The following is a 45939-nucleotide window of genomic DNA, read 5'->3' on the forward strand; positions in this document are numbered from 1 at the left end:
GGGGCTGGGCGCGCCCCGCGGCGGAGCCGCACATGTCAGAGCCCCGCGCCCCGTAAGGGGCGCGGGGAACTGCGCGACCAGCCCCCACCGGCCCGCGCACGCGGCGGAGCCGCACATCGACACAGCATCAGCGTTCTTCCAGCGGAGCGCTCAGCTCGGTGTCGTACCGCACCAGATGGCACAGTGCGGTCGTGTCGCCTGCCGCCAGGTCCGCCATCGCCTCCGGCAGTTCCTCGAAGGCGCACTCGCCCGTGATCAGGGCGTCGAAGGCGGGGTCGGCGAGCAGTTCGAGGGAGAGTCCGAGCCGGTCGGCGTACGTGCGGCGGGCGCTCCTGGCCGGGGAGACGGTCCCCACCTGACTGCTGCGTATGACCAGGCGGCGGGAGTGGAACGCCTCTCCGAGCGGCAGGCTGACGCGCCGGTCGCCGTACCAGCTCAGTTCGAGGACGGTGCCCTCCGGGGCGAGGAGTTCGAGGGCGCGGGCGAGCCCGGCCTCGGTGGCACTGGCGTGGACGACGAGGTCGCAGTCGCCGGCGGCGTCCGACGGGAGGGCGAAGCCGACGCCGAGGGCTTGTGCGATGTCAGCGCGCGCCGGGTTGGCGTCGACCAGCTGGACGCGGACGGCGGGGTAACGGGCGAGGAGCGCGGCGACACTGGCGCCGACCATCCCGGCGCCGACGACGGCGATCCGGTCGCCGAGCAGGGGTGCCGCGTCCCACAGAGCGTTGACGGCGGTCTCCACGGTCCCGGCGAGGACGGCGCGCGAGGCGGGCACATTCTCGGGGACCGGGGTCACGGCGCTCACCGGGACGACGTACCGGGTCTGGTGCGGATAGAGGCAGAAGACGGTCCGCCCGACGAGCTCCGACGGGCCCGCCTCCACCACTCCGACATTGAGGTAGCCGTACTTGACCGGCCCGGGGAAATCGCCCTCCTGGAAGGGCGCCCGCATGGCGGTCTGCTGACTCTCCGGCACGCCGCCACGGAAGACGAGCGTCTCGGTGCCCCGGCTCACCCCGGAGAAAAGTGTTCGCACCAGAACCTCGCCCTCGGCGGGTTCCGGGAGTTCGATGTCCCGTATCTCGGCACGGCCGGGAGAGCGGAGCCAGAAGGCGCGGGCGGAGCGGTCCATTCGGCGTCCTCCTGAGTGATCCCTGTGAACGGGCTGAGCAAATGGGCTGAACGATCGGGCGGCGAGCCACGTACCGACCTGTGCGAAGCCGCGCACAACGTACGCGGCAATGATCGAATCTGTCACCTGGCCGGAGGATGTGCGGTGGCCCTGAACAACACGTACGACGCGAGGCTCTTGCAGCAGGAGACGGCCGTGGGAGCGGGCGTGCAGCTGCTTTTGCTGACCGTGCTCGGCACGGCGATCGGCATGGGGCCCGCGGGCTGGCTGACGGGGCTGGCGTTCGCGCTCGCGACCTGGGCCGTGCTCTCACGCGCCCTGCACCGATCCCGGACTCGCTCCTTCGGCCCAGCGAACCAGGAGAACCGTGGGAAGTGGGGCCGGGCCACCCTCGTCGGCGGTGTGACGGCCCTGGTCGCGGACTCCTTCCAGAGCCCGCCGCCGATCACGGTCCTGGTCGCTCTCACGGCGGTCGCCCTGATCCTCGACGCGGTGGACGGCAAGGTCGCCCGCCGCACCGGCTCCTCGTCCGCGCTGGGCGCGCGCTTCGACATGGAGGTCGACGCGTTCCTCATCCTGGTGCTCAGCGTGTACGTCGCCACGTCCCTCGGCCCCTGGGTCCTCCTGATCGGCGGCATGCGCTACGCCTTCGTGGCGGCGGCCAAGGTCCTCCCCTGGCTGAACGGATCCCTGCCCCCGAGCACGGCCCGCAAGACGGTCGCGGCCCTACAGGGCGTCATGCTCCTGCTGGCAGGCTCGGGAGTCCTCCCCTACGCCCTGACGTTCGCGGTCGTCGCACTCGCGCTGGCGCTGCTGACGTGGTCGTTCGGGCGGGACATCGGGTGGCTCTGGCGGGTTCGGGATCGCGGGGAGACGGGCACCTCGCGCCGTCATGACTCCGGCCGGGAGTGTGCCGACGCCGAGGTGCCCCAGCTGCGGCACGCCTCAGGAGTGGGCGCCGCCCGGTGACGCGTTCACCACGTCACCGGCAGCTCGTCGACCCCGTGGACCGATCCGTCGTGCTTGAACGGATCCGGTCCGGTTCGGTGGCCAGGTGCAGCGTGGGGATGCGTCGGTAGAAGGTGCCGTGGACGACCTGGAATTCCTCTGTCGTCTCCGCCGTCACTTCCGCCGTCATTCCTTCGCGCCGATCGCCTCGACCGGCCTGATCCTGAGCAGCAGCCGCGTCGGCACCATCGTGCCCGCGGCCGCCAGGACCGCCGTCGCACCCGCGATCGCCAGATAGCCGAGACCGGGTACGGCCGGCACCGGCGAACCGCTCAACGCCAGGGACACGAGGATCAGCGGGAACACGGACAGCAGCGTCCCGATCCCCACCCCGGCCGCGATGACGACGACGCTTTCCCGGCGCATCATGCCCACGACCTGACCGCGGTCCGTACCGGACAACCGCAGCAGCGCGAACTCCCGTCGCCGTGCGGCGGTACTCATCGCCAGCGTGTTGACGACGGTGATCGCCGTGTACGCGATGATCAGGCCGACCACGAGGTAGTTGACCCAGGCGTTCGCCCGCTGTTCCGTCAGCTGGTCGTCGACGGCGAGCCCGTCCCGGAGCACGGTGCCCGGGTAGGCCGCCGCCACGTCGGCGAGGGCCTCGGGGAGACCGGATGCCGAGGGGTCGGAGCGTACGAGTACGGACTCGTCGACCTTCCTGGTGGTGTGAGCGAGCAGCAGATCGTGCTCCATGGTCAGGTCGGCGAACCCGAAGCCGCGTTCGTAGACGGCGACGACCTTCCCACGGAACGGAGTGCCGTCGCCCAGGTGCAGACGGGCCGTGTCGCCGACGCCGAGACCGAGCCAGGATGCCGCGGTGGTGCTGATCGCCACGGTGGTGGGCGACAGTGCCGCCAAGTCCCCTTCGCGCGGCCGCAGATCGAGGGCCGTACCGAGCGCCTCGGGATCCACGCCCTGCGCACCGAGCGATACGGACTCCTCAGCGCCCAGCAGCTTGCCCACCGCGACGACCTTGGACTTCACGAGTCCGGTGGCCGACTCCACCTGCTTCATCTCCCTGACCTTCTCGGCCACTTCGGGTGACACCCCGTTCGGCGCCGTGAGGACGTGGTCGGCGACCAGGCCGGCCCGCAGCTGGTCGGCGGACTCCCTGAGCCCGGTGGTCTGGGCGAAGACCACGGTCGACGCGAAGGAGACGGCGAGCACCAGAGGGATGATCGCGCCGGCCAGTCTGCCCACGTTGGCCCGGGTGTTGGCGGCCGCCAGATAACCGGTGACGCCGGTCCTGTCCAGCAGTGGACCGAGGAGGCGTACGGCGGCGCGGGCGACCAGCGGACCGAGGACCGCGACGGCGATCACGAGAACGAGTACGAGGGAGTTGGCGAGCCCGACCAGGGTGAAGAAGTCGGCGTCCTGCGCGAGGCCGGTGACGAAGATGCCCGCCGCCAGGACCAGCAGTACACCGCCGGTGATCCTGCGTCCGCGGCCGAGCCCGGGCGACTCCACGGCGGCCTCGCCCAGGGCTTCCGTCGGTCGAATCCTGGTCGCGCGCCGGGAGGCGGACAGGACCGCGAGCAGGGCGGTCAGGACGGTCACGAGCACCGCCGCGAGGAAGGGCAGGGGGCTGAGGGCGAGCCCGAAGTCGGACGGCACGATGCCCTGTCCGGCGAACCGGTCGCGGAGCCAGTACACCAGGACCAGGCCCACCGGGCAGCCGAGTACTCCGGCGAGCAGGCCCGTCACAGCGGCCTCCGAGGCCACCATCCGCCGGATCTGGCCGGGTGTGGTGCCGATCGCGCGCAGCAGGGCGATCTCCCGGCGGCGGTGCCGGATGGACAGGGACGTCGTGGCGAACAGGACGAAGACGGCGATGAGCAGGACGTTGCCGCCGACCGCGGCCGCCAGCACCACGAGATTCGACCCGCTGATGGTGACGTCGAGGAACTCCGCGCGTCCGCGCCCCTCGCCCGTGTGCACGGCGAGGCGGTCGTCGTGGAGGGCGGCCTCGATGTCGTCGGCCAGTCGCTGGGGTGAGGTGCCGGGGTCGGCGAGCACCCCGAAGGCATATATGGAGGGCGCCAGTTGACGCATGGAGGCATCCGGCAGGTACGCCACCGACTGGCGTGGGGCCCGGTCGTCCTTCAGCGCGACGAGTCCGGCGACCTTGAAGGTGCGGGGCACGGATGTGGTCATCAGGCGGACCTCGTCGCCGGGGCGGACACCCGCCCGTCCCGCGATGTCCGTGTCCAGGGCGACCTCTCCGGCCGCGCGCGGTGCGTGGCCGGCGGTCAGGCGGAAGTCGCCGAGGCGGAGGCTCGACCAGTTGTGCGCCTCGGGTGCCGCGCCGTGCCGCCCGGCCACCGGCTGCCCGTTCCCGTTCCCGTTCCCCTCCCCAGTCCCGGTCACCAGCCGCACCGGCGCTCCCACGTCCATGATCACCGACTTCACGCCGTCGACGCCGGTGATCCGGTCGGCCACCGAGGCTCGTAGGGGTACGCGCTCGGGGAGCGGCTGCGACTCCTTGAGGGTGGACCCGTCCAGGTCCTCGAGGGTCAGTTCCACCTCCTGCCTGCCGGTGACGACGACGTCGGACGCCGCGTAACGCTCGGGGGAAGAGCCGGCCCGTATGCCCGACTCCAGGAGGACGCCACAGGCGCTGAGGACGGCGGCGCCCAGCAGCAACGCGACGAACGTGCCGACGAAACCGCCCCTGCGGGCCTTGAGCGTCAGCAGCGCGAGACTCAGCATCAGGCGGTCCTCCGCAGGCCGGACAGCACGTCCGCGACGCGGTCCGCGCTCGGTGTGATCATCTCGTCGACGATGCGTCCGGCGCTGAGGAAGACCGCGTGGTCGGTGTGCGCGGCGGCCACGGGGTCGTGCGTGACCATGACCACCGTCTGGTGCAGGTCGGTGACCGCCTGCCGCAGCAGGCCCAGGATGTCCCGGGCGGTCTCCGGATCGAGGGCCCCGGTCGGTTCGTCGGCGAAGATCACCTCGGGCCGGGTGACCAGGGCGCGCGCGATCGCCACGCGCTGCTGCTGGCCGCCGGACAACTGGGCGGGAAAGCGGGAGAGGCGCTCGCCCAGGCCGATGGTGGTCAGGATGTGATCGAGCCGGCCCGCGTCGGCCTGCTTGCCGGCCAGCCGCAGGGGCAGCGTGATGTTCTGCTCCACGGTGAGGGAGGGGAGGAGGTTGAACGCCTGGAAGACGAAGCCGATGCGGGTGCGCCGCAACTCCGTCAGCCGTCGCTCTCCGAGGGCCGACAGGTCCTGCGCACCGAGGCGGACCTCCCCCGAGGTGGGCCTGTCGAGTCCGGCCGCGCAGTGCAGAAACGTACTCTTTCCCGAGCCCGAGGGGCCCATCACCGCCGTGAACGTGCCGGCCTCGATGCCCGCGCTGACCTTGTCCAGCGCCAGGACGGCTGTCGGGCCCTCGCCGAACTGCTTGGTCACGTCCGTCAGTTGCACCGCGTACCGGCCCTTGCCGACGGACACGTCCGGTTGTTGGCCCCAGGACCGCACCATGACTCTCGACTCCTCGACACCTCGTACGGCTTTCCGTGAGTGGAATTCCGTGGTGCCTCAAGTGCATCGGCGACAGCGGGCCGTGGCCTCGGCCGCACAGTCGAACCCTCATGTCCGTCCGCCGGGCGAGATCCCGGGAGGTCTCCGTCGTACGGGGGAGAGGGGAGCGCCCGTGAGCCTTCGCGCGCGGCGGGCTCCTCCGCCCTACGGAGGATGACTTCACGGTGGAGACGGCCGCGCTCTTTCAACCCCAAGGGAGATCAACGGGCTTGGCGGTCCGTCTAACGTAGGAACCATGGACCGGATGGACTCGTTCGCGGGGCGCCGCATACCCCGGGCCGTGACCGACGCGGGTCTGGCCCTGCTGCTCATCGCCGGTTGTCTGGCCCTGCGCGCGACGATGCCGGTCAACGGGCCCGAACTGCGCGATCCGGACGCCCGTTGGGGCATGCTCGTCCTGCTGTTCGCGCTGCCGATGGCCGTCCACCGACACTTTCCGCTGTCCGCCCTGCTGGTGACGTCGGTGACCGCGAGCGTGCTCCAGGGACTCCGCTACATTCCGCAGCTCTCCGGTTCCGACGGCACCTCCATCGGTCCCACCTACCTGGGCGTGGCCACGGCCGTGTTCCTCACCGCCGTACGCGGCACTCCCAGGACCGCCACCGTGGTGGTGACCGTGGTCGTCCCGGCCGCGTCCGTCACCGAAGCGGTACTCGCCTCGGCCGGACACCGGATCACCACGCTGTTGACCGAGGCGGTGGTCCTGGTCGCCGCGTGGGCCCTGGGCCGTCTCACGCGGGCCCGTACCGCCATTCAGAACCAGGCGCTGGAGCGGGCCGCCGCGCTCGAACGCGAACAGGCCGCCAACGCGCGCGCGGCCGTCATGGAGGAGCGGACCCGTATCGCCCGCGAACTCCACGACATCGTCGCGCACAACGTCAGCCTGATGGTCGTCCAGACCATCGCCGCCGACCGGGTCCAGGACCGCGACGGCGAGAAGGCCCACGAACTGCACGGCACCATCGAGGAGACCGGCCGGGCCACGGTCACCGAACTGCGCCAGATGCTGGACGTCCTGCGTACCGACGAGGAGGCGGAGACCGACCCGAGCAAGGTGCCGCCCCAGCCCACCATCGAGGCCATCCCCGCGCTCGTGGACTCCGTGCGCGCCGCCGGTCTCCACGTGGACTTCAGCACCACGGGCTCCCCCGCCGAGCTGCCCGCGGGCTCACACCTCACCGTCTACCGGGTCGTACAGGAAGCCCTCACCAACACGCTCAAGCACGCCGGCCACACCCGTACCGCCCTTACCGTCGCCTGGGAGCCGGACCGCCACCGGCTCACGGTCCGGCTCTGCGACGACGGCCCACGGACGGACGAGGAGACGCAGCGGCCCCCGGCCCTGTCGAAGGGTTCGGGCCACGGCCTGGTCGGCATGCGGGAACGCATCGGCGCCGTGGGCGGCACCCTCCACACCGGCACCCGCCCCGGCGGCGGCTACTGCGTCCACGCCGTCGTCCCCGTCCCCGCACCGGACTCGCATCCCGCATCCGACTCCCACCACGCACAACCCTCAGACCACGCACGTCCCTGACAACCACCACCCCTGACAACCACCATCCCTGGCAACCACCACCCGTGACACCACGAAGGGCACCCCCTCATGCAGGCCATCCGCGTCCTGCTGGTCGATGACCAGCCCATGATCCGGACGGGATTCCGGCTCATCCTCGAGGCCGAACCGGACATCACGGTCGTCGGTGAGGCATCGGACGGCGTCACCGCCGTCGAGAGCGCCAAGGCCCTGAGCCCCGACATCGTCCTGATGGACATCCGCATGCCGAACATGGACGGCGTGGAGGCCACCCGCCGCATAGTGGAGGCGGGCTCACCGAGCCGGATCGTCATCCTGACCACCTTCGACCTGGACGCACACGTCGTGGACGCCCTGCGCGCCGGAGCCAGCGGCTTCCTCGTCAAGGACGGCCCCGCCGACTCCCTGGTGGGCGCCATCCGTACGGTCGCCTCCGGCGAGGCCGTGCTCTCACCCCGAGTCACCCACCGCCTCCTCGACCGCTTCGCCCACCTCGCCGACCCCACGACACCGACCGTGCCGTCCCGCCTCGACGCCCTCACCAGCCGTGAACTCGACGTCCTGCGCGCCCTCACCCGCGGCCTGTCCAACGTGGAGATCGCCCTCGAACTCGGCGTGGGAGAAAGCACGGTCAAGACGCACGTCGCGCACATCCTCGAGAAGTACCAGCTCCGCGACAGGGTGCAGGCCGTGATCCTGGCGTACGACAGCGGCCTGGTGGTGCCGCGCAGCACGCGCTAGCGCTCCGCTTGGAGAACGGTGATGAACTGCGGGTCGGTGGGGGCCGGTCGCGCAGTTCCCCGCGCCCCTGGCGGGGCGCGGTCCGCACCGAACTTCACCAAGGCCGCTCAGCTCAGCTCGCCCCAGCTATCCGCAGTTGCTCGGGGCGGGCGGGCGCGATGATGGTGGGAGCGCATCCGGGCGGTACGAGGCTGTCCGCTCCGAGTACTTGGCAGCGCTCCAGTCCATGCCGTGACCACAGCGCGGCCGTCCACGCACAGAGCAGCGCGTCGATGAGGTCTTCCCGATGCTTGTAGTCGACCGACCGCTGAGGTGAGGGCTCGTCGAGGAGTCGACGGGACACCGGGTGGGAGGCGAGCAGGAGGGCCGGATCGGCGGTGGCCAGGCCCGCCACACGCGCGATCAGTCCGTCGCACGCCTCCGCCCGCACCGCTCGCCACTGGGCCGTCGGCACTCGCGCCGGGCGGCGCTTGTACGTGGGACGTTCCTGGTCGTAGCCCAGCTCGCAAGCTCCGACCAAGGTCGTGTACGGATAGCACTCGGAGAAGACCAGCCCGCCCGTCGGCGGCCCGGTCCTGCCGTCGTCGTAGGCCCAGCCGGACTCCTGCAGCAACTGCCTCAACAGCACTCCGGCCCGGCGGGGAGAGCCCTGGTTGGTGCTGTTCGCGCTCACCTTCCAACGGCCGTAGCGCTGACCGACCTCCCGCTCGCACGGCCGCTGGCCCGCTGGATTGTCAACGACCAGCGGCGCGTCGACAAAGGCCAGGGTCGCGCCGTCGACGGCTGTCTTGGCAAGCCACGCCATCGTCTCTTCCACCCCGCAGGTCCACCCGCAGTCGATCACCACGCCGCGACCGTCGATGGCGGCCACACCGGTCTCGTTGGGCTTGACGCGGGCTCCGCCCTGCGCCCCGCCCTGGGCCCAGGCGAGGTCGATGCCGATGAACCGCTCTATTCCCATGGGTCGGTAGTACCAGAGAACTGGCCACTGGGCGCGGCACGGTCCTCTTCTTCGCTGATCAGCAGGGAAGGGCGGTGGCACCAGAGGCGTTCACCCTTCCTCAGCCGTGGAGCACCTTCTGTCCTCAGCCCGTTCCTCGTGGTGCCACGCAGGTACGCGGCGTAAAGATCCACACGCCCTTGGTATGGGTAGCCCCGAGAACCCGTCCGGTCTCCCGCAACCACGGATAACGGCTCTGGAGCTCGGCATAGTTGTCGTTGGTGACGATCACCGCATCCGATTCATCCGCGATGGCAACGATGAGAGCATCACCCTTCCCCTCAGTTCCGGCCGGCGGTTGGATGATGTCCCCCTTACTGAGTGCGGCACCGACCTGGTCTCGCTCCTCCTCGGAGATCTTGTGCCTGAAGCTGGCGTCCACGACCAGATGTATTTCGGCGTCGGGATATTTCTTCGCGAGTGCCTCACGCGCCGCTGTGAGCTGGGCGAAACTCGGGCGGTCATCTGCCTCGTACACGCCGACTCGGGTGGGTGAGCGGCCGATCCAGGCCAGATTGGAGCCGTCGACCACCAGGGTGTGCACATCATCACCCTGCTCGGAGCTTCCGACGCGTGAGCGGGGAGTGGCTGACTGTGTCCGGTCTCCCGCACCTTTGGCCAACAGCAGCGGGGATGGCGCGGGGCTCGCCATAAGAAGATCGTCGAGTTCCTTGCGTACCTCCGGGGTCGGGCCTCCGGAACCGAAGCTCTTCACCTCCTCGTCGACGACGACCTCGCCGGTGTGTTCCAGCGTGGCCTTGACATGCAGCAGGCCGTCGGAGTCATAGGTGTACTCCAGGTCGAACCGAGACTTCTCCCGCACCCGGGGTACCGGGTAGTGCAGCGTCAGCTCGGTGAGCTGGACGTTGTCGGAGTCGGACAACTCCTTGTCCGGGTCTCCCTCCCAGATCTCCACTGTGAGCTTTCGCTCGTGGTCGCGGGTGGGCGTGTAGCTCTTTCGCTCGCTCCATGGCAACGGCGAGTTGCGGGGGATGATCTCGCTGAACTGCCTGCGCTTGTCAGCGCCCTTGACCACCGTCCCGAGTGCATGGCTGTTGGCGACCTGGATGACACCGGAGGTCTCCTTTGCCAGGACGGCCGCGGCAATCGCGGCGCCACGGCCCACCGCCGTCATCGGATCGCACAGCTGCGTGGGCACGGGCTCCATCTGGAGGGCCTCCGCCACTGCGGCACGCACGCTCGGAATTTGGCTGGAACCTCCGATCATGAGGACGTCATCCACGTCGAGCGGAGCCATGTGCAGGTCCCTGAGGCACTCCTCGACCGGAGCCAGAGCGCGGTCGACGAGATCAGCGATCGCTTCCTCCAACTCTTCCTGGAAGATCTCCACCTCCCTTCCGTCGGGGGTCATGATCTTCACGGAGGGTTGGGAGGACAGCATGATCTTGTTGCGCTCGACATCCAGACGGAACTGGCGCTCCTGCGCCGGGGTCCACTCACGCCGCGCCGGTGCCCTGTCCAACACCAGCTTGCGCAGTCGTCGGTCGATCTCAAGTCCACCGAGCTCCGTCACACCGCGCGACGCGCGCTCTTCGAAGAACCCGTCTTCGTAGTCGAGCACCGTGACGTCGATCGTTCCGCCGCCCCAGTCGAAGACGAGGATCTGCGTGTCCTCGCGCAAGTCGTGCACGTACGAAATGGCGGCAGCCGTTGGCTCGTTGAGCAGAGCTTGGACCTCGATCCCGGCAAATCGCGCGGCCGCACGCGTCCGGTACCGAGCCGCACCGGTGGCGTTCGCGGGCACGGTGATCACGGCACGGTCGATTTCGGTGAGGTTCTGCCGAGCACCTTCCTTCATGGCGGTGAACACGCCGGCGGCAACGGTTGTGGCCGCGAAGCGTCGCCCCTGCACATTCACGTACTCATCACTCTTGAGGAGACGCTTGCAGGCCTCGGCGGCCTCCTCCGAACGGAGCTTCGCCTCCCAGCCGAAGAGCGGGCCTCGACGCAACGTGCTCATCCCGACAACTGACGGAAAGAGCAGGTCGAAGCCGGGTCGACGCCAGTCGGCGTCGAGGTGATGCGCGTCGAGCGGCAAGACCTCCACATCGTCGCCCTGCCACTGGGCAACGACGGAGTTGGTGGTACCGAAGTCGATTCCCGTCGCGGTCATGCCTTCTCCTCCCCCTGGGACGCGCCATGGGCCTCGGAGCTCGCGCGCTTCACCGTGGCAGGCACACGACGCAGCTGTCCGGAAAGGATCAGCTTGCCCGTAGCCTGATCCACATAGGCGGGGCGTACGACCTCGAAGCCGTCGCCTTCACCCTCGACGACGACGAAGAATTCCTGTTCGTCTGTCGTCTCGACGACGCGAACGCCGAGTCCGAGCAGCGCCGTTCGCACAGATACTTGCCATTTCAGCGTGCTCATCCTGTTACCCGAGCCCCGAGCCTCGAGATCGCTCTCCACCATCCGGGCCAAGTGCTCTTCCCGGGTCCGAAACGCCTCGAGCACGCCTTGCCGCAGAGCGGCCAGGACCTCTCCCTGCTTGGGTCGTTCCTCGTCGGGAATGGCCTCGAGTAGTCGCTGAGCGCTCGCGGAGAAGCGCTTCAGGAGGTCGGCGGGATTCAGCAGTTCGTCGGGCTGGTACATGAGGAGTTCGGGTGCAATGGATCTGCTTTTCGCCCCACGTCCGCGAAGGCTCTGCGGATCGGACTCGTTCGTCCAGTGCTTGGGCTTGCTCATGTTGCCGTCCTGTGCTGATGATCCGGGCGCCGTGGCGCGTTGAGAAGGGTGGGAAGCAGGTCGGTGACCGCTCGGCGACGTACGGCGTCGAGGTCGGCGGGGTCTTCAGGAGCCGTCTGCCGGGGCATGGGCTCGACCGGCGGCACCAGAGTGACGGGCGGCACGCTGGGAAGCTCGAAGACGTCCGCGTCCAGCGGCAGGACGAAGAAGCCGGACCAGTCCTCGGCCTGGGCGGCTTGCTGGATGCGGCGCATGGCCCGGTTGAGACGGGCGGCCTCCTCGCGGTCGTCGGCGTACTCACGCCTGAGATCGCGATACCGCTGCCTCCAGACATCGGACCTGTTGGGCAGCCCGAGTTCAAGGTAGGGGTTGGAAGGGTGTGGCCGATCGTTGCGCGGGATGCCACGACGCCGCTTGATCAGTTCCAGGTTGGCTTCGGCTCGCGGGTGGTGGTCGGCGATGCTTGTGAGCGCGATCAGCGCGCTGTCCAGGTCACCGTCGAGGAGCGCCAGGTATGCGCGCATGTTCCAGGCCTCGTCGTGCTGTCGCCGATCGCCCTCCTCGTACGCGGCGAGCTTGTCTGTCTGGGCCCGGGCCTTCTTGAAGTCGCCCGCACAGATGACGTCGTAGGCGTAGCGCAGCGCCGCCAGCGCGTGGAAGTCACTCCGTCCGGGACTCACTGCCGCCTTGGGCTCCCAGAGTGCCGACATCAACCGCCACAGGCCACGGTCGGCAAGGACATCCGGGTCCCAGTTCCCGGTGAGAGCTCCGTCCTGAATACGACGCAGTCTCAGAACGAGGGGGCGCGGCAGGAAGTACTCAAGTTCTTTGAGCACGCTCGTATCCCCATCGGCGGCACACTGCAGGAGGTCATACCTGCTGCCCTCCTCCCACTCAATGTCCTCTCCATTGAGAAACTGCCGTCGTTGTACCGCGTCCTTCCAACCGATCGTGACAGCAGTGCGCGGATCCACCTGCTCGGGCGACAGCCGGGCCAGCAAGTAGTGCCGGTCATGCTCGGCGGACCGTAGATGCCAGGGTTCGCCGTCCCACGTGACCACGCCCGCGTCGATCAAGTCGTCGACGACCCCCAGGGGCATCCACGGCAGCGTCCGAGCGCACAGAGCCGACGGGAGCCCGTCGAGTTCTCCGTTGAGGATGGCGTACTGCACCGCGAAGGCGCCGGACGCGTCCTCGCTCACGGAGGGGCGGGCGTCCTGTTCGAGAATCGTCGCACCGGAGCCCATCAGGTGATCGAGCCACTGCTGGCCGGACGGTGTGAGCCACGGCAGTCCTGCCTCGTGGATCACGGTCATCGCTGCCACGGTGTGGCTCGGTTCCGCGACCTCCAACACCGCGCGCACCGCGGAGGGCAGTTGCGGGCCGGGGTCGCCGTCGAGGCACTGCTGCAGGGTCCGCAGCGCCCAGTCGGGCACGGCCCGTTCCCCGCACTCGGCGTCGAGAAGGTCGTTCAGCAGCAGTTCCACGCGCCGCACTGCCTCCGCGCCGAACACGCCGGCCCTGCGCCACCTGCGCAGCGCGAATCCGTCCGGGTCGCCGCCGTCTGCCACGGGTTCGGACGGCTTGCTCCGACGTGCACGACGCCTCTCGCGCCATGCCTCGACCATCTCCGCCCGCGACATCGACGCGCCCAGCGCCTGCCCTGGGATCAAGCCCTTCTCATCTGTCATCTGCCCTCACACCGTTCGCCCATGGCGCTGTCCATGGCGCACGTCGTCTGCCCGCGCTCGTGGTCGCCTGTGAACCAGTTGGGTTCATCGGGCAGAGTCCTCGTCGGTCGCCACATCCGTGATGTGGCGCGCGCCGGGTCCGGCCCAGCCTGCGCCGTCCCGCCAAGCCAGCCCCACGCTGAACGCGCGGTCGGCGACCTCGACGGTCCAGGGCTCGGCCGGTGCCTCGCGGAGGACGATGACGAGGTACTCGGCCTGCCCGCCGGGATGGAGGCACGCGGCTTCCAACAGGTGCAACGCCGCTTCTCGGATCTGTGCGTAGGTGTGTGCGCCCTCGCCCAGCACCTCGAAGAGCGTCATGCCTTCAGAGCCGAGGCTCCACGCGTCGACGTGGTCGCTGTCCCCCACGTCCGAGGAACGCTCGTAGAGATCGGCCAGCAAGCGGTGACGCAGACTTTCGTGGCTGCGATCCGCGCGCGCCGCACGTTCGCGTACGGCGACCGCACCGGACAGGCCGGAACCGCTCTCCGTCTCCCTTCCCACAGTGAGGGCCTCGCCTTCGGCGGTGATTGCCGGCATGCCTGTCCCTTCGGGCTGGGGGCCGTCCGCCTCCTGGATGGCGAAGCCCCGGTAGATCTCGGATCCGGATTTGCGGACCTTCATCAGGACCCGGCCGTCGGACCGGAGCGACCACTGGCAGCGCTCCCCATCGATGACAAGGCGCTCCCCCACCCTCTCGATCCGCCCGTTGCTCAGGTCGGCAGACAGCTCCTCGCGGAGCTGCCTCAGAAACTCCTCGTCCGGAAGGTCCCGGAAATGACTCACCCGCTCGTATCCGACGCAAGCGCTGACGGTGACGTGCAAGGTGCCGGTGGACAGGTTCCGCATCGCTGCGTCATCGACGAGATCGGCGCCGTCTTCGGCCGCCGACGGCGTGAGAGCCGACCTCCGTCCGGCCCGCGCCTCCTGCCCGACGCGGGAGGGGATCCCGGCCGCGAACTGGGCGTAGCTGCGTTCGGGATGGCCACTCGCGTACGCGGTCACGGCGCCCGCCTCAGCGTCAAGTGCAATCCGGTAGCCGTCCAGGTCGAGGAACCACCCGTCCGCGGAACGCAGATGTCGTCCCCTGGTCAGGAACGGTGTGAGCGTCGCATGCAGTTCCACGGCCGCCTCACCCAGGCCGCCCCTGTGGCGGGCGACGAACGAGCCACAGGCAGCAGAGCTGATGCGGATGTCGGCGATGCGCTCTGATGAGAGCTCCAACCGTGCCCCGGTTTCGGCGTCCTTGGGTGCGCGCAGGTATCCACCTTTGCCGAGAGGCGCTGGTTCCGCGGTGCGGAAGCCTCCGCATCCCGGCTGCCTGCACCATCCGTCCGGTTGCCGCGTCTCGTTGTCGCACCGCGTGCCGTCCGCCCGGTAACGGGTGCACAGGCCGGGTCCGCCGTGCGGTGTCTTCCTTCTGCTCACCTGTGCCATGAACTGCTTCGGTGTGGGAACGGCGTTCACCGGCCCGCCGATCCACCGGGGCAGGGGCTGATCGTGGACGACCGTCAGCGACTGCATGCACCGGGTCAGTGCCACGTACAGGCTGCGCAGCCCCGCGGCGTCGTCCCCTACGATCGCGGACGGTTCGACCACGACAACGTGGTCGAACTCAAGGCCCTTGGCCTCATCGGCCGTGAGGACCGCCACCGAGTCGTACTCCGTGACCGCAGCGGCGACGGTTTCCCGCCAGGATGCTTCCTCCGGGACGATCACCGCGGTGGTCCGGCCCGCCGCCGCGCCGTCGGCGCCTGCGGCGAGGTTCCTGGCGCGCTCGGCGGCGCGCTCCGCGGGGCCGGCGCCCTCCGACACGATCACCTCTACGCCGGTGCGCCGGACGGAGTCGGGAATGGCGATGCCGGGTGCGCAGTGCCCTCCGAGGGGGCGGACGAAGTCCATGACCTCACCGGGTACGCGGAATCCGGTCAACAGCTCCGCCACTCGCCAACCGTCCCTGCCGGTGAGCGTCGCGCCGAGCTGTTCCCAGTCCTGGTACGGGAAGGAACCGGTCGCCTGAGCGAGATCTCCGAGGATGGTCATGGAACCGCCGGGACAACGGCGGGCGAGAGAGCGCGCCTGCATCGGGGTGATGTCCTGGGCCTCGTCGACGACGACGTGACCATAGATCCGCTCGGGCCGCCCGGACAGGATGTGTTCGAGCTCGTCAAGGCAGACGAGGTCGTCGAGACTGGGCTCGCGTGCAGATCCGGGGCGTCCGGCGCTCTCGTGGTGCGCGAGGAGTACTGATTGCTCCTCGGGAGTCAGGATGCCGTTCGCCGCCGCCGCCATCGTGACACCGCTGGAGAAGAGTCTCCGCAGCACGTCACGGGTCGACAACTCCGGGGCTATTCGGCGCAGCAGTCGTGTGACAGGGCGCAGTTGACGTATCTCGGCGAAGTAGTCGGTGTCGGCGGGGCCGGGCAAGAGCCCGGTGTACGTCTGGGTGAGGTGCTGTACGACCCGCTGGGCGCAGCGCTCCTGCCGCACACGGTAGGGGCTCTCCCCGGCGAGGGCCGCACCTGCGATCTCCGCGATCTCCGTGACGGGCACGACCACCTCGCGGCGGCGGAGCTCGAAGGTGAACACCGGACCGCCGACGAGTGTTTCGAGTCGCTCGGCGGTGCTTGTCGTCTGGTTGTCGACGGCCCGCTTCAGGACAGAGCTCATGCGTGCGTCCGACTTGAGGACGGCGACCCGGTGCGGGTCTCGCCGCGCACCGCCCCCCGACCACAGCGCGGGCAGTTCGAGCATGGTCACGCCGCTGCTGCCCAGTTCGACCAGGGTCGTCCCCACATAGTCCAGGAACCCTCGGTTCGGGCCCACCACCAGCACATCGTCGGCGGCCATGTGCTTGTTGTCGAGGAGCCAGCTCACACGGTGCATGCCCACCGCCGTCTTTCCGGTGCCGGGGCCTCCCTGGACGATCAATACTCCGCTCGGCTGCTCGGTGACGAGCCGGAGCTGATCGCGCTGGATCGTCTCGACAATGTCGTGCATGGCGCCGTCGCGAGCACGGTCGAGCTCGTCGAGGAGCGGGTCTCGCCACTCCTGCTCTTCGAGCACGGCGTTCTGCCCTGTGCCGTCGACCTCATCTTCGGCGACCTGCGGAACCGACCCGTTCCCCCGTTCCTCCTGAGCGGCGCCGACCTGTCCGCCGCCACCGGTTCCGTGCAGGTTGAAAAAGCGCCTGACGACACGCTCGTCGCAGACGATCTGACGCAACAGGCGCACATCACCGGGCTCCTGCTCACTCGTCAGCCGCCATCGAACCGCAGCCGGGGCACTCCATGAGATGACGGCGGGGTTGCGGTCGGAATCGAGCACCGATCGGCGTCCGATGTAGAACGTCTCGGGACCAGCTCCGTCTTCGACGTCCGCCCGCATGAACACCAGGGCGTTCTTGCCGAGGTCCAGGCTGTCAAGCTCGCGTTGCCAGGTCCGGTTGGCGTCGATCGCGTCCTTGCCGCTGGCGGAGGCCGCCACACTCTTGAGTTCGGTGGCCTCCCGTCTGGTGCGCTCCAGACTGCGATACGCGTGGTCGACCGCCCGCTGTTCCACGGCAAGCACGTCCGCTCGTCGCGTGCGCTTCGACATGCTCTCTGCTCTGCCCCTTCTGGTCAGGGATGTGCTCGTACCGGCTCGGGACAGGACATCAGAGTTCGGCTAATCCTTTGACATTGCCGAAGTGAGTCTAGTTGTGGTGATGTCCATCACGTCACGAGCTGTCACACCCTTGGCACATGTACAGGTTCGCTGCGCAACTCACCCGACCTTCTTCCACTCCTGGCAGCCGTTGGTCTTGAAGTACTCGCCCTTGTTGAGGGTCACGCGACCGGTTCCCTCCAGGTTGTTGTTGGCGATGATCGACTCGAACTCGCCGCTGGCGTCCTTGGCCCGCTCCCAGTAGCAGCCGAACGCGTCTTCCGGACCGGCCGTCTTGTACGTCCCGGCCTTGATGTCCTCCCCCACCAGGTACTCCCCGTCCCCGGCGAAGCTCGCGACCGGCCCGGGGTCTTCGGCGGCCTCGGCCTTCTTCGGCTTGGCCGTCACGGTCTCGGTCTCGGTGACCGTCGGCGCGGGCTCCGCCTCGGCGTCGGCCGTCTCGGTGACGGTCACCTCGGGCCGAGGCGTCGCCTTGCCCGCGGCGTCGGACGTGTCGTCCGATCCGCTGTCACCGCTCGCGCCGATGCCCGAGCCGACGAGCAGGGCGACGAGGGCGACCGCGCCGTGGGTGATCCAGGCCTTGCGGCGGGTGGGGCTCTTGGCGGTGGGCGGAGCAGGCGGCGTTCCCGGTCCCCAACTACTGGGCGGAACGTGGCCTTGGTACGGGTCGGGCGTCGGGGTGTTCATCTCGGTTACTCCAGGTCAGACGTGGGCCGGATGCGGTGGGTGCGGGCCGGCCGATGGGACCGGCCGGCTTGGGACAGCGACAAGGGATCCCGGAGGCGAGGTCGAGACTCACCCACCGGAAGCATTTTCAGAGAAGCACATACATGAAAGCATCGTCAAACACGCTGACAGATTTGACGAGCGTTGTAGGGTGTTTACTGTTCGCCACCCAAAGGTCCAGGAGCGCCATGCCCCAGCCATCCGCCCACGTGACGGCCGCCGAGATTTCCCGCATCGCGGGGGTCACGCGCGCCACGGTCAGCAACTGGCGCCGTCGGCACGACGACTTCCCGGCCCCTTCCGGCGGCACGGAGAGCAGCCCGCTGTACGACCTGGAAGCGGTACGCGCCTGGCTCGCCTCGCGCGGCCAGACCTCCGCCGCCAACCCGACGGAGGAGCTACGTACGACGCTGCGTCTGCACCCTCCGGGCAGCGGCGGCACGGCCAAACTGCTCCCCCTGGTGCTAGCCGCGGCCCGCCGCACCCCGGACGAGCTGACAGCACTCATGGAACTGCCGGACGCCGGCCTCATCTCCCGCGCGGACAGCGCGGCGGCGGACCTCGCCGACACGGTTCCGGGCGCGGAGGCCGTCCACTTCACGACAGCCGACAGCCCGGCACTGCGCGCCCTGCTCCTCTGCGTACGCGACGAGGGCGGCCAGGCCGCGCTCGGTGTGCTGGCAGAGCGGGAGTTGGAGGACAGCGCGGCGAGTGGCACCTACCAGACGCCGGGCCCCCTGGCAGACCTGGCCGCACGCCTCATCCCCGGCAACCCGGCAAGCGTCTTCGACCCGGCCTGCGGAAGCGGCACGCTCCTCGCGGCTGCCGCCCGGCTCGGGGCGAGCGAGCTGTACGGCCAGGACACGCTGCCCGTGCAGGCCCAGCGCAGCGCGGTGAGCCTGATGCTGGCGGTGCCGGACGGGACGGTCACCATCCGCGCGGGCGACAGCCTCCGCGCCGACGCCTTCCCCGACCTCACCGCCGACGCCGTACTCTGCAACCCGCCCTACGGTGACCGCGATTGGGGCCATGACGAGCTGGCGTACGACCCGCGCTGGGCGTATGGCGTCCCGGCCCGAGCCGAGTCGGAACTGGCCTGGGTTCAGCACGCGCTCGCCCACCTCACCCCCGGCGGATACGCCGTGCTCGTCCTGCCGCCGGCGACCGCTTCACGCGCGTCGGGACGCCGCGTACGCGCGGAGCTTGTACGCAGTGGAGCGCTGCGCGCGGTGGTGGCGCTGCCCGCGGGCGCGGCGGCTCCCCTGCACATCGGCCTCCAGATGTGGGTGCTCCAGCGGCCCGAACCGGGCGGTGTGGAACGGAAGTCGGTGCTGTTCGTCGACATGACGGAGTCGGCGACGATGACTTCGGCATCGGCGTCGGCGTCGGGACCGGCTTCGGGACGTGGCGGGTCGGCGCATTCCCGTACGCGGGGCGGTGGTCGCGCCGTTCTGGACTGGGTCGGCATCACGACGCGGACGCTGGCCGTCTGGGAGGCGTTCACCGTCGGCCCGGACTCGTTCACGGACGAGCCCGGTACGGCCCGCGCGGTCCCCGTGGTCGACCTGCTCGACGATGTCGTCGACCTCACGCCGACCCGCCAAGTACGCGTCACTCAGGCCGACATCGACCCGACAGAGCTGGCCCGGCACGTGGACACCACCCGGCTGGGTCTGGTTCAGGCGGCCAAGTCCCTTGGCAGGGTGGCCGGTTACACCGACTGGAGCGCTGCCGGGGCCTCGTCCCGCGAGTGGCGTACGGCGACGGCGTCGGACCTTGCGCGAGGTGGGGCGCTGACGCTGTTGCGTACGGTTCCGGAAGCGCGGGAGGTGCGGGAGTCCAGGGAGTCGCGGGGTGTTGGTGGTGCCGCCGCCGGCTCGGAAGCCCGTGCGGTACGAGCGACGCGAGCGGTAGGAGCGGTGCTGACAGGCTCGGACATCGCGAGGGGAACGCCCCCGTCGGGTGACCCGGCCGAGCTGCGCAGTGACGCGGCGCCGGTCATCGCCGTGGGTGATGTGCTCGTACGAGCCGTCGCGGGCGGAAGCGGATCCATGGCCCGAGTGGCGGACGAGGAGGACGCGGGCGCGTTTCTCGGTGCCCATGTCCACCTCTTTCGTCCTGATCCGGCGCGGTTGGACGCGTGGTTCATTGCCGGGTTCCTGGACTCGGAGGACAACATCGCGGCGGCGTCGACGGGCAGCACGGTCCTGAACGTGAACCCGGGACGGCTGCGCGTACCGCTGCTGCCGCTGGAAGAGCAGCGGCGGTACGGGCAGGCGTTCCGGCGCGTCCACGAACTCAGGGTGGAGGCCCGCCGTGCCACGGAACTCGCAGAGGAAACGGCGAGGTTGCTGGCGGGCGGGCTGACGGGAGGCGCGCTGCTCCCGTCGCGTGACGCGAACTCACCCTCGTACGGGGCTGATTCGCCCTGATCTGCACTTGGATATGCACGCATCGACCACACTCGTCTCTCTGTCCCCGCTCCGGGCGGCGGGCGGGACGCACGGAAGGAAATCGGGGAACCCCTTGAACAGCAACAAGCACACGGAGTTGGCGAACCATGCGTGGTCCGTCGCGGATCTTCTGCGCGGTGACTACAAGCAGTCGGACTACGGCAAGGTGATCCTGCCGTTCACGGTGTTGCGGCGGCTGGAGTGCGTACTGGAGCCGACGCGGAAGGAAGTCGCGGAGCTGGCCCTCCAGTACAAGGACGGGGACATCAACCCCGACGGATTCCTGCGCCGGGCCTCGGGCCACTCCTTCTACAACAAGTCCAACCTGACCCTGAAGAAGATCGCGGCGGACCCGCAGAGCGCGGCGAAGAATCTCCAGGTGTACGTGGGGGCGTTCTCGGAGAACGCCGGCGGGGTCCTGGAACGCTTCGAGTTCGCCCAGCAGGTGAAGCGGCTGGACAGTGCGGGCCTGCTCTACAAGGTCATCGGCAAGTTCACTGACCTCGACCTGCATCCCGATGTGGTATCCAACCACAACATGGGTTACATCTTCGAGGAGCTGATTCGCCGTTTCGCGGAGCAGTCGAATGAGACGGCCGGTGAGCACTTCACTCCGCGCGAGGTCATCAAGCTCATGGTGAACCTGCTGATCGCTCCGGATGGCGATGCGTTGCACCTGCCTGGTGTTGTGCGCACGGTCATGGACCCGGCGTGTGGCACGGGCGGCATGCTTTCGGCGATGGACGACCACATCAAGGCGCTGAATCCCGACGCCACGGTGGAGGTGTTCGGGCAGGAGTTGAACCCCGAGTCGTGGGCTATCTGTCGGTCCGACCTGATGATCAAGGGCCAGGACCCGGAAAACGTCGTCTTCGGTAACTCGTTCTCGGATGACGGGCATTCACGTAGGTCCTTCGACTACCTGCTGGCCAACCCGCCGTTCGGCGTGGAGTGGAAGAAGGTGAAGGAGGAGGTTGAGTACGAGCACAAGACGTTGGGTGAGGCTGGTCGCTTTGGGGCGGGATTGCCGCGGATCAATGACGGTTCGCTGCTGTTCCTTCAACACATGATCTCGAAGATGAAGCCGGTCGATGTGAATGGTGGGGGCGGTTCGCGCATCGCGATCGTCTTCAACGGTTCACCCCTGTTCGTGGGTGGAGCGGGCTCGGGTGAGTCGGAGATCCGGCGCTGGATTCTGGAGAACGACTGGCTTGAGGGCATTGTGGCGCTCCCGGACCAGCTCTTCTACAACACCGGCATCTCCACGTACTTCTGGATCCTGACGAACCGGAAGGACACAGAGCACAGGGGCACGGTCGTGCTCCTCGACGCGCGCGACCAATGGCAGAAGATGCGGAAGTCGCTGGGCGACAAGCGCAAGGAACTCGGTAAGGAGCATATCGCGACGATCACGCGGCTGTACGGTGACGCCCTCACCGCCGCGGGGAATCCGGAGCACCCGCTCCACGGGAAGGTGAAGGTCTTCGCCAACACGGACTTCGGATACCAGCGGGTCACTGTCGAGCGCCCGTTGAAGCTTCGGTTCGAGTTGACCGAAGAGACACTGGCAGCGCTGGAAGCGTCGAAAGCCATCCAGAAGCTCCCGAACGCCTCGGTCTTCTTCGACGCCATTGAATCGCTGCGGGTCAGGTGCTGGGCGACCAAGGAGGGGGCATGGGACGCACTCCGGACGGCCGTCATCGAGGCAGGCTCGACCTGGCCGACGGGCGGCCCCTTCAACAAGACCCTGCGCGACTCAATCGGCGTCCGGGACCCGGAGGGTGAGATTCAGCAGGTCAGAGGCAAGCCGGAGCCCGACCCAGAGCTGCGAGATTACGAGAACGTGCCGCTTGGCGAAGACGTCGAGGAGTACCTGAAGCGAGAGGTGCACCCTCACGTGCCGGATGCCTGGATCGACCACAGCAAGACGAAGGTGGGGTACGAGATCCCGTTCACGCGGCATTTTTACGTCTATAAACCGCCGCGGCCGTTGTCGGCGATCGACGCGGAGTTGAAGGCGCTGGAGGACGAGATCCAAAGGCTGTTGGGAGAGGTTACGGAATGACCACCGCAGATCAATGGATCCAGACGGCGCCCGCTCACTGGACTCGTGGGCGCCTCAAGAACCTAATTACTTCCGCCGTCAATGGCACTTGGGGCAGCGATCCGACCGAGGACGGCAGTGATGTCCGCTGCGTCCGTGCCACGGATTTCAGCCGCACGACCCGTCGCGTAGATCTCTTCAACGCGCCGCTGCGCAATGTGGACCCGGCGTCCCTACGGCAGCACCTTTTGCACCACGGGGATCTCATCCTCGAAAAGTCAGGGGGTGGAGAAAAGCAACCTGTCGGTATGGCAGTGCTTTTCACTGAAACAGAGAAGGCCGTGTGCTCCAACTTTTGCGCACGCATCTCGCCTTCTCTCGACGTCGACCCCAGGTTTCTGACCTACGTTTTCGCTGCTGCATACGGGCAGGGCTTGACTCAGGCTGCGATCAAGCAGACCACGGGAATCCAGAACCTGGACACAGGAGCCTTCTTCTCATCCTCCTGGTCCTATCCAGGGGCAGAGGAGCAGCGCCGCATCGCCGACTTCCTCGACACTGAGACCGCCCGCGTGGACGCTCTGGCACGAGCGCGAGACTCGCAGCTCAGGTGCTTGGAAGAACTGTGGCAGTCAAGGCTGGCCGACAAGGCCGAGAACCTGATCGCGACCCACGGGCTCTTGCCTTTGCGCCGTGTAGTCATCTCGGTGGAACAGGGGTGGAGCCCTCAGTGTGAAGATGTGGAGGCTTCTCCTTCAGAGTGGGCCGTGCTGAAGACGAGTGCTGTCAGCACCGGGACTTTCCAGCCACTACAGCATAAACGCCTCCCTAAGGATCTTCAGCCCGATCTGCGTTACCAAATCACCGACGGTGACATCCTAATGACGCGCGGAAGCGGCTCCCCGGCGCATGTGGGCGTGGCAGTACTTGCCAATACTGATGGGCGACGGCTGCTGCTCAGTGACCTCCTCTACCGCGTGAGGGTCAGCGACGGCTGGTCCCCCGAATTTGTGACGTTGTTGCTGGGCAGCCAGCCAGTGCGTGGTCTGTTGGCCTTGTTGTTCCGTGGCCAGTCGGGACAGACGATCAAGCTCCGGGGAGAGGACATCAAGTCGATCGCAATCCCGGCTGCTCCAAAGGAAATCCAGCCGCAGATCGCGAACGAGTTGGAAGACGAGCGCCACCGTATCCACGAAGCCCAGCGTGTGCTCCGCAGGTCTCAGGCGCTTCTTGCCGAGCGGCGGAAAGCCCTAATCACCGCCGCCGTAACCGGCCAATTCGACGTATCCACCGCCAGCGGCCGCAACGTAACGGACGGAGCACCGACATGAGCCCCGTGCACGACGAGTCCGCCTTCGGCTCCGCCATAGTCGCCGCCCTCCGTGAGAACGGCTGGCGCGAGGCAAACCCCGAGGACTACCGCCCCGACCTCGGCCTGGACACCAACGAGCTGTTCACCTTCCTCGGCGCCACCCAGCCCGACGAGTGGAACGAACTCCTCACCGTCTACGGCAGCGACCCCAACGAGGCTCAGCGAGGCTTCGCCCAGCGCCTCGACCGAGCCATCGCCGACGACGGCCTCCTCCACGTCCTCCGAAACGGCGTCAAGGACCGTGGAGTCCGCCTCCGCGTCGCCTATTTCAAGCCCAACCTCATCTCCGCAGACTCCGTCCTCGACGGCTACCGAGCCAACCGCCTCACCGTCGTCCGCGAACTCCCCTACGCCACAAAGCAAGCGGACTGGGGCCACCGCCTCGACTTGACCCTCTCCCTCAACGGAATCCCGGTCGCCACGGCCGAGTTGAAGAACCCGCTCACGGGCCAGGGCGTCGAGCACGCCAAGGAGCAGTACCGGACGGACCGCGACCCGACCGAGCTGATCTTCACGCGGCGGGTCATCGCCAACTTCGCCGTGGACCCGGACCTGGTCTTCGTCACGACCCAACTGCGCGGCAAGAACACCCAGTTCCTGCCCTTCAACACAGGCTCGAACGGTCCCGGCCAGCCCGGCGGAGCCGGGAACCCGGCGCCCACGGCCTTCGGCAGGTACGCCACTTCCTACCTCTGGGAACAGGTCTGGCAGCCCGACAACTGGCTCGACCTCCTCCAGCGCTTTGCCCACCAGCAGAAGCACAAGACACCCGGCGGCGGAACGACGAAGTCCACGATCTTCCCCCGCTACCACCAGTGGGACGTGGTCAAGAAGCTGACCGCCCACGCGGCCACCCACGGCGTGGGCCAGAACTATCTCGTCATGGCCTCCGCCGGCTCGGGGAAGTCGAACACCATCGGCTGGCTGGCCCACCGCCTGAGTGACCTGCACGCCGACACGGACCCGAATCTTCTCGACCCCGACGCCCGCCAGAACAACCGCGTCACACCCGGCGAACCCGTCTTCGACAAGGTCATCGTCATCACGGACCGCCGCAACCTGGACGCCCAACTCCGGGAAACCGTCGGCAGTTTCTCGCAGACGGACGGCCTGGTCGTGAAGGTCGACGAGAAGCACGGTGCGAAGAGCGAACAGCTCGCCCGCGCCCTCTCCCGGGACACCGGCAAGATCGTGACCGTCACCCTGCACTCGTTCCCGGCGCTGCTCGACTACATCAAGCGCAACCCCACCGAGATCAAGGGAACGCGCTTCGCGATCGTCGTGGACGAGGCCCACTCGTCCCAGTCCGGCGACGCCGCCACCGCCGTCAAATCCGCCCTACGCGACCTTGGCCTCGACGCGGACTCGGACGACGAGGGCACGACCACGGTCACCCTGGACGACAAGCTCAAGGCGAAGGCCGTGGAGCGCTCCCAGGCCGCCAACCTCTCCTACTTCGCCTTCACGGCCACCCCGAAGGCCAAGACCCTCGAACTCTTCGGCACGGCGAACACCGAGAACGGCAAGGCGGTCTACCGCCCCTTCCACACATACTCCATGCGCCAGGCCATCGAGGAAGGCTTCATCCTCGATCCCCTGCGCAACTACGTCACGTACAACACGTACTGGAAGCTGGTGAACCAGAACCCGGACGAGAAGGAGGTCGACCCCTCCAAGGCGAACACCCTCCTCGCCCGGTTCGCGCTCACCCACGAGCACACGGTCTCCCAGCACGCCCAGGTCATCGTCGAGCACTTCGTGACCCACACCCGCGGCCGACTCGGCGGACGCGCCAAGTCGATGGTGGTCACGGCCTCCCGACAGTCCGCCGTGCAGACGGCCCGCGCGATCAAGAGCTACATCAAGGACCGCGCGTACGACACCAAGTACCCCGACCTGGGCGTCCTCGTCGCCTTCTCCGGCTCGCTCACCATCGACGATGACGAGACCACCGAGAGCAAGGAGAACGGCGGGCTGTCCGAGAGCGCGCTGCCGAAGGCGTTCGCGTACGTCCGCGCCGACGACAAGGCCGTGAAGGCGGGCGGCAAGGGGCAGCAGGAGTACAAGATCCTGGTCGTCGCCGAGAAGTACCAGACCGGCTTCGACCAGCCGCTGCTCACCACGATGTACGTCAACAAGACGCTGACCGGCATCGCCGCCGTGCAGACCCTCTCCCGCCTCAATCGGACCGCCGACCGCAAGTCCCAGGCCGACCTCGCCGTCCTGGACTTCGTCAACGAGGCCGAGGACATACAGGACGCCTTCCGCCCGTACTTCGAGGAGGCGACGACTCTCCCCTCCGACCCGAACCTCCTCTACACGGCCCAGAGCCGCGTGATGGCCGCACCGGTGATCTCCGAGCAGGACATGGACGAGTTCGCCGCCGCGTACTTCGAGGCGAAGGAGAAGGCGGCCGGCTCGCAGGCCAAGTGGGAGAAGCTGCACGCCGAGCTGTACCGGCTCCTCTCCCCCGCCGTCATCCGCTTCACCAAGCTCATGGAGAGCGAGGAGGAGGACGACGTCGAGACCGCGGAGGGCTTCCGCGCCAATCTCAACGACTACGTCCGCAAGTACGGCTTCCTCGCGCAGATCGTGCCGTACCGCGACCCCGAGTTGGAACGGCTGCACCTCTACGGGCGCTACCTCCTCAACCGGCTCCCCCGCAGCGCCGACGGCGGCGTCGACATAGGCGAAGTCGACCTGAGTCACCTGCGGGTCGCGAAGACCGGCGAGCACGACGTCTCCCTCAACCCCGAGGGCCCTGCCGAGCTCAAGGGTTTCGGGGACGGTGCGGGCGGCGCCAAGGAGTCCGAGAAGTCACTGCTGTCGGACCTGATCGACCGCTTCAACGCCAAGTTCGGCACGGAGTTCACCGAGGAGGACGTCCTCCCGGCCTTCAACGCCGCCAAGAACGACCCCAAGGTCCGCGCCGCCGCCGTCGTCAACGACGAGGACAACTTCGGCGTCGTCTTCGACAAGGCGTTCAACGGCTACATGATGGATCACGTCTCCACCATCGACACGCTCGGCAAGCGCTACTTCGGCCCCGACCGCGACTTCAAGTCCAACCTCGACCGCAGTGCGCGGCGCGCGGCCTGGCGGATGATCCGTAGCGAAGAGGGTCTGGACGACGTGTAGTCCCGGCCCCGTCGGCCGGGGCACCTGCGCGAAAAGCGTGAACACTTTGCCGGAAAGTGTTCACGCTTTTCGCATACCTACGGCGGGGCCCCCGCTCGTCAACGGCCGGACGCCAAGGTCACGAACCCGGCCCAGGCCTCGGCCCCAACTGCCAGTACGGGTCCAGCGACGCGCTTCGAGTCGCGTATCAGCATGCCTCGGGGAGTCATGGCGACCTCGACGCATTCGCCGCCATCGCCAGTGCTGTAGCTGCTCTTGAACCATGCGGCCTCCGGCACGGCCGTCTCGATGCGCTGAACGCTCATGCCTCTCCCATCAGTTGCACGATGAACGCCGACGACTCGCTCGGCGTCAGCGCCTGTGACCGGAGGATGCCATAGCGGGCTTCCAGCTCACGAACCCGCGGTGCCTCGGTGTAGAGGCGACTGTCGCCCTGGACCTCCGCGTACGCGATGCGGTGCCCCTTGTCGGTGTCGATCAGGCTGAAGGGGCCGTTCAGTGCCGCATTGTCCTCGCGCGCGGTCGGCATGACTTGCACCTCCACGTTCCGCATCTGCCCGAGTAGCAGGATCTGTTCCAGCGTCCCACGCAGGGTCTTCGAGCCGCCGATCGGCCGCCGCAGCACAGCCTCCTCGATTACGAAGCTCATCAGCGGGGCAGGCCGCCGGTTGAAGATCTCCTGCCGCACCATGCGGGCTTCCAGACGTTGCTCAATCACCTCGTCCTCCAGCAGCGGCCGCTGAATCTGAAAGACCGCCCGCGCGTAATCCCCCGTCTGCAACAGCCCGGGCACGGCATACACGGCGTACACATTCAACGCCGCAGCCTTGGCCTCAAGGCGCGCCGCGTCCCGAAAGAACGCCGGATACTGAGCCCGAGCCAACTCCTCCTTCAGCGCCTTCAACACACCTCCGGCATCCAGCACTTCATCCGCCCGGTCAATGAACTTCGGCTGAGGAATCCGCCGCCCCTGCTCGATCGACGCGACCGACTCCCCCGCGTACCCCATCAACTTCCCGAACGCCGCCCGATCCAGCCCCGCCCGCACCCGCAACAGCTTCAACTGCCGCCCGAACGCGGCCACGACGCCCGACCCCGGCTCATCCTCCGGCCGCTGCCCGACCTCGTCCCGCGCGCGCTCATCCCGCACACCCGCCACCGCCTCTCCCGCACCACACCGCACCTCACGTACACGCACCTCCCCGCCACGTACAACAGCCCCGCGACGGCGCGTCACCCCTGGTCACGCTACGCCACCAAACGCCACCGTAAGTGCATGACCAGCACAGAACTCCCCACCCAGGTACGCCGATTCGCGATGCGCTTCAGCTCGACCCCGCGCGGCGCCCGCCTCGCCCGGCGCCTGTGCGCCGAGCGGCTCGACGCGTGGGGCATCCCGTACGGCAGCGACACCCACGACGTACTCACACTCATCGCCGCCGAGTTGTGCGCGAACGCGGTGCGTCACGGACACGTCTCCGGCCGCGACTTCCACGTCTGCCTGACCGCCGACACGTCCACCGCGACCGCAACCACGGCCCTGCGCGTCGAGGTCACCGACACCCGCGGCGAACGCCTGCCCGCCCTCGCCGCCAACCCCGCCCTCGATCCACCCGGCGAGACCCGGCTGGGCGGCCGCGGTCTGCTCCTGGTGGAAGCGCTCGCCGACCGCTGGGGCTACTCAAGGCGCGCAGGCGGGCCCGGCAAGACCGTCTGGGCGGAGTGCGTACTCCGGTAGCTCCGGTAGCTCCCGTAACTTCCGTAACCGACTTCCGCCCCGGTTTCGTACGACTTCGCTGGACGCGGCAAACCCGTACCCCCGAAACTGATCCCCTGATCACAGCCGACGCTCGACGGGGGCAAGGTGCCGGACAGACCGATCGCGGGGCGCTACGAACTGCTCGAACAGTTCGGCCACGGCGGCATGGGGGACGTATGGCGCGGCTATGACGCCGTACTGGACCGGCCGGTCGCCGTGAAGCGGATCCGGCCGCAGTCCGTGACTTCGCCCCATCTGGCCGAGGAGTTCACGAAGCGGTTCAAGCGTGAGGCCCGGATCACCGCGCGCATCCAGCACCCCGGCGTTCCGCAGGTGTACGACGCCGTGCTCGACGAGCCGTACGAGCACCTGTTCCTGGTGATGGAACTGGTCGACGGCGTGCCCCTGACCGGATACGTCCACCCCGAGAGGCAGCTGCCGGTCAGCTGGGCGGTCGCCGTCGCGGCGCAGGTCGCCACCGTGCTGTCGTACGCGCACGACGTGCCGGTGGTGCACCGCGACCTGAAGCCGAGCAACATCCTCGTCGCGCGCGACGGGACGGTGAAGGTGCTGGACTTCGGCATCGCGGCGATCCTGCGGACCGACGTCACCAAGCTGACCGCGACCGGCAACCCCATCGGCACGCACCAGTACATGGCGCCGGAGCAGGTGCGCGGCGGACGGGTCACGCCGCGCACCGATCTGTACGCGCTGGGGTGCGTACTGCACGAACTGCTCTGCGGGCGGCCGCTGTTCAGCGGAGACAGCGAGTTCCAGCTGATGAACCAGCATGTCAATGCCGCCCCTACTCCGCTGCGGCAGCTGCGCGCCGACGTACCGGCCGAGCTGGAGGACCTGGTCCTGCACCTGCTCCTGAAGGCACCCGAGGCGCGCCCCGCGGACGTCCAGGAGGTGTACGAGCGGCTGCGCCCCTTCCTGCCGCCGCCCGGCGAGCAGCCCCCGCCGGATGAGACGGGACCCGTCGGGGCCCCCGACCCGACCGGGATCTTCCGCCGCCCGTACGCGCCCCGCACCCGCGCCGGAACGGGTGCCGGGCGACCCGCCTCCACCTCTCCGGAGGCACAGCCTCCCTCCCCCGCGCCCGTTCCAGAGGCTCTGCGGGCGCAGGTGAAGGAGGTGCACGCCCACTACGCGGCCCTCATGGAGGAGGAGCGGTACGCGCAGGCGGCCGAGGTGGTCGGGGAGATGATCGAGCCGGCCGCGCGGGCCCTCGGCTCGGAGAACAAACTCGTGCTCGGGCTGCGCAGGCGCCGTGCCTTCAGCCGCCAGCTCGCGGGCGACCACCGGGCCGCCCTGCCCGAGTTCGAGGCACTCGCCGACGCGTATGGCCGCATCAGCGGGCCGACCAGCGAGGAGGCGCTCGACAGCCGCGCCCAGGCCGCCCGCTGCCGCGGTGAACTCGGCCAGGTCACGGATGCGTTGGCCGCACTGCGGGGTGTCCTCGATGTCGTACGGTCCGTCGACGGCGACGCGAACGAGTACGCCGTCGAACTGCGGCGCGACATCGGCATGCTGCTCCTCGCACAGGGGCGGCCGGCGGAGGCGTTGGGCGTTCTCGAACCGCTCCACGAGGACCTGCGCCTGGTCTACGGCCCCGAAGACGATCTGACGGCCGAGGTTGCCGAGACCCTCGCCGTGATCCGCCTCGACCTCGATGGACCAGCCTCCCCTTCCTGACCGCCGCCCCGTATTCCGCCCCACAGGAGCCGCCGCCCATGCCGCACCTCGCCTTCGACATCGCGTTCTGCGCCCAGCTCGGCAAGCTCCAGGGCTCGGTCAGGGAGGGGGTGTTCGCGGCCTGGGAGAAGTTCGAACGGCTCACCCTGGACCAGTTGTTCAAGGACAGCGGTCTGAATCTGGAAGCGCTGAAGCAGGCCCGGGATCCGCACATCCGCACCATCCGGATCGATCAGGGAACGCGCGGTGTCGTCCTGGCACCGGACAGCGGTGACACGTACGTCCTGCTGCGGGTGATGCCGCACGACAAGGCGATCGCCTGGGCGGTCAAGCAGAAGGCGAGCATCAACACCGTCACCCAGGCCGTCGAGATCCGAGACATCGCGATGCTCGAAGAGCTCACGCCCGCCTACGAGCGCATCGCCCCGGCCCGCGACCGGCGGCTGTTCTCGAAGGTTTCCGACGGAGACATGGCGGCGTTGGGCGTCGACGGGACCACGCTGCGCCAGGCACGTGCCCTCACCAACCTGGAGCAATTGGAAGTGTTCGCGCCCTACTTCCCGCAGGACCAGCGGGAGGTGCTGGAGTACCTGGCCGCGGGCTTCACCGTGGAGGAGGTTTGGCGCGACATCGTCTCCCTGAACCTCGCGGGTGCGTCGTCGGCCGAGCCGGTCGACACGACCGACTACGCGACGGCCATCCACCGCACCCGAACCCGCATCGCCGTGGTCGCGGACTCCGACGAACTGCGCGACATCCTCGACAAGCCGTTCGCGGCCTGGCGGATCTTCCTCCACCCGTCCCAGCAGAAGGTCGCCTACCGGGCGTCGTACTCCGGTCCCGCCCAGGTCACCGGCGGTCCGGGTACCGGGAAGACAGTTGTCGCCCTGCACCGCGTACGTCACCTGCTGCGCTACCTGCGCGACGGCGAGCGCATCCTGCTCACCACGTACACCAACGCGCTGGTCGCCGCACTGCGCACGGGGCTCGCCGCTCTCGTGGAGGACGAGGCGCTGCGCGACCGGGTGGACATCATGACCGTGGACGCCTTCGCCGGCCGGGTGGTCTCCACGTCACGCCGTCCGCTGCGCGGCGGCGAGGAGCAGGCGCGCTGGGAGCACGCGGCGCAGGCCACCGGGTTCACCGGTACCGCGCAGTTCCTCGCGCAGGAGTACAAACACGTGGTCCTCGCGCAGGATCTGCGCACGTTGGAGTCGTACGAGGCGTGCGAGCGGCACGGTCGCGGCAGTGCGCTGCCGGTGTCGAAGCGGCCACTGGTGTGGAGCACGATCGAGGAGTTCACCGAACAGCTCGCCGCCGATGGCCTGCGCACGTACCTCGGCACCTGCCAGGAAGCCGCCGATCGTCTGCGGGCGGAGGGGCCGAGCTACCGTCACGTCGTTGTCGACGAGGCGCAGGACCTGCACCCCGCTCAGTGGCGGCTGCTGCGTGCCGCAGCGCCCGATCGTCCCGATGACCTGTTCATCGCGGGCGACCCCCACCAGCGCATCTACGACACGAAGGTGTCACTGAAAGCCGTGGGAATCGCCATCTCCGGCCGGTCGACGAAGATGCGCAAGAACTACCGCTCCACGCACGAGATCCTCAGCTGGTCCACCGCTCTTCTGGTCGGTCGCCCCTTCGAGGAACTGGCCGACGACTCGCGCAACGAGACCCTCCTCGGCTACCGCTCTGCACTGCACGGCAACGGCCCCGAGATGCACGGCGCGACGGCAGAGGACGCCGAGCTCGACGCACTCGTCGAGCGTGTGACCGGCTGGCTGCACAGCGGTGTCGCCGCCGGCGAGATCGGCGTCAGCGCCCGCTTCAACAAGACCTGCGACAAGGCGACTGCGGCTCTCAAGGCCGCCGGTGTCCCGGTCATGCGACTGCGCGGCAGCGCTGCGACCGATCCGGATGCGGTCAACGTCGGCACGATGCACTCCTTCAAGGGGCTTGAGTACCGGTGCGTCGCCGCGATCGGCGTGAGCGACGGAGCTCTGCCGTACCCGAAGGCCGTGACAGCCGCCGATGTCGACCGCCTCCAGCACGAGGCGGACCTGCTGGCGGAGCGCTGTCTGCTGTTCGTCGCATGCACCCGAGCGCGTGACGGACTGTATGTCTCGTGGTCGGGGGAGCCGAGCCCTTTCCTGCTCGATGCCGGAGTGTGAGCCGGGCGCACGCTAGGGAACACGGGGCTGGGGGTGTGCGCCTGCTCGGCGCATATTCATATGGAAAAGTCGTGCAGCACCCATGACATCTACTCAATGCCCCGTGAAACTAGGGCAATTGAGGCCGGTGACCATCGTCTACCACGGCGTCTTCCTGGGGGGCCTATGCACAGAGACGAGTTTGGGTGGCTGTGCTCTGCCATCGCACGATTCGGCGCGTCGTGCAAGCAGAAGCTGTCGGGCGGCGGCAGTCCGGAGGCCTCGATACGCGGCCCGCTGGAAGTCCTGCTCCAGACGGTCGGCGAACACCACAAACAGCACGAGGTGACCTGGCACGACGAATACGCGCTGCGGGACCTCGGAGTGCGCCCCGATTACGCGGTCCGGGCGGGGCAGGACATCATCGGTTACATCGAGCTGAAACGCCCCGGCCTGTCCGTGGACCCGGAGACCTTCGGCAAGAGCAACCGTGAACAGTGGGAGAAACTCCGGGACTTGCCCAACCTCCTGTATTCCAACGGGACGGAATGGCGGCTCTTCCGGGACGGCCGACAAATCGGCGAGACGGTTCTCTTCTCAGGCTCACTCAAGAGCGTGGGCGAGAAGCTGAGTGCGGCTGACCCGGCTGCCTTCGACGCGTTGCTCAAGCAGTTCCTGATGTGGAAGCCCGCGCCTATCACGCAGGTGGCCCGCCTCGTGCAGCATGTAGCGCCGCTGTGTCGGCTGCTGCGGGCCGCGGTCGTGGAGCAACTGTCCGCCGAGACCAAGTCGTCGGCCCCGGACGACGACATGCGAGCGCGGCCCTTCACCGGGCTCAAGAACGACTGGCGCAGGTACCTGTTCCCGTCCGCGGACGACGCCACCTTCGCCGACGGCTACGCCCAGACCGTCACCTTCGCTCTCTTGCTGGCGCGCACAGAGGACATTCCGCTGAAGCCCGACTCGTTCCATGAGATCGGCCGCGGCCTGGACGCAGACCATGCCCTCATGGGCAAGGCTCTCCAGTTGCTCACGGACAACGTCAACGAGCGCTTCACCGTGACTCTCGACCTGCTGACCCGAACGATCGCCACAGTGGACTGGCCCGCCATCCGCAGCGGCAACCGGGATGCCTACCTGCACCTGTACGAAAACTTCCTCACGGTCTACGACCCGATGCTGCGCCAGAAGAGCGGCTCGTACTACACGCCGCGCGAGGTCGTCGAGGAGATGGTCCGGCTCACTGAGGACGTGCTCCGCACCCGGCTGGATCAAGAGTTGGGATTCGCGGCGGAGGACGTGCGAATCGTCGACCCGGCCATGGGCACCGGCACGTTCCTGCACACCATCATCGAGCGCGTCGCTGAGCAGGCCGTCGAGCGATACGGCCCGGCGATGGCTCGTGACGCCATCTCCCGACTGGCGTCCCGGCTGTTCGGCTTCGAGCTGCAGATGGGCCCCTTCGCGGTATCCGAGTTACGTGCCTCAGACCTTCTGAAGAAGTACAAGGTGCCCTTACCCGAGGGCGGGCTCAACCTCTTCGTCACCGACGCTCTGGACAATCCTTACGCGGAGGAGGAGTACCTGGCCTCGACATACGGAGCCCTCTCCCTCTCACGCAAACGCGCCAACCTTGTCAAGGCGAACACCCCGATCACCACCGTCACCGCGAACCCCCCCTACGACGACAAGGCGGAGGGCCGCGGCGGCTGGGTGGAGAAACGACCGGAAGGGAAGGAACCGCCCGTTCTCGACGCCTTCCGGTATGAAGGCAACGGCCGCTATGAGCACGTTCTCAAGAACATGTACGTGTACTTCTGGCGCTGGGCCACCTGGAAAGTCTTCGACGCCCACCCGGAGGACCGACACGGAGTGGTGTGTCTCATCACCCCATCGGGGTGGGCCACGGGACCCGGCGGCCGGGGCATGCGGGACTACCTGCGGCGGACCTGCGACGAGGGATGGGTCATCAACCTCTCCCCCGAAGGCCAGCGACCCGAGATCGCTACCCGGGTGTTCCCTGGGGTAGCTCAGCCGCTCGCCATCTACATCTTCGTCCGTAAGGCAGGCATGGAACGCGGGCCGGGACACCGGGCCCACATCCACTACCGGGCCGTGACCGGGTCACGTGCCGACAAATTCAGGCAGCTCAAGCAGATCCGCCTTGATGACGACGGATGGCGTGACACCCATACGCAGGGAGCACGCCCGCTGACTCCGACCACGGAGTCCGGCTGGGAGGACTTCCCTGAACTGAACGACTTGTTTCCCTGGGGCAGCCTGGGCATCACTTCGAACCGCTCCTGGGTGAGCGCGCCCTCGGCCGAGATCCTGCGCCGCAGGTGGGCCCGGCTGATTCGTGAGTCGGACCCGGCCCAGAAGGTCGAACTCTTCAAAGAGACACGCGACCGCAAACTCACCGACAGAAGACGGCCATTGCCGAGCACCGTGTCCCCGACATGCCCTCTCTCCGAGGAGACCCACACCACTCCCCACCTAGTCCGCACGGCCCTGCGCAGCTTCGACCGCCAGTACCTCATCTCCGATATCCGCGTACTCGACTACCCGCGCCCCGATCTCTGGGCATCCCACCAGAACGGTCAACTCTTCCTCAACCAGCAGTCGTCACACGAAATCAGCTCTGGCCCCGCAGTGGTGGCGACGCATCTGATTCCCGATACGCACCACTTCAACGGCCGCGGGGGCCGGATCATGCCGTTACTGCATCCCGACGGCACCCCCAACACTCCCACCGGCCTCCTGTCGTACCTCACCCAGGCTCTCGACCGCGCGAGCATCAGCGTGGACGACCTGGCGGCCTACACCCTCGCGGTTACCGGGCACTCCGGCTTCACCGAGCGGTTCACGGAGGAGTTGCTGACCCCTGGCGTACGCCTTCCCCTCACTCGCGTCAGCGATCTGTGGGACAGGGCCGTGGCACTCGGCCGGGAGTTGCTGTGGGTTTCCACCTTCGGCGAGCGGTGCGCGGATCCGGCGGCGGGACGTCCGGCCGAGGACATCCAGTTCGCTCCCGGTGACGCACGGCAGGTGAAGTATGTGACGCACATCGGTGATGCGCTGCCCGCCCGCATGCGCTACGAGCCCGAGTCAGAGACACTGCACGTCGGCGCCGGCGCCTTCAGTCCCGTGCCGGAGGCGGTGTGGACGTACGACGTCGGTGGCATGGAGGTCGTCAAGAAGTGGTTCGGCTACCGCAAGGCGTCACCGAACAGCAAGAAGACCAGCCCGCTGGATGACATCCATGTCGAGAGCTGGCCTCCCGAATGGACTGGCGAGCTCATCGAGCTTCTCTCCGTGCTGCGTCGGCTCACCGATCTCGCCGCGGCTCAGACCGAGCTGCTTTCGGAGATCCTCGCCAGCCCTTCCACGACCGAGAAAGACCTCAAGAGCGCAGGAGTCCTGCCGGTACGCCCAGCGGCTCGCAAGGCGAGGCTGCGCGCGACCGGTGGGCTGTTCCACGATCCGGAAGCAGGTGGCGATGGCGGCGAATGAGGCCACCTCGGGTTCAGGTCTCCATGTCCACGCTCGCGAGCGCCTGGTCAAGCGAGACGTGCCCCTGCGCCAAGTGCCGTACAGCGCGCGCAAGGCGAGGCTGGTCATCTTCAACAGCCGCGACCAGCCGCACAACATCAGACAGCCGGGACTCCGCGGCTTCGTGAAGCGCCTGGTAGTGGACGGCCGCCCCCAGATCGGTGGCAGCCACCGCACCGTTCTCCCTCACCGCCAGCCCCAGAAAGGCGAGTTCCCGGGCATCCGAGAGCACATCGCTCACATCCAGCTCTCGGGCGAGAATGACCATTTCCGCTTCTTCGCCCGTGGCTGGATCCGGGAGTGGCTGAAGCACCAGCTCCGCCAGCAGGCGGAGCTGCGAATCGGTGAGCACGAAGTGCGGGAGCGGCATGAGCACATGCCTAGCACAACGTACCGACACGCCTGTCGTCCGCAGAGACTGCCCTGGCCGCGTCGTCAGAACCAGGACGCTGCCCTGCAGACGACCCCCGCGGGAGCGTGCCTTCGCCGGGAGGCCAGGGCCCCTGCAAGGTGGCAGCTGGGCCCCAGGGCCGGCAGGTGATCAGTACTCCAGCTCGGGGCGCAGCGGCCCCCCGACCTCATGCAGATGCCGCAGCACCTGCGCGTACGAGTTGAAGAGTCCTGTCTCGTGATACGCGATGCCATGTCGGGCGCAGAACGTGCGTACGAGTTCCTGGGCGTGGCGCAGGCTGGGGCGCGGCATCGAGGGGAACAGGTGGTGTTCGATCTGGTAGTTCAGCCCGCCGAGCAGGAAGTCGGTGAGCCGGCGGCCGCGGATGTTGCGTGAGGTCAGTACCTGCCGGCGCAGGAAGTCGATCTTGTCGTCCTTGGCGAAGATGGGCATGCCCTTGTGGTTGGGGGCGAACGAGCATCCCATGTACAGCCCGAACAGTCCTTGGTGCACGGCGATGAAGCACACGGCCTGGACGGGGGGCAGTACCCAGAACACGGCGGCGAGGTAGCCGACGAGGTGCGCCGTCAGCAGGCCCGCCTCGGCGACCTTGGTCGTCCGCGAGTCACGTGTACCGGTGCGGTCGGGGATCGCCTTTATCCCGGCGACGTGCAGGGCGAGTCCTTCCAGCAGCAGCATGGGGAAGAACAGCCAGGCCTGGTGGCGGGCCAGCCAGGCGTACGCTCCGCTGCGGACCCGGGCGTGGTCCTGGGTGAAGGCGATCGCGCCGTCGGCGATGTCCGGGTCACGGTCGACGTGGTTGGGGTGGGAGTGGTGCCGATTGTGCTTGGAGATCCACCAGCCGTAGCTGAGACCGATCAGCAGGTCGGCGTGCACGCGGCCGAGCAGGTTGTTGACGCGCTTGGAGCCGGCTATCTGGTGGTGGCCGGCGTCGTGCCCGATGAACCCGGTCTGGGTGAACATCACCGCGAGGAAGGCGGCGGTCAGCAGCTGCCACCACGACTCTCCTATCAGGGCGAACGCGGTCCATCCGGCGGCCAGCAGGAGGAGGTTCGCGCCGATCTTGACGGAGTAGTAGCCGGGGCGCCTCTTCAGCAGCCCGCTCTGCTTCACTTCGCGGGACAGCGCGGCGTACTCGCTGCCCCGGCCGCTGGGCGGCGGTTCTGTGGTTCCGGCGGGATCCGCCGGAACGGTGCCCCGGTTGATGATGATCTCAGTGGTCACGATGTTCCTTTCGGGGTGCGCGGGCCGATGCAGGCGGCGCGAGGGCCTGTGCAGGCGGCGCGGGGGCAGGGCGCCGGGTGCGAAAGCCCGTACGGGTGCAGCAAGAAGCAGGCCCGCGGTGGGCGCGGGCCTGCCTTGGCGAAGGATGTCCTCAGAGCGTGCGGACCTGGTCGGCCTGCATGCCCTTGGGGCCTCGGTTGGCGGTGAACTCCACCCGCTGGTTCTCCTCCAGGGAGCGGAAACCACCCGTGTCGATCGCCGAGTGGTGGACGAAGATGTCGGCACCGCCGTCATCGGGGGCGATGAAGCCGAAACCCTTGTCGGGGTTGAACCATTTCACGGTTCCCTGAGCCATGAGATGTCTCCTTCGAGATGTCGAGATGACGAGTAGGTCGGGATGCGCACACTCGCGCGTTCCCGGGCTGCTGGTCCTCCGTCGTCGAAGAAAACCCCGAATATGACGAAGCGCCCGCTGTCAGAACTCCGCGGGCGCTTCCACCTTCGCAAACTTCAACTGCAACCAAGCCTGGAACGTCCGGAGTGACGGGAATGTTCCCGTCACCGGGGGGGTAGAGGGCGGACCGCGGGCGCCGGCCGTCTGGCCTGGCTGTTCGGGCCTTACGGTCCTGCGTGCTCGTTCCGACGCCTGGGCGCTCGGGGGCGGAGTCCGGCACGTTCCGGGGTGCGGACGGGGGGAGTACGGTGGCGGTACCGAGCGCACCTCGCACGCCGTCATCCGTTTCGGCGTCGCCCTCGGGGAACGGCAAGGCCGGAGCACATCGGATCCGGCCGGAAATGGGCCGCCCCATGCCTCCTGGTTCACGCTGTCGCGCCGTCTTCCGTATCCCGTTCCGCACCCCGCAGTAGCGGCAGTCCTCCTGGTTCCCGAGGTGGTCCGAGATCCCGCACCTCGCGCGCACCCAGACCGATCAACGCGCACTGCACACGGATCAACCAGACCGATCAAGAGGACGCGGAACGCATGTATTCACAGGACTCGATCTCCGGCCGCCGCCGCGGCCGTCCCGAACCGACCGCCGAGACCCTCGCCGGACTGGCCTGCCTCGTCTGCGGCGCCGACTTCCGGAGCGCGCCGGACGTGGACGCGGTGGTGGTTTCTCACCGCGATGACAAGCAACTGCTCGCCTGCCGCGGGATCTGCGCACGGATGGTGAGCGGGTCGGCCACCGGTCTGGACGAGACACCTCTCCCCCTGGCCGAGCGCGTGCGCAGGCACGGGGCCGACGGTTCCTGAGCCGGACATCCCGGACACTCACACACCCAGGCACCCGGGCACCCGGATCGGGTGATCGAGCGTCCGGCGGCAGACGCCGCCGACGCACGCCAGCACGCCTACCCGCCAGACACCTGCACGCCAACACGCCCGCACGCCGACGACGGGACGCCGTCGGCGCAGAACGCGGCAGCGATGACCGCATGACGAGAATGAAATGACAAGGAAGCCGCATGAGCCTCATGAGTCTCGGAGTATTCGCCTCCTCCCACAAGGAGAACGAGTTCCGCCTGCCGTTGCACCCCAGCCACCTCTACCGGATCGCCCCGGACGTACGCGAGAGGATCTTCCTCGAAGAGGGCTACGGCCGGCGGTTCGGCGTCGGTGACGACGCAGTGCGACCGCTTGTGGCGGGCCTGCGCTCCCGCGAGCGGCTGCTCGCCGAGTGCGACGTCCTGCTGCTGCCCAAACCGATGCACGAGGACGCGGCCGCGCTGCGCGAGGGACAAGTGCTGTGGGGATGGCCGCACTGCGTGCAGGACGACAAGATGACCCAGATCGCCATCGACCGACGGCTGACCCTCATCGCCTGGGAGGCCATGAACCACTGGACCTCCACGGGCGCCTTCAGCGTCCATGTGTTCCACAAGAACAACGAACTCGCCGGCTACTGCTCGGTGCTGCACGCCCTCCAGCTCGGCGGGCTGACCGGCAGCTACGGGCGCCGTCTGCGCGCCGTGGTCATCAGCTTCGGCGCCACGGCCCGCGGAGCGGTAACCGGCCTGGGCGCCATGGGCGTCTCCGACGTCACGGTGCTCACGCAGCGCGCCGCGGCGGCGGTGGCCTCGCCGATGCCGTCGGTCGTGATGGGCCACTTCGAGGAGCAGGACGACGATCCGTCGCGGCTGCGGGCAGTCACCGCGGCCGGTTCCGTGCCGATGGCGGAGTATCTGGCCGGGTTCGACATCATCGTCAACTGTGTCCTGCAGGACACCGACGCGCCGCTGATGTTCGTCACCGAGGAGGAACTCGCCCTGTTCCGGCCGGGGACCTTCTTCGTCGACGTCTCCTGCGACGAGGGCATGGGCTTCGAATGGGCCCGTCCGAGCACCTTCGGCGAGCCGATGTCCACGGTCGGGCCGAGCTGTCACTACTACGCGGTGGACCACAGCCCGTCCCACCTGTGGAACTCGGCCACCTGGGAAATCAGCGAGGCGCTCCTTCCCTACCTGCGCAAGGTCATGAGCGGTCCCACGGCATGGGAGTCCGACGTCACGGTCAGGAAGGCCATCGAGATCCGCGACGGCGTCGTCCGGAACCCGAAGATCCTCTCCTTCCAACAGCGGGCGGCCGCCTACCCGCACGCCCACGAGGCCCCGGGCACGGCGCTGCCCTCTTCCGCACAGCCGGCCTGACCGACCCCCAGCCGGGCCTGGTCACCCGACCTGGCTTGGTCACCCGACCTGGCCTTGTCACTTGCCTTGCGGGAGCGTCACCGGCCGGTCGTCCCTGAGTTCCGCGAAGAGTTTCCGTGCCTGGCGGTCGTCCCACTTCACGGCGCTTCCCTTGGAGGTGGCGAAGCCGAGGTCGGAGACGGGGACGTTGAGCTGCTTGCCGTTACCGGCCGTGACGCCGCGCATCGCCTGGAACAGCGACGCGAGATCCCGTAGGCCCGTTTCCTTGTCGACGATCAGCGTGCCGAGGCCCGCGCTGAGCGTCGGGAAGGTCTTGGACGGGTTGAGGAGAGTCCCCGGAGTGACCGCCTTCTGGGCGAGTGCGCTCAGGAACTTCTGCTGGTTGCGGGTACGGCCCAGGTCGCCCTGGGCCTCCTGCTTGCGCTGCCGGACGAAAGCCAGCGCCTCCGAGCCGTCGAGGGTCTGACAGCCCTTCGGCAGGTCCGCGCCCGAGCTCTTGTCCTTGACGGCCCGGCCCAGGCACATGTCCACGCCGCCGACCGCGTCCACCACACCGACGAACCCGGCGAAGCCGATCTCCGCGTAGTGGTCGATACGTATCCCGGTGTTGCGCTCCACGGTCCGTACCAGCAGGTCGGGGCCGCCCAGCGAGAACGCGGCGTTCAACTTGTTCTGCTCGGCGCTGAAGGTCCGGCCGGTATCGGGACGGAGGTACGACGGGAGGGTCACCCACGAGTCACGCGGCAGGCTCACCATCGTGGTGCCGTTGGCTCCGGTGTGCAGCAGGATCATCGAGTCGGTGCGACGGCCCTCGGCCGAGCCGGTGTTCAGATCCTTCTTGTCCTGCTCGGACAGGCCGTCGCGGCTGTCCGAGCCCACGATCAGGTAGTTGGTTCCCTTTCCGGGAGCCGGGCGGTCCGGGAGCGCGCCCAGGTCGACCTCCTGGTCGAGCTTGGTGTCGGCCCACACGTACGTACCGACGGAGGAGACGAGCAGCGCGGCGAGCAGAAGGATCACCAGCCGGGTGACCTTGCGGCGCCGGGTGGGGCGGGCCCTGGGCGACCTGCCGCCGCGGTCAGGGACGCCGTCCCCCAGCTGGGGCCTGGTCGCCTGCCCACGGGATCGGCGCTTGTCGCCCGTGCGGCCCGGCGGGGCCGGCGAGGGCATGCCCGGCAGTGGTGCCGTGCGGGTCGACGGGGGCGGGGCCCCGTTGCCGGGCACCACCCGCCCCGTGCCGACGCGCGCCGGCTCCGCCGCACCACCGCTCCAGTCGTAGCCCGCCGGGTGGTCAGTCCCGTTACTCATCAGCCCCGTCCAGCCCCTCAACGCATGGCGGTCATCTCGTCGGCAGGCTCTTATACGGGGCCTGGCCTCCGATCTGTTCAGCGGCTGTGCCGGAACGCTTCATGCGATGCCATTTCAGTCGGCTGCCGAGGAGGGCGGCGACCACGGACTGGATGACGACCAGGTACATCAGCTGCCGGTAGACGAAGAGCTGGAAGGGCATGGACCACAGGGCCCGCATCCTCTCGCCGTCGAGCTTCAACGCGTAACCCGCGCAGACCAGTTGGATGCCCATGAAGCCGAACCACACCCCCGCCGACTGCAGCGGGTCGAGGAACAGCACGCCGTACAGGGCGAAGATGTCGATGACCGGCGCGAGCAGCGGAAGGACGACCTGGAACAGCGCCAGATACGTGAGTCCGCGGCGGCCGAAGCGCCCGGCGACGCCCACTCCGAACACGGCACGGCGGTGCTTCCACATGGCCTGGATCGTGCCGAAGCACCAGCGGTAGCGCTGGCGCCACAACTGGCGCAGGGAGGTGGGCACTTCGGTCCAGGCGACGGCGGACTCCTCGTAGAGCACCCGCCAGCCGCCGCGCCACAGAGCCATCGTGAGGTCGGTGTCCTCGGCGAGGGTGTCGTCGCTGACCCCGCCGACGCCCATCAGCGCGTCCCGGCGGAAGGCCCCGATGGCACCCGGGACCGTGGTCATGCACTCCAGGACCTCGAACATCCGGCGGTCGAGATTGAAGCCGAAGCAGTACTCCAGGTGCTGCCACTTGGCCAGCAGGCCGCGCCGGTTGCCGACCTTGGTGTTGCCGCTGACCGCGCCGACGGCCGGGTGCGCCAGCGGCTGGATCAGATGGTGGATGGCGTCCGGTTCGAAGACGGTGTCGGCGTCGACCATGATCACGATGTCGTGCCTCGCCTGCCCCAGACCGGTGTTGAGGGCGGCGGCCTTGCCCGCGTTGGGCTGCCGGATCACCATCACCCGGGGATCGTCGATGCCCTCGGCGAGCTCCGCCGTACGGTCCGTCGAGCCGTCGTCGATCACGATGATCTGCAGACCCTGGTGCGTGGAGTCCAGCAGCGAGAGGACGGTCGACTCGATACCGGCCTCTTCGTTGTACGCGGGCACCAGCACCGTCACCGGCTCCGTCACCTCGCGCAGCCAGGGTGCGCCGGTGTGGAAACGCTCGAGCCGACGGACATGAGCGCGGGCGAAGAAGACGAGCAGCACCAGGCGCAGGACCCCGAGAGCGCCCGCGATCCCGAGCACCCACGTCATGGCGTTCGAGAACGCGTTTCCGATGGTGGTGGCCCAGACCAGGGCCGTGCCGCGCCATCGCTCGAAGGTCGAGACCGGTGTGTACGGGGTCAGCCGGAGCCCGTCGGACACGGTGGTGAAGCGATCGACGCTCTGGTTCTTGAGCAGTTTCTCCGTCTCCCGGTACGCGGTCGCCGTCTGGCTGAACTGCCGGACCAGGCCCTGCGCCGGTTTCCGGGTCGCCTTGTCGGCGGCGACCAGTACGTACCCCTTGGCGGTGGCGCGCTGTGCCGCCTGCCACTCGCGGCCGCACAGCGTGTCCGGCGAGGTGATCCGCGGCATTCGCAGCAGTGTGGTGTTCAGGCCCGCGGTGCCCGCCAACGCGGTCTGGGTCAGGTCCAGTTCGGTGGAGAAGCGGAGGGGGGAGGCCTCGCCCAGGACGGCACCGGTGTAGGTGTTCGAGCCGATCTCGTGCCCCTCGGCGCGGATCCGCCGCACCAGGTCCGGATGGCGGGCCGCCTGGGAGCCGAAGAGGAAGAAGGTGGCGCGTGCCCTCTGCTGGCGCAGCAGGTCGAGCAGGCGCGGGGTCCACACGGGGTCGGGGCCGCCGTCGTAGGTGAGCGCGACGGTGCGGGCGGGCATCGAGCCGGTCTGTATCCCGTTGCGGTTTACTCCCACCACCGGACCGCCGCCGGCCACCGCGTCGGGTGCGGGTGAGGTGCAGGCGGTCCGCGTCTTCGCGGCGTCCACCTCGTGGTTGGTCCAGCCCTCGAAGAGCAGGGCCCCGAACATGGCCGGAAGGACGAGTATCAGTAACAGCCAATGTCCCCGCGGGTCGCGGGACTGCTTGTGGCGGGCCTTCACAAGAATCCCGCCCCCCTCCCGGTCGCCGTGCGTTGCGGCATCCAAGTGGCGTGTGTCACAGGCGAGTTGAGGTACGCCCGATCGCCCCGGACCATCCCGCTTCGGGGTGCCGTCGCAGTGCCCCGAAGACCGCGGCGGCCGGCGCCGGATGCCTGGCCTGTGGTGTGCCCTCCACCAGCGGGTGTGAGGCGCCGGGCTCTTCTTCTCCGGCCGTAGGCGTCGGCGCGCGATGCGCGAGGGGGCGTCTTCTTCGAGTGCCTGATGGGGCTGGCCTTACGCATGGGGCGCGAGTCTAGCCACAGCTTTTCGATTTCATGGCCATAACACCGAGCCTCACAGGAGGACGGGCCGAGCGGGCATGACGACGGGCCCGGTGCTCGAAAGCACCGGGCCCGTAGCCCGCACCCGCCCCGTCCCCACAGGTGGGCGCGGGCCGCCACATGCCGCTTACATGTGGACGGTGGGGGCGGCGTCCGCGTCGACCTCCGGGACGCCGCGCCGGTAGAGCACCGCGGTGAGCAGTGCGCCGGCCGCGAAGAAGCCGGCCGACCACCAGTAGGCGGTGGAGTAGGACTCCAGCGCGGCCTGGGCCTGGTTCAGCTTGTTGGTGGGGTCCTTGCCGACCAGGTAGGAGGTGGCGGCGCTGGCGGCCAGGGTGTTGAGCAGGGCCGTACCGATGGAACCGCCGATCTGCTGCATGGTGTTGACGGAGGCGGAGGCGACTCCGGCGTCGTCGGTGGCCACACCGCTGGTGGCGAGGCTCATGGCCGGGGCCATGACCAGGCCGATGCCGAGGCCGGTGACGACCAGCGGGGGCAGGACGTGGGCCGCGTACGTGCTGTTCATGTCGAGAGCGGTCAGCCAGACCATTCCGACGGCTCCGAGAACCATGCCGAGCGGGACCACGATCTTCGGTCCGATGCGCGGGATCAGGACGCTGGTGGACAGGGTGGCGGTCACCATGAGGGCGGCGACCATCGGGAGGAAGGCCAGGCCCGTCTCGACGGCGGAGAAGCCGAGGCTGAGCTGCAGGTAGTAGGTGAGGAACAGGAACACACCGAACATTCCGGCAGCCGAGATCAGCATGGCGACGAAGGACGCGCCCCGGTCACGGTCCAGCAGCACGCGCAGCGGGAGCAGCGGGTGCGAGGCCTTGGTCTGCCACCAGGTGAATGCCGTCAGCAGTACGGCACCGGCGGTGAGGAAGCCCCAGGACAGCGGCGAACTCCAGTCGTGGGACTCGGCGTTGGAGAAGCCGTAGACGACGCTGAAGAGGCCGGCGGTGACCAGGACGGTACCGGGCATGTCGAGCTTGGAGGTGCGGTCACGAGCCGTGCGCTGGAGCAGCATCACGCCGCCGACGAGGGCGAAGGCCGCGATGAAGAGGTTGACGTAGAGGGTCCAGCGCCAGTCCATGTACTCGGTGAGGACGCCGCCGAGCAGCAGACCGACGGCCGCGCCGGAACCGGCGATGGCGCCGAAGATACCGAAGGCCTTGGCGCGTTCCTTCGGGTCGGTGAACGTGGTGGTCAGCAGGGAGAGCGCGGCCGGAGCGAGCAGTGCGCCGAACAGGCCCTGCAGGGCGCGGCCCGCGACGAGTATCTCGAAGTTGGTGGCGGCGCCGGCGATGGCCGAGGCGACCGCGAAGCCGCCCACGCCCACCAGGAAGGCGGGCTTGCGACCGAAGAGGTCCGCTATCCGGCCGCCGAGCAGCAGCAGGCTGCCGAAGGCGAGCGAGTAGGCGGTGACGATCCAGGTCCGGTTGCCGTCGGAGAAGCCGAGGTCGGCCTGGGCGGACGGCAGGGCGATGTTAACGATGGTCGCGTCCAGCACGACCATCAGCTGGGCGAGCCCGATGATGGCGAGGATCCACCACCGATGACGGGGTGGCCCGGCCTCCTCGGCTTGGGAACCGTTCTTCCTGAGTGGCGCTGTGTCCGGCGCTGCGGCTGTCTGTGCCATGGGGACGTACTCCAGTCATAGATCAGGTTACGAACGCGTGAAACGAAACGGTTTCGTACGCATGAGCCTAAGCCAATCGCGAGCGAAACGCAAACGTTTCGTTTGGGAGCCCGGGGTGCGCCGAGGAGATCGCGTCCAGACGCGAAGGCCGGGTTGGCTGTCTCGCGGTCACTCCCCCGGGCCGCGGTGCGCGGCAGCGCGGTTTCCGACGGAAGCCACGCAGGTCAGAGCCCCGTCACCGGCCACCGGGAATGCGAGCCGGAATGCGAGCCGGAATGCGAGCCGGCCCCCCGGATCCATGGTGTAGCGCGCTACAC

Annotated in this window: 31 protein-coding genes; 13 read left to right on the forward strand and 18 right to left on the reverse strand. The window is 68.3% G+C overall.

What is annotated here, in order from left to right:
- Positions 1-127 precede the first annotated feature (127 nt).
- Entirely contained in the window at positions 128-1132 is a 1005-nt protein-coding gene (locus tag ACTWQR_RS47050) for a zinc-dependent alcohol dehydrogenase (protein ID WP_443233470.1), read from the reverse strand.
- Between the two features lie 144 nt (positions 1133-1276).
- Between ACTWQR_RS47050 and ACTWQR_RS47055 the strand changes: the two genes are divergently transcribed.
- On the forward strand, positions 1277-2101 hold the full coding sequence (locus ACTWQR_RS47055; protein ID WP_443233471.1) for a CDP-alcohol phosphatidyltransferase family protein: 825 nt from the start codon (positions 1277-1279) through the stop codon (positions 2099-2101).
- A 13-nt stretch (positions 2102-2114) separates the two neighbouring features.
- Here ACTWQR_RS47055 and ACTWQR_RS47060 read toward each other — a convergent pair whose 3' ends face one another.
- Genes ACTWQR_RS47060 through ACTWQR_RS47070 form a run of 3 tightly spaced genes read right to left on the reverse strand, consistent with a single transcriptional unit; the run spans position 2115 to position 5631 of the window.
- Entirely contained in the window at positions 2115-2258 is a 144-nt protein-coding gene (locus tag ACTWQR_RS47060) for a hypothetical protein (protein WP_443233472.1), read from the reverse strand.
- 8 nt (positions 2259-2266) lie between these two features.
- A complete protein-coding gene (locus ACTWQR_RS47065) occupies positions 2267-4855 on the reverse strand; it encodes an FtsX-like permease family protein (RefSeq protein ID WP_443233473.1) in 2589 nt (862 codons plus the stop codon).
- Entirely contained in the window at positions 4855-5631 is a 777-nt protein-coding gene (locus ACTWQR_RS47070) for an ABC transporter ATP-binding protein (protein WP_443233474.1), read from the reverse strand. The genes ACTWQR_RS47065 and ACTWQR_RS47070 overlap by 1 nt, the downstream gene beginning before the upstream one ends.
- A gap of 295 nt (positions 5632-5926) precedes the next feature.
- Here ACTWQR_RS47070 and ACTWQR_RS47075 point away from each other — a divergent pair, with 295 nt between their 5' ends.
- Positions 5927-7225 carry a sensor histidine kinase gene (locus tag ACTWQR_RS47075; protein ID WP_443233475.1) on the forward strand — a complete coding sequence of 433 codons (1299 nt, stop codon included), beginning with the start codon at positions 5927-5929 and terminating at the stop codon, positions 7223-7225.
- Between the two features lie 69 nt (positions 7226-7294).
- Complete coding sequence (locus ACTWQR_RS47080; RefSeq protein WP_443233476.1) at positions 7295-7966, forward strand: response regulator; 672 nt, start codon at positions 7295-7297, stop codon at positions 7964-7966.
- A 112-nt stretch (positions 7967-8078) separates the two neighbouring features.
- Here the strand turns inward: ACTWQR_RS47080 and ACTWQR_RS47085 are convergent, their stop codons facing one another.
- The 6 genes from ACTWQR_RS47085 to ACTWQR_RS47110 all read right to left on the reverse strand — a co-directional run bounded on the left by ACTWQR_RS47085 (position 8079) and on the right by ACTWQR_RS47110 (position 17755).
- Positions 8079-8927, reverse strand: a complete 849-nt coding sequence (locus ACTWQR_RS47085; RefSeq protein ID WP_443233477.1) for a DUF429 domain-containing protein — start codon at positions 8925-8927, stop codon at positions 8079-8081.
- Positions 8928-9051: 124 nt separating this feature from the next.
- Positions 9052-11100 (reverse strand): Hsp70 family protein, encoded by a 2049-nt coding sequence (locus ACTWQR_RS47090; protein WP_443233478.1) that lies wholly within the window; start codon positions 11098-11100, stop codon positions 9052-9054.
- Positions 11097-11672 carry a hypothetical protein gene (locus ACTWQR_RS47095; RefSeq protein WP_443233479.1) on the reverse strand — a complete coding sequence of 192 codons (576 nt, stop codon included), beginning with the start codon at positions 11670-11672 and terminating at the stop codon, positions 11097-11099. The genes ACTWQR_RS47090 and ACTWQR_RS47095 overlap by 4 nt, the downstream gene beginning before the upstream one ends.
- Positions 11669-13363 (reverse strand): hypothetical protein, encoded by a 1695-nt coding sequence (locus tag ACTWQR_RS47100; protein WP_443233480.1) that lies wholly within the window; start codon positions 13361-13363, stop codon positions 11669-11671. The genes ACTWQR_RS47095 and ACTWQR_RS47100 overlap by 4 nt, the downstream gene beginning before the upstream one ends.
- Before the next feature lie 84 nt (positions 13364-13447).
- Positions 13448-16999: a UvrD-helicase domain-containing protein gene (locus ACTWQR_RS47105; RefSeq protein ID WP_443233481.1), complete on the reverse strand. Its 3552-nt coding sequence runs from the start codon at positions 16997-16999 to the stop codon at positions 13448-13450.
- Between the two features lie 168 nt (positions 17000-17167).
- On the reverse strand, positions 17168-17755 hold the full coding sequence (locus ACTWQR_RS47110) for a hypothetical protein (protein ID WP_443233482.1): 588 nt from the start codon (positions 17753-17755) through the stop codon (positions 17168-17170).
- Between the two features lie 227 nt (positions 17756-17982).
- Here ACTWQR_RS47110 and ACTWQR_RS47115 point away from each other — a divergent pair, with 227 nt between their 5' ends.
- From ACTWQR_RS47115 to ACTWQR_RS47130, 4 genes are all read left to right on the forward strand, one after another.
- Entirely contained in the window at positions 17983-20226 is a 2244-nt protein-coding gene (locus ACTWQR_RS47115; protein ID WP_443233483.1) for an N-6 DNA methylase, read from the forward strand.
- 94 nt (positions 20227-20320) lie between these two features.
- Positions 20321-22312 (forward strand): type I restriction-modification system subunit M, encoded by a 1992-nt coding sequence (locus ACTWQR_RS47120; RefSeq protein WP_443233484.1) that lies wholly within the window; start codon positions 20321-20323, stop codon positions 22310-22312.
- The gene (locus ACTWQR_RS47125) at positions 22309-23622 is read left to right on the forward strand and encodes a hypothetical protein (RefSeq protein ID WP_443233485.1); all 1314 of its coding nucleotides are present in this window, start codon (positions 22309-22311) and stop codon (positions 23620-23622) included. Before ACTWQR_RS47120 ends, ACTWQR_RS47125 begins: the two co-directional genes overlap by 4 nt.
- A complete protein-coding gene (locus ACTWQR_RS47130) occupies positions 23619-26801 on the forward strand; it encodes a type I restriction endonuclease subunit R (protein WP_443233486.1) in 3183 nt (1060 codons plus the stop codon). Before ACTWQR_RS47125 ends, ACTWQR_RS47130 begins: the two co-directional genes overlap by 4 nt.
- A 98-nt stretch (positions 26802-26899) precedes the next feature.
- Here the strand turns inward: ACTWQR_RS47130 and ACTWQR_RS47135 are convergent, their stop codons facing one another.
- A complete protein-coding gene (locus tag ACTWQR_RS47135; RefSeq protein ID WP_443233487.1) occupies positions 26900-27106 on the reverse strand; it encodes a DUF397 domain-containing protein in 207 nt (68 codons plus the stop codon).
- A complete protein-coding gene (locus tag ACTWQR_RS47140) occupies positions 27103-27960 on the reverse strand; it encodes a helix-turn-helix domain-containing protein (protein WP_443233488.1) in 858 nt (285 codons plus the stop codon). Before ACTWQR_RS47140 ends, ACTWQR_RS47135 begins: the two co-directional genes overlap by 4 nt.
- A 117-nt stretch (positions 27961-28077) precedes the next feature.
- On the opposite strand from ACTWQR_RS47140, the gene ACTWQR_RS47145 reads away from it, so the two are divergent.
- From ACTWQR_RS47145 to ACTWQR_RS47160, 4 genes are all read left to right on the forward strand, one after another.
- Positions 28078-28539, forward strand: coding sequence for an ATP-binding protein (locus ACTWQR_RS47145; RefSeq protein ID WP_443233489.1), 462 nt, complete (start codon positions 28078-28080; stop codon positions 28537-28539).
- A gap of 126 nt (positions 28540-28665) precedes the next feature.
- The gene (locus ACTWQR_RS47150; RefSeq protein ID WP_443233490.1) at positions 28666-30258 is read left to right on the forward strand and encodes a protein kinase domain-containing protein; all 1593 of its coding nucleotides are present in this window, start codon (positions 28666-28668) and stop codon (positions 30256-30258) included.
- A 38-nt stretch (positions 30259-30296) separates the two neighbouring features.
- Positions 30297-32429 carry a UvrD-helicase domain-containing protein gene (locus ACTWQR_RS47155; RefSeq protein WP_443233491.1) on the forward strand — a complete coding sequence of 711 codons (2133 nt, stop codon included), beginning with the start codon at positions 30297-30299 and terminating at the stop codon, positions 32427-32429.
- 165 nt (positions 32430-32594) lie between these two features.
- The gene (locus ACTWQR_RS47160) at positions 32595-35921 is read left to right on the forward strand and encodes a type ISP restriction/modification enzyme (protein ID WP_443233492.1); all 3327 of its coding nucleotides are present in this window, start codon (positions 32595-32597) and stop codon (positions 35919-35921) included.
- 13 nt (positions 35922-35934) lie between these two features.
- On the opposite strand, the gene ACTWQR_RS47165 is transcribed toward ACTWQR_RS47160, so the two are convergent.
- From ACTWQR_RS47165 to ACTWQR_RS47175, 3 genes are all read right to left on the reverse strand, one after another.
- Positions 35935-36330, reverse strand: coding sequence for a hypothetical protein (locus tag ACTWQR_RS47165; protein ID WP_443233493.1), 396 nt, complete (start codon positions 36328-36330; stop codon positions 35935-35937).
- Between the two features lie 171 nt (positions 36331-36501).
- Positions 36502-37596, reverse strand: a complete 1095-nt coding sequence (locus ACTWQR_RS47170) for a fatty acid desaturase family protein (protein ID WP_443233494.1) — start codon at positions 37594-37596, stop codon at positions 36502-36504.
- Positions 37597-37747: 151 nt separating this feature from the next.
- Positions 37748-37951 (reverse strand): cold-shock protein, encoded by a 204-nt coding sequence (locus ACTWQR_RS47175; protein ID WP_443233495.1) that lies wholly within the window; start codon positions 37949-37951, stop codon positions 37748-37750.
- A 627-nt stretch (positions 37952-38578) separates the two neighbouring features.
- Here ACTWQR_RS47175 and ACTWQR_RS47180 point away from each other — a divergent pair.
- The gene (locus ACTWQR_RS47180; RefSeq protein ID WP_443233496.1) at positions 38579-38851 is read left to right on the forward strand and encodes a hypothetical protein; all 273 of its coding nucleotides are present in this window, start codon (positions 38579-38581) and stop codon (positions 38849-38851) included.
- Between the two features lie 212 nt (positions 38852-39063).
- Positions 39064-40245, forward strand: a complete 1182-nt coding sequence (locus ACTWQR_RS47185) for a N(5)-(carboxyethyl)ornithine synthase (protein ID WP_443233497.1) — start codon at positions 39064-39066, stop codon at positions 40243-40245.
- Positions 40246-40302: 57 nt separating this feature from the next.
- Here ACTWQR_RS47185 and ACTWQR_RS47190 read toward each other — a convergent pair whose 3' ends face one another.
- The 3 genes from ACTWQR_RS47190 to ACTWQR_RS47200 all read right to left on the reverse strand — a co-directional run bounded on the left by ACTWQR_RS47190 (position 40303) and on the right by ACTWQR_RS47200 (position 45622).
- On the reverse strand, positions 40303-41550 hold the full coding sequence (locus tag ACTWQR_RS47190) for an LCP family glycopolymer transferase (RefSeq protein WP_443233498.1): 1248 nt from the start codon (positions 41548-41550) through the stop codon (positions 40303-40305).
- Between the two features lie 31 nt (positions 41551-41581).
- Complete coding sequence (locus ACTWQR_RS47195; protein ID WP_443233499.1) at positions 41582-43705, reverse strand: bifunctional polysaccharide deacetylase/glycosyltransferase family 2 protein; 2124 nt, start codon at positions 43703-43705, stop codon at positions 41582-41584.
- A 402-nt stretch (positions 43706-44107) separates the two neighbouring features.
- On the reverse strand, positions 44108-45622 hold the full coding sequence (locus tag ACTWQR_RS47200) for an MFS transporter (RefSeq protein WP_443233500.1): 1515 nt from the start codon (positions 45620-45622) through the stop codon (positions 44108-44110).
- Positions 45623-45939 lie beyond the last annotated feature (317 nt).

This window comes from Streptomyces sp. 2A115, from assembly GCF_052245575.1.
Classification (GTDB): domain Bacteria; phylum Actinomycetota; class Actinomycetes; order Streptomycetales; family Streptomycetaceae; genus Streptomyces.

Bases quoted from the DNA above. Each gene is read 5' to 3' on its own strand.
- ACTWQR_RS47050 (WP_443233470.1), bottom strand. From the start codon at position 1,132: ATGGACCGCTCCGCCCGCGCCTTCTGGCTCCGCTCTCCCGGCCGTGCC.
- ACTWQR_RS47065 (WP_443233473.1), bottom strand. From the start codon at position 4,855: ATGCTGAGTCTCGCGCTGCTGACGCTCAAGGCCCGCAGGGGCGGTTTC.
- ACTWQR_RS47070 (WP_443233474.1), bottom strand. From the start codon at position 5,631: ATGGTGCGGTCCTGGGGCCAACAACCGGACGTGTCCGTCGGCAAGGGC.
- ACTWQR_RS47075 (WP_443233475.1), top strand. From the start codon at position 5,927: ATGGACCGGATGGACTCGTTCGCGGGGCGCCGCATACCCCGGGCCGTG.
- ACTWQR_RS47080 (WP_443233476.1), top strand. From the start codon at position 7,295: ATGCAGGCCATCCGCGTCCTGCTGGTCGATGACCAGCCCATGATCCGG.
- ACTWQR_RS47085 (WP_443233477.1), bottom strand. From the start codon at position 8,927: ATGGGAATAGAGCGGTTCATCGGCATCGACCTCGCCTGGGCCCAGGGC.
- ACTWQR_RS47090 (WP_443233478.1), bottom strand. From the start codon at position 11,100: ATGACCGCGACGGGAATCGACTTCGGTACCACCAACTCCGTCGTTGCC.
- ACTWQR_RS47095 (WP_443233479.1), bottom strand. From the start codon at position 11,672: ATGAGCAAGCCCAAGCACTGGACGAACGAGTCCGATCCGCAGAGCCTT.
- ACTWQR_RS47100 (WP_443233480.1), bottom strand. From the start codon at position 13,363: ATGACAGATGAGAAGGGCTTGATCCCAGGGCAGGCGCTGGGCGCGTCG.
- ACTWQR_RS47105 (WP_443233481.1), bottom strand. From the start codon at position 16,999: ATGTCGAAGCGCACGCGACGAGCGGACGTGCTTGCCGTGGAACAGCGG.
- ACTWQR_RS47110 (WP_443233482.1), bottom strand. From the start codon at position 17,755: ATGAACACCCCGACGCCCGACCCGTACCAAGGCCACGTTCCGCCCAGT.
- ACTWQR_RS47115 (WP_443233483.1), top strand. From the start codon at position 17,983: ATGCCCCAGCCATCCGCCCACGTGACGGCCGCCGAGATTTCCCGCATC.
- ACTWQR_RS47125 (WP_443233485.1), top strand. From the start codon at position 22,309: ATGACCACCGCAGATCAATGGATCCAGACGGCGCCCGCTCACTGGACT.
- ACTWQR_RS47130 (WP_443233486.1), top strand. From the start codon at position 23,619: ATGAGCCCCGTGCACGACGAGTCCGCCTTCGGCTCCGCCATAGTCGCC.
- ACTWQR_RS47135 (WP_443233487.1), bottom strand. From the start codon at position 27,106: ATGAGCGTTCAGCGCATCGAGACGGCCGTGCCGGAGGCCGCATGGTTC.
- ACTWQR_RS47145 (WP_443233489.1), top strand. From the start codon at position 28,078: ATGACCAGCACAGAACTCCCCACCCAGGTACGCCGATTCGCGATGCGC.
- ACTWQR_RS47155 (WP_443233491.1), top strand. From the start codon at position 30,297: ATGCCGCACCTCGCCTTCGACATCGCGTTCTGCGCCCAGCTCGGCAAG.
- ACTWQR_RS47160 (WP_443233492.1), top strand. From the start codon at position 32,595: ATGCACAGAGACGAGTTTGGGTGGCTGTGCTCTGCCATCGCACGATTC.
- ACTWQR_RS47165 (WP_443233493.1), bottom strand. From the start codon at position 36,330: ATGCCGCTCCCGCACTTCGTGCTCACCGATTCGCAGCTCCGCCTGCTG.
- ACTWQR_RS47175 (WP_443233495.1), bottom strand. From the start codon at position 37,951: ATGGCTCAGGGAACCGTGAAATGGTTCAACCCCGACAAGGGTTTCGGC.
- ACTWQR_RS47180 (WP_443233496.1), top strand. From the start codon at position 38,579: ATGTATTCACAGGACTCGATCTCCGGCCGCCGCCGCGGCCGTCCCGAA.
- ACTWQR_RS47185 (WP_443233497.1), top strand. From the start codon at position 39,064: ATGAGCCTCATGAGTCTCGGAGTATTCGCCTCCTCCCACAAGGAGAAC.
- ACTWQR_RS47190 (WP_443233498.1), bottom strand. From the start codon at position 41,550: ATGAGTAACGGGACTGACCACCCGGCGGGCTACGACTGGAGCGGTGGT.
- ACTWQR_RS47200 (WP_443233500.1), bottom strand. From the start codon at position 45,622: ATGGCACAGACAGCCGCAGCGCCGGACACAGCGCCACTCAGGAAGAAC.